Origin of the sequence: Pseudomonas sp. C6002 (genome assembly GCF_013385805.1) — a bacterium.
Classification (GTDB): domain Bacteria; phylum Pseudomonadota; class Gammaproteobacteria; order Pseudomonadales; family Pseudomonadaceae; genus Aquipseudomonas.
Genome location: NZ_JACAPH010000013.1, coordinates 55135 through 112805, shown reverse-complemented (window position 1 = coordinate 112805; position 57671 = coordinate 55135). Strand labels below are relative to the sequence as shown.

Annotated in this window: 49 protein-coding genes (2 of these 49 only partly in view); 35 read left to right on the top strand and 14 right to left on the bottom strand. The window is 58.1% G+C overall.

What is annotated here, in order from left to right; genetic code table 11:
* Together HX817_RS08030 and HX817_RS08025 are read right to left on the bottom strand one after the other, a co-directional pair.
* Nucleotides 1–308, bottom strand: the 5' portion of a protein-coding gene (locus HX817_RS08030; protein WP_177040083.1) for a PIN domain-containing protein. It extends 88 nt beyond the left edge of the window; 308 of the gene's 396 nt are visible here — the first part of the coding sequence; it begins with the start codon at nt 306–308; its stop codon lies off the left edge, out of view.
* Complete coding sequence (locus HX817_RS08025; protein ID WP_003218872.1) at nt 305–619, bottom strand: AbrB/MazE/SpoVT family DNA-binding domain-containing protein; 315 nt, start codon at nt 617–619, stop codon at nt 305–307. The genes HX817_RS08030 and HX817_RS08025 overlap by 4 nt, the downstream gene beginning before the upstream one ends.
* A 98-nt stretch (nt 620–717) precedes the next feature.
* Here HX817_RS08025 and HX817_RS08020 point away from each other — a divergent pair, with 98 nt between their 5' ends.
* Nucleotides 718–1110 (top strand): RidA family protein, encoded by a 393-nt coding sequence (locus HX817_RS08020; RefSeq protein WP_003218870.1) that lies wholly within the window; start codon nt 718–720, stop codon nt 1108–1110.
* A gap of 1 nt (nt 1111) precedes the next feature.
* Here the strand turns inward: HX817_RS08020 and ppnN are convergent, their stop codons facing one another.
* Together ppnN and HX817_RS08010 are read right to left on the bottom strand one after the other, a co-directional pair.
* On the bottom strand, nt 1112–2485 hold the full coding sequence (gene ppnN, locus HX817_RS08015) for a nucleotide 5'-monophosphate nucleosidase PpnN (RefSeq protein ID WP_088424477.1): 1374 nt from the start codon (nt 2483–2485) through the stop codon (nt 1112–1114).
* 147 nt (nt 2486–2632) lie between these two features.
* Entirely contained in the window at nt 2633–3457 is an 825-nt protein-coding gene (locus HX817_RS08010) for an aspartyl/asparaginyl beta-hydroxylase domain-containing protein (protein WP_003218865.1), read from the bottom strand.
* Between the two features lie 384 nt (nt 3458–3841).
* On the opposite strand from HX817_RS08010, the gene fabV reads away from it, so the two are divergent.
* Nucleotides 3842–5035, top strand: a complete 1194-nt coding sequence (fabV, locus tag HX817_RS08005) for an enoyl-ACP reductase FabV (RefSeq protein ID WP_177040082.1) — start codon at nt 3842–3844, stop codon at nt 5033–5035.
* Nucleotides 5036–5135: 100 nt separating this feature from the next.
* On the top strand, nt 5136–5750 hold the full coding sequence (locus HX817_RS08000; protein WP_177040081.1) for an HAD family phosphatase: 615 nt from the start codon (nt 5136–5138) through the stop codon (nt 5748–5750).
* Nucleotides 5751–5754: 4 nt separating this feature from the next.
* Here HX817_RS08000 and HX817_RS07995 read toward each other — a convergent pair whose 3' ends face one another.
* Nucleotides 5755–6660 carry a LysR family transcriptional regulator gene (locus HX817_RS07995; RefSeq protein WP_003218860.1) on the bottom strand — a complete coding sequence of 302 codons (906 nt, stop codon included), beginning with the start codon at nt 6658–6660 and terminating at the stop codon, nt 5755–5757.
* Nucleotides 6661–6763: 103 nt separating this feature from the next.
* Here HX817_RS07995 and HX817_RS07990 point away from each other — a divergent pair, with 103 nt between their 5' ends.
* Nucleotides 6764–7933: an aspartate aminotransferase family protein gene (locus tag HX817_RS07990; protein WP_177040080.1), complete on the top strand. Its 1170-nt coding sequence runs from the start codon at nt 6764–6766 to the stop codon at nt 7931–7933.
* A gap of 65 nt (nt 7934–7998) precedes the next feature.
* Here the strand turns inward: HX817_RS07990 and punR are convergent, their stop codons facing one another.
* A complete protein-coding gene (punR, locus tag HX817_RS07985; protein WP_003218855.1) occupies nt 7999–8931 on the bottom strand; it encodes a DNA-binding transcriptional activator PunR in 933 nt (310 codons plus the stop codon).
* A 122-nt stretch (nt 8932–9053) separates the two neighbouring features.
* Between punR and punC the strand changes: the two genes are divergently transcribed.
* Nucleotides 9054–10247, top strand: a complete 1194-nt coding sequence (punC, locus tag HX817_RS07980; protein WP_008437667.1) for a purine nucleoside transporter PunC — start codon at nt 9054–9056, stop codon at nt 10245–10247.
* On the opposite strand, the gene HX817_RS07975 is transcribed toward punC, so the two are convergent.
* Entirely contained in the window at nt 10244–11077 is an 834-nt protein-coding gene (locus tag HX817_RS07975) for a nucleoside-binding protein (RefSeq protein ID WP_177040079.1), read from the bottom strand. The genes punC and HX817_RS07975 overlap by 4 nt on opposite strands.
* Before the next feature lie 144 nt (nt 11078–11221).
* Nucleotides 11222–12172, bottom strand: coding sequence for a LysR family transcriptional regulator (locus HX817_RS07970; protein WP_177040078.1), 951 nt, complete (start codon nt 12170–12172; stop codon nt 11222–11224).
* A gap of 172 nt (nt 12173–12344) precedes the next feature.
* Between HX817_RS07970 and HX817_RS07965 the strand changes: the two genes are divergently transcribed.
* Nucleotides 12345–13856, top strand: coding sequence for a nucleobase:cation symporter-2 family protein (locus HX817_RS07965; protein ID WP_003218845.1), 1512 nt, complete (start codon nt 12345–12347; stop codon nt 13854–13856).
* Nucleotides 13857–13972: 116 nt separating this feature from the next.
* Here the strand turns inward: HX817_RS07965 and HX817_RS07960 are convergent, their stop codons facing one another.
* Together HX817_RS07960 and HX817_RS07955 are read right to left on the bottom strand one after the other, a co-directional pair.
* A complete protein-coding gene (locus HX817_RS07960) occupies nt 13973–14905 on the bottom strand; it encodes a proline iminopeptidase-family hydrolase (RefSeq protein WP_003218843.1) in 933 nt (310 codons plus the stop codon).
* A gap of 94 nt (nt 14906–14999) precedes the next feature.
* A complete protein-coding gene (locus HX817_RS07955) occupies nt 15000–15764 on the bottom strand; it encodes a LuxR family transcriptional regulator (protein ID WP_008437673.1) in 765 nt (254 codons plus the stop codon).
* 182 nt (nt 15765–15946) lie between these two features.
* On the opposite strand from HX817_RS07955, the gene HX817_RS07950 reads away from it, so the two are divergent.
* From HX817_RS07950 to HX817_RS07925, 6 genes are read left to right on the top strand one after another with little or no spacing between them, the layout of a single operon-like run.
* The gene (locus HX817_RS07950; protein ID WP_008437674.1) at nt 15947–16834 is read left to right on the top strand and encodes a proline iminopeptidase-family hydrolase; all 888 of its coding nucleotides are present in this window, start codon (nt 15947–15949) and stop codon (nt 16832–16834) included.
* 3 nt (nt 16835–16837) lie between these two features.
* Nucleotides 16838–17785: an ABC transporter permease gene (locus HX817_RS07945; RefSeq protein ID WP_003218838.1), complete on the top strand. Its 948-nt coding sequence runs from the start codon at nt 16838–16840 to the stop codon at nt 17783–17785.
* Nucleotides 17782–18639, top strand: coding sequence for an ABC transporter permease (locus HX817_RS07940; protein WP_003218837.1), 858 nt, complete (start codon nt 17782–17784; stop codon nt 18637–18639). Before HX817_RS07945 ends, HX817_RS07940 begins: the two co-directional genes overlap by 4 nt.
* The gene (locus HX817_RS07935; protein ID WP_177040077.1) at nt 18636–19592 is read left to right on the top strand and encodes an ABC transporter ATP-binding protein; all 957 of its coding nucleotides are present in this window, start codon (nt 18636–18638) and stop codon (nt 19590–19592) included. Before HX817_RS07940 ends, HX817_RS07935 begins: the two co-directional genes overlap by 4 nt.
* Nucleotides 19589–20560 (top strand): ABC transporter ATP-binding protein, encoded by a 972-nt coding sequence (locus tag HX817_RS07930; RefSeq protein WP_177019495.1) that lies wholly within the window; start codon nt 19589–19591, stop codon nt 20558–20560. The genes HX817_RS07935 and HX817_RS07930 overlap by 4 nt, the downstream gene beginning before the upstream one ends.
* Before the next feature lie 51 nt (nt 20561–20611).
* On the top strand, nt 20612–22126 hold the full coding sequence (locus HX817_RS07925) for an ABC transporter substrate-binding protein (protein ID WP_177040076.1): 1515 nt from the start codon (nt 20612–20614) through the stop codon (nt 22124–22126).
* Between the two features lie 140 nt (nt 22127–22266).
* Here the strand turns inward: HX817_RS07925 and HX817_RS07920 are convergent, their stop codons facing one another.
* The 4 genes from HX817_RS07920 to HX817_RS07905 form a co-directional block, all read right to left on the bottom strand.
* Nucleotides 22267–23007, bottom strand: coding sequence for a YciK family oxidoreductase (locus HX817_RS07920; RefSeq protein ID WP_003218829.1), 741 nt, complete (start codon nt 23005–23007; stop codon nt 22267–22269).
* A gap of 189 nt (nt 23008–23196) precedes the next feature.
* Nucleotides 23197–23868: an N-acetylmuramic acid 6-phosphate phosphatase MupP gene (gene mupP, locus HX817_RS07915; RefSeq protein WP_003218827.1), complete on the bottom strand. Its 672-nt coding sequence runs from the start codon at nt 23866–23868 to the stop codon at nt 23197–23199.
* 4 nt (nt 23869–23872) lie between these two features.
* The gene (gene ubiG, locus HX817_RS07910; RefSeq protein ID WP_003218825.1) at nt 23873–24571 is read right to left on the bottom strand and encodes a bifunctional 2-polyprenyl-6-hydroxyphenol methylase/3-demethylubiquinol 3-O-methyltransferase UbiG; all 699 of its coding nucleotides are present in this window, start codon (nt 24569–24571) and stop codon (nt 23873–23875) included.
* Nucleotides 24572–24634: 63 nt separating this feature from the next.
* Nucleotides 24635–25966 carry a TRZ/ATZ family hydrolase gene (locus tag HX817_RS07905; protein WP_003218823.1) on the bottom strand — a complete coding sequence of 444 codons (1332 nt, stop codon included), beginning with the start codon at nt 25964–25966 and terminating at the stop codon, nt 24635–24637.
* 108 nt (nt 25967–26074) lie between these two features.
* Between HX817_RS07905 and mtnA the strand changes: the two genes are divergently transcribed.
* The 23 genes from mtnA to HX817_RS07790 all read left to right on the top strand — a co-directional run.
* Nucleotides 26075–27151 (top strand): S-methyl-5-thioribose-1-phosphate isomerase, encoded by a 1077-nt coding sequence (gene mtnA / locus HX817_RS07900; RefSeq protein ID WP_177040075.1) that lies wholly within the window; start codon nt 26075–26077, stop codon nt 27149–27151.
* 302 nt (nt 27152–27453) lie between these two features.
* Nucleotides 27454–30117, top strand: coding sequence for a DNA gyrase subunit A (gyrA, locus tag HX817_RS07895; RefSeq protein WP_003218817.1), 2664 nt, complete (start codon nt 27454–27456; stop codon nt 30115–30117).
* A 218-nt stretch (nt 30118–30335) separates the two neighbouring features.
* Nucleotides 30336–31421 carry a 3-phosphoserine/phosphohydroxythreonine transaminase gene (gene serC / locus HX817_RS07890; RefSeq protein ID WP_003218814.1) on the top strand — a complete coding sequence of 362 codons (1086 nt, stop codon included), beginning with the start codon at nt 30336–30338 and terminating at the stop codon, nt 31419–31421.
* On the top strand, nt 31421–32515 hold the full coding sequence (pheA, locus tag HX817_RS07885) for a prephenate dehydratase (protein WP_003218812.1): 1095 nt from the start codon (nt 31421–31423) through the stop codon (nt 32513–32515). The genes serC and pheA overlap by 1 nt, the downstream gene beginning before the upstream one ends.
* Before the next feature lie 9 nt (nt 32516–32524).
* Nucleotides 32525–33637 carry a histidinol-phosphate transaminase gene (hisC, locus tag HX817_RS07880; RefSeq protein ID WP_008437685.1) on the top strand — a complete coding sequence of 371 codons (1113 nt, stop codon included), beginning with the start codon at nt 32525–32527 and terminating at the stop codon, nt 33635–33637.
* A 28-nt stretch (nt 33638–33665) separates the two neighbouring features.
* A complete protein-coding gene (locus HX817_RS07875) occupies nt 33666–35876 on the top strand; it encodes a bifunctional prephenate dehydrogenase/3-phosphoshikimate 1-carboxyvinyltransferase (RefSeq protein ID WP_256344294.1) in 2211 nt (736 codons plus the stop codon).
* Nucleotides 35873–36562 (top strand): (d)CMP kinase, encoded by a 690-nt coding sequence (gene cmk, locus HX817_RS07870; protein ID WP_003172653.1) that lies wholly within the window; start codon nt 35873–35875, stop codon nt 36560–36562. The genes HX817_RS07875 and cmk overlap by 4 nt, the downstream gene beginning before the upstream one ends.
* A gap of 119 nt (nt 36563–36681) precedes the next feature.
* Nucleotides 36682–38376 (top strand): 30S ribosomal protein S1, encoded by a 1695-nt coding sequence (gene rpsA / locus HX817_RS07865; RefSeq protein ID WP_003218806.1) that lies wholly within the window; start codon nt 36682–36684, stop codon nt 38374–38376.
* Nucleotides 38377–38715: 339 nt separating this feature from the next.
* Complete coding sequence (ihfB, locus tag HX817_RS07860) at nt 38716–39012, top strand: integration host factor subunit beta (RefSeq protein ID WP_008437689.1); 297 nt, start codon at nt 38716–38718, stop codon at nt 39010–39012.
* Nucleotides 39013–39036: 24 nt separating this feature from the next.
* Nucleotides 39037–39282, top strand: a complete 246-nt coding sequence (locus HX817_RS07855; protein ID WP_008437692.1) for a lipopolysaccharide assembly protein LapA domain-containing protein — start codon at nt 39037–39039, stop codon at nt 39280–39282.
* Between the two features lie 387 nt (nt 39283–39669).
* The gene (locus HX817_RS07850; RefSeq protein ID WP_177036270.1) at nt 39670–41040 is read left to right on the top strand and encodes a Wzz/FepE/Etk N-terminal domain-containing protein; all 1371 of its coding nucleotides are present in this window, start codon (nt 39670–39672) and stop codon (nt 41038–41040) included.
* Between the two features lie 787 nt (nt 41041–41827).
* On the top strand, nt 41828–42958 hold the full coding sequence (gene wecB / locus HX817_RS07845; protein WP_008437695.1) for a non-hydrolyzing UDP-N-acetylglucosamine 2-epimerase: 1131 nt from the start codon (nt 41828–41830) through the stop codon (nt 42956–42958).
* A gap of 9 nt (nt 42959–42967) precedes the next feature.
* Nucleotides 42968–44233: a UDP-N-acetyl-D-mannosamine dehydrogenase gene (gene wecC, locus HX817_RS07840; RefSeq protein WP_008437696.1), complete on the top strand. Its 1266-nt coding sequence runs from the start codon at nt 42968–42970 to the stop codon at nt 44231–44233.
* Entirely contained in the window at nt 44230–45678 is a 1449-nt protein-coding gene (locus tag HX817_RS07835) for a mannose-1-phosphate guanylyltransferase/mannose-6-phosphate isomerase (protein ID WP_177040074.1), read from the top strand. Before wecC ends, HX817_RS07835 begins: the two co-directional genes overlap by 4 nt.
* Before the next feature lie 26 nt (nt 45679–45704).
* Complete coding sequence (gmd, locus tag HX817_RS07830) at nt 45705–46742, top strand: GDP-mannose 4,6-dehydratase (RefSeq protein ID WP_008437698.1); 1038 nt, start codon at nt 45705–45707, stop codon at nt 46740–46742.
* Nucleotides 46726–47640: a GDP-mannose 4,6-dehydratase gene (locus HX817_RS07825; RefSeq protein WP_008437699.1), complete on the top strand. Its 915-nt coding sequence runs from the start codon at nt 46726–46728 to the stop codon at nt 47638–47640. The genes gmd and HX817_RS07825 overlap by 17 nt, the downstream gene beginning before the upstream one ends.
* Before the next feature lie 81 nt (nt 47641–47721).
* Complete coding sequence (locus HX817_RS31290) at nt 47722–48702, top strand: glycosyltransferase (RefSeq protein WP_256348678.1); 981 nt, start codon at nt 47722–47724, stop codon at nt 48700–48702.
* A gap of 47 nt (nt 48703–48749) precedes the next feature.
* On the top strand, nt 48750–49997 hold the full coding sequence (locus tag HX817_RS07815; protein WP_177040073.1) for a hypothetical protein: 1248 nt from the start codon (nt 48750–48752) through the stop codon (nt 49995–49997).
* 17 nt (nt 49998–50014) lie between these two features.
* Nucleotides 50015–51325: an O-antigen polymerase gene (locus HX817_RS07810; protein WP_256348677.1), complete on the top strand. Its 1311-nt coding sequence runs from the start codon at nt 50015–50017 to the stop codon at nt 51323–51325.
* A gap of 10 nt (nt 51326–51335) precedes the next feature.
* A complete protein-coding gene (gene asnB, locus HX817_RS07805) occupies nt 51336–53264 on the top strand; it encodes an asparagine synthase (glutamine-hydrolyzing) (protein ID WP_177040072.1) in 1929 nt (642 codons plus the stop codon).
* Between the two features lie 99 nt (nt 53265–53363).
* Nucleotides 53364–55508, top strand: a complete 2145-nt coding sequence (locus tag HX817_RS07800; RefSeq protein WP_032899671.1) for a bi-domain-containing oxidoreductase — start codon at nt 53364–53366, stop codon at nt 55506–55508.
* Nucleotides 55509–55789: 281 nt separating this feature from the next.
* Nucleotides 55790–57334 carry a heparinase II/III-family protein gene (locus HX817_RS07795; RefSeq protein ID WP_371136004.1) on the top strand — a complete coding sequence of 515 codons (1545 nt, stop codon included), beginning with the start codon at nt 55790–55792 and terminating at the stop codon, nt 57332–57334.
* A 2-nt stretch (nt 57335–57336) separates the two neighbouring features.
* Nucleotides 57337–57671, top strand: partial view of a glycosyltransferase family 4 protein gene (locus HX817_RS07790; RefSeq protein ID WP_177008088.1) — the beginning only. The gene runs 883 nt beyond the window's last position; 335 of the gene's 1218 nt are visible here — the first part of the coding sequence; it begins with the start codon at nt 57337–57339; the stop codon falls past the right edge of the window.

The window sequence follows — 57671 nt, the reverse complement described above, 5'->3', positions numbered from 1 at the left end:
TCAATCAGGCAGTCGGCGAAATCGGCCCTGGTGCTTGTAAATCGCCGGAGTGCCTGCCAGATAACGTCGGCGTGCTCTACGGTCAGTTCGCGGGTACGCAGCAGCGTCTCCAGGACCGCAACCACTTCACTCTTGGCTGACTGGTAACTGGACTGCAGGACCCACACCAATTCCACTACTGAAACCAGGCTGACAAAACCCGGCGAGGCAGTGGTGAGCGACTCGATCAGTCTGGATGCCTTTGGCGATTGGACGGGATCATCCTGGGTGACGTAACGCACCAGCACATTGGTATCCAGTCCAATCATCGTGCTTTGGCTCCCTGTGCAGCGATGGCCAGGTTCATTTCTTCGATGCTGACGGGCTTGGCGGGTTTGCGGATCAGCCCTTTGAGGTCCAACACAGTCTTGCTGGCCGCGATGATCGCAAACTTGCCCTCTTCCATTTCGACGAATTCGACCCGGTCGCCAGTGTTCAGCCCAAGTGCGGCCCTGACTTGAACGGGAATGGTTATTTGGCCTTTTGAAGTGAGTGTGGCGGTAGCCATGTTGAAAGCCTCTCTCGTGATACTCCTTACCTTAGGGTAAGGAATAGTGGAGGGCAAGATCCATTGGTCCATAGGTTACTCATCTGGCGTGGGTGGGTCGGAACAGGTAAAACGATAGTCCGAACGTTTCCCGTCGACACGCCTGAAACCAGCCTTAAGAGATACAACATATGACCGACCGCCACCTCATCATCCCCACTTCCATGCACCCCATCGTCGAGCGCGCCGGCTACGTCCCGGCCGTAAAAGTCGGCAAGACCCTGTACTGCGCAGGGCAGGTCGGCCGCACGGAACACCTGGAAGTCATCACCGATCCCGAGGCACAGTTCGTCGCCGCCTGGGAGAGCCTGCGCCTGGTATTGGAGGAGGGGGGCTGTACGTTTGAAGACGTGGTCGACATGACCACCTACCACGTGAACATGAGCGAGCACATGGCGGTTTTCCGTGAAGTGAAAAACCGCCTGTTCCCTCGCGGGTTGTGCGCCTGGACGGTCATTGGCGTATCAGAACTGGCCAACCCAGGCTTGCTGCTGGAGATCAAGTGCGTAGCGGTTCAGCGCTGACTCACTGCACCACGCGGTAGCACGGCACGTAGGCGGCGCCGCCTGGCAGTTTCATCCGGTGCTGCTCTACGAACGCCTTCAGCAACTCATCCAGCGGTTTCATGATCGCCGGGTCGCCATGAATCTCATACGGCCCGTTCTGCTCGATCAGGCGGATGCCCTTGTCCTTGACGTTGCCCGCCACAATCCCCGAGAACGCCCGGCGCAGGTTGGCCGCCAGTTCATGGGGCGGCAGCGCGTGGCTCAGTTGCAGGCTGGCCATGTTGGCGTGGGTCGGGTCGAACGGGCGCTGGAAGCCCTCGTCGATCTTCAGCAGCCAGTTGAAGTGGAACGCGTCGTTGCGCTCGCGGCGGAACTGTTTGACCGCTTTCAAGCCGGCGGTCATCTGCCGGGCCACTTCAGCCGGGTCATCAATGATGATCTGGTAATGAGCCTGCGCCGCTTCGCCCAGGGTCGCGCCGACAAACGCGTGCAGCTGTTGCAGGTACGGCGCGGCGTGTTTCGGCCCGGTGAGGATCACCGGGAACGGCACGTCGCGGTTGTCCGGGTGCATTAGGATGCCCAGCAGGTACAGGAACTCTTCGGCGGTGCCGGCGCCGCCCGGGAAGATGATGATGCCGTGGCCGACGCGCACGAAGGCTTCCAGGCGCTTTTCGATGTCCGGCAAAATCACCAGCTCATTGACGATCGGGTTCGGCGCCTCGGCGGCGATGATCCCCGGTTCGGTCAGGCCCAGGTAGCGCCCGCCGGTAATGCGTTGCTTGGCGTGGGAAATGGTTGCGCCCTTCATCGGGCCTTTCATCACGCCGGGGCCGCAGCCGGTGCACACGTCGAGGCTGCGCAGGCCGAGTTCGTGGCCGACTTTCTTGGTGTATTTGTATTCTTCGGTATTGATCGAGTGCCCGCCCCAGCACACCACGATCTTCGGCTCGACGCCCGGGCGCAGGGTGCGGGCGTTGCGCAGCAGGTGGAACACGTAGTCGGTGATGCCCTGGGAGCTGCTCAGGTCGATGCGCTGGCTGTCCAGTTCGTTTTCGGTGTAGACGATGTCACGCAGGGCGCTGAACAGCATCTCCCGGGTACTGGCGATCATTTCACCATCGACGAACGCGTCAGCCGGTGCATTCAACAGTTCCAGGCGCACGCCACGGTCCTGCTGGTGGATGCGCACTTCGAAATCTTTATAGGCGTCGAGGATGGTCTTGGCGTTGTCGATGTGCGCGCCGGTGTTGAGGATGGCCAGGGCGCATTGACGGAAGAGGGTGTAGATGCTGCCGGTACCGGCTTCGCTCAGTTGCTGGACTTCACGTTGCGACAGCGTTTCAAGGCTGCCTTTAGGGCTTACGGAGGCATTGATGACTTGTCTTTGGGGCATTCTGATTCCCTGAAAGCACAGCCACCGGACCATGCATGGCCAGTGGCTTGAGGATAGTGCGCGCCGTTTTCGGTCGCATTGGACTGGCATTTTCCCCGGCACTGGAGCCGAGCGCAAACACCGTCGCGCACCATCATGCCGCAGAAGTTACTGAATCAGCTTCCAGTTTTTGTAGAAAAACCGACGCAGGGTAAAGACTGCTCCGGCAAAGCCCGCGATCAGGCCGTTGAGCACCGACGGCACCAGGGTTGGCCGCACGATGTCGATGAACAGGCAGTAGCGCTTGGCGTCGTTCTTGTTGAAGGAGGCATGCATCAGCGTGTCATCGAAGATAAACAGCGGATCATCGTGCCAGTAGTGTTTGTGCTTGCCGACCTGGATGTAGACGCCATCGTGATGGGGCGCCGGTGCCATGTTGTAGAGCACGCGGAACATCATGCGCAGCGGGCCGAAGTGAAACGAGGTGGAACGGTTTTCGTTGAATACCGACACGCCGATGGTTTTCACGTAGGGCAGTTTTTCCCGCAGTTGCGGGATATCCAGGGTGGTCTCGATCGGGCGGCCGTACCATTGGAAAAACAGCATGCCGCGTTTTTTCTCGGCCATGCGCTCATCCAGGTACTGGATGATCTCGTCTTTGTTGGCCATGGCGTCGTCGATCACCTTTTGCAGGTCTTCGCGCCAGGCCGGCGGCAGGTCGTTCATTTTATAAACGTGGCGATTACGCTGGCTCAACAAATCGAACAGCGTGTTGAACGGTGCCAGCAGCCAGGTATTGCGCCCGTTGCCGATGAAATACTTCTTGATGGTCGCGCCGTCGTACAGGCCATTGCGCAGGAAATCGTACAGGCCGCAGAACACCACCAGCATCAGAAACACCAGGGTGGTCTTGGGGAAGCAATAAATGAACAGCAAGACGCCAAGGACCCATGCGGCGGACGCCAGGCGTTTGCGGATGACACTCTTACTCATGAAACTGGGCTCCATCGGACGGTTTTCGATTGCTTCAAAACCGTCCGCGGTTGACTGGCAGGCCAGGCAAAGGCGTCAGTCAACCCGTGGGCATCATGCCCGAGCCGAAACATATCGAAATAATATGGTCATGATAGGGTGTTATCGCCCTCACGTGGCGTTTTAAATGCTGGAAATTTGTGAAGTCGCAGCACAGATTTTTACCGTTGTCCCCCTAAAATGCCTCGGCGGATGGTCAGGTCGGCGGTGTTGCGGATAGCATTTTGTGAACAGAAGATTTGCGACTATCGTGACGCTTCGGTTTTCCGGGCGTCATAGACCGGTACGATTGACGCTGTAATGGCCACCATTGGCCTTCGGCACCTTGGAAGAGGCAGAAATTTTATGATCATCAAACCGCGGGTTCGTGGCTTTATCTGTGTGACCGCTCACCCGGTTGGCTGTGAAGCGAATGTCAAAGAGCAGATCGACTACGTGACCGAACACGGTGCCATTGAAGGCGGCCCGAAAAAGGTGCTGGTCCTCGGGGCTTCCACCGGCTACGGCCTGGCCGCGCGCATCAGCGCTGCCTTTGGCTGCGGCGCCGACACCCTGGGCGTGTTTTTTGAGAAAGAAGGCGAAGAAGGCAAGCTCAGCTCTGCCGGCTGGTACAACAGCGCCGCCTTCGAGAAGTTTGCGCTGGAAAAAGGCCTGTACGCCAAGGGCATCAACGGCGATGCGTTCTCTGACGAGATCAAGCGCCTGACCATCGAAACCATCAAGAAAGACCTCGGCAAGATCGACCTGGTGGTCTACAGCCTGGCCGCGCCACGCCGTACCGACCCGCAAGGCGTGGTGCACAACTCCACCCTGAAGCCGATCGGCAAGGCTGTGACCCTGCGCGGCATCAACACCGACAAGGGCGTCGTGGTCGACACCACCCTCGAACCGGCCACCCAGGAAGAAATCGACGGCACCGTGAAAGTCATGGGCGGCGAAGACTGGCAGCTGTGGATCGACGCCCTGCGTGACGCCGACGTGTTGGCCGAAGGCGCCAAGACCACTGCGTTCACCTACCTCGGCGAGAAGCTGACCCAGGACATCTACTGGAACGGCTCCATCGGCGAAGCCAAGAAAGACCTGGACAAGAAAGTCCTGACCCTGCGCGAAAACCTCGCGGCGCTGAAAGGCGACGCCCGTGTGTCGGTACTCAAGGCAGTAGTGACCCAGGCCAGCTCGGCGATCCCGATCATGCCGCTGTACCTGTCGTTGCTGTTTAAAGTGATGAAAGAGCAGGGCACCCACGAAGGTTGCATCGAGCAGGTCTACGGCCTGTTCAAGGACAGCCTGTATGGCAAAGAGCCCAAGCTCGACGCCGACGGCCGCCTGCGCGCCGACCTCGCGGAACTTGAGCCTAAGGTTCAGGACGCGGTAGCGGCCCTGTGGAATCAGGTCTCCGATGACAACGTCAACGAGATCAGCGATTTTGCCGGCTACAAGGCGGAATTCCTGCGCCTGTTCGGTTTCGAGATCGACGGCGTGGACTACGACGCTGACGTGAATCCGACCGTGAAGATCAAGGGCCTGATTCAGGCTTAAGCGCTTGCGGTAACGAAGAAGCGGCCTCCAGGGGCCGCTTTTTTGTGCGCGTCATGCCAGACTGCGGTCGTTATCACACCCACGCTAACGGAGGATCTACATGACGATTCGTGCAGTCGTTTTTGATTTCGGCGGTGTCCTGTTCGACTGGAACCCGCACCATCTCTACCGCCAGCTGATTACCGACGACCGGGAGCGGCAACGGTTCCTGGACACCGTCTGCACCCAGGCCTGGAACACCGAGCAGGACGCCGGGCGCAGTCTGGCTGAGGGCACCCGCGCGCTGATCGCCGAACATCCGCAGCACGAGCCTTTGATTCAGGCGTACTACGACCGCTGGCACGAGATGCTGCGTGGTTCATTGCCGGAGGGCGTGGCGATACTCGAAGCGTTGCATGAGGCGAAGATGCCGCTGTTCGGCCTGACCAACTGGTCCGCCGAGACCTTTCCCTATGCCCGCGCCCACTATCCCTTCCTGCAGTATTTTCGCGACATCGTGGTGTCCGGCGAAATCAAGCTGATCAAGCCCGATCCTGCTATTTACCACGCCAGCCTGGCGCAGGTGCGCGCCCATTTGCCGGATATCCAGCCGGGTGAAGTGGTGTTTATTGACGACGTAGCCGGCAATACCGAGGCGGCCACTGCGCTGGGTTGGCAGGGGATTCACCACGTGTCTGCCGCGCAGACCCGTGAGCGCTTGATCGAGCTGGGGTGAGCCTCTAGCGCGCCCATTTCTCCATGACGAAATCCACGAACGCCCGCAGCTTGGGCAGGCGATAGCGGTCCTGGGCGTACAGCAAATGCATGGGCCGGCTGGGCAGTTGGTAATCCGTCAGTAATGCCACCAGTTTCCCGGCCCGCAGGTCTGGCTCGACCAGGGCGTCAGGCAGCATCACGATGCCCATGCCTTCCAGGGCAGCCTGGCGCAAGGCCTGCGAACTGTTGATGGTCAATGAGCCGGAAACTGGAATTTCCACATCGCCCTCTGCGCCGCGCATTCGCCACAACTTGTCGGCGTTGCGCCAATCGTCGGTCGCCGGGTAAGCGAACGCCAGGCAGTCATGTTGCTGCAGATCATCGGGGCGTTGAGGTGTGCCACGGCGCGCCAGGTACTCCGCAGAGGCGCAGAGGGTGATGGTGTAATCCTGCATGGGGCGGGCAATCAGGCTTGGCGCGTCCAGGTCGCCCAAGCGGATGGCCACGTCGAAGCCGCTGTCGACCATGTCCATCCGCTGGTTGCTCAGCACCACGTACAGCTTGATCTGTGGGTAGCGCTGGGAAAATTCGCTGAGCGCCGGTGCCAGGCGTTCGGTGCCAAAGGCCGGTGGTGCGGTGATCCGCAGCAGGCCCTTGGGTACGTCACTGTTGGCTTGTTCGGCCATCTGCTCGGAGTCGGCCACCAGGCCCAGCACCTCCAGGCAACGCTGGTAGTAAATCCCGCCAAACTCGGTCAGGCTTTGCTTGCGCGTGGTGCGCTTGAGCAGGCTGACCCCCAGCCTTTGTTCCAGCGCGCGCAGGTGATTGCCGACCATGGTGGTGGACATGCCGCACGCCTGCGCCGCCGCCGTCATGCTGCCGGCTTCCACTACTTTTACGTACACCGTCATCGCCTGGAACAGATCCATTATCAAGCCCTGGTTTAAAGTGATCGCAGTGTTGTGCAGTTTATCCAGCTCGGGTGGCTAACGATACTGGTGCCATCACTACGATGCACTGGAGCCTGATGCCATGACCGCCGCCTGCCTGATGACCACTTATCAACCGTCGCCCCTGAGCTTTACCCGTGGCCTTGGCACGCGCCTGTGGGACCAGCAGGGCCGTGAATACCTGGATGCGGTGGCAGGTGTGGCGGTGACCAACGTCGGTCATTCCCATCCGCGGCTGGTAGCGGCCATCAGTGAGCAGGCCGGTTTGCTGCTGCACACCTCCAACCTCTACAGCATCGACTGGCAGCAGCGCCTGGCCCAGCGCCTCACCCGGCTCTCCGGGCTGGACCAGGCGTTCTTCAACAACTCCGGTGCCGAAGCCAACGAAACGGCGCTGAAGCTGGCCCGGCTGCATGGCTGGAAAAAGGGTATCGAACAGCCGCTGGTGGTTGTGATGGAGAATGCCTTTCACGGGCGCACCCTGGGCACCCTGTCCGCCAGCGACGGGCCTTCCGTGCGGTTGGGATTTCAAAAACTGCCGGGGGACTTTATCAAGGTCGGCTTCGGTGACTTGAAGGCACTGGAGGCCGTGACCCGGGAGTTTGGCCCGCGCATTATTGCGGTGCTGCTTGAGCCGATCCAGGGCGAAAGCGGCGTGCAAGTCGCGCCGCCGGGCTATCTGAAAGCCTTGCGCGAGCACTGCACCCGGCAAGGCTGGTTGTTGATGCTCGATGAGATCCAGACCGGGATCGGCCGTACAGGTCGCTGGTTTGCCTTCCAGCATGAAGGCATCGTGCCGGACGTGATGACTTTGGCCAAAGGCCTCGGCAACGGTGTGCCGATTGGCGCGTGCCTGGCCCGGGCCGCTGTTGCGCAACTGTTTACCCCCGGCAGCCACGGCAGCACCTTCGGCGGCAACCCGCTGGCCTGCCGTGTCGGTTGTACGGTGCTGGAGATCATCGAAGAACAAGGCCTGCTGGACAACGCGGCGCAACAGGGTGAGCGGCTGCTGGCGCGCCTGCGGGTGGAATTGAACGAGCATCCCCAGGTGCTGGCGATTCGCGGGCAAGGGCTGATGATCGGCATCGAACTGGCAACGCCTCAGCGCGACCTGGCCCACCGTGCGGCGCAAGAGCATGGCCTGCTGATCAACGTCACGCGGGGCAAGATCATCCGCCTGCTGCCGCCGCTGACCATCGATGCCAAGGAAGTGGAGATGATCGTGCGCGCACTTTCCCGGCTTCTGGACTAAACACGGATGAGGCTGACGCGGAGCGTCACTGGCTGCATTCCCACGCAGAGCGTGGGAACGATCAGTCAAACGGGGTAGCCGGAGCCCACCTGCACCCCGTTCAGCCATTCCTGATTCAGGGTCTCGGTATCCCCCAGGTAATCCAGCAACCAGGCCATGGCCGGCGACAGTTTGTTCTGTGCCCAGGCCACGCACGACGGGCTGGCAGGGAAGGGCCGGGACAGTTGCAGGGCGCTCAGCTCGCCGCGCTCGATCCACGGCTGTACCAGGTGCGCCGGTGCCATGCCGACGCACAAGCCGTCCCGCAGGCAATCAATCGCCGAAGCCCAGTGCGGCACCACCAAACGACGCTGGTTATCCAGGGTCCAGGTGTCGCGCTTGGGCAGGTTGCGCGAGGTGTCGGTCATGCACAGGGAGGCGAAGGGCCGCAGTTGGTCATCGCTGAGCAGGCCTTCGACCGCTGCCAGCGGATGCCGGCTGCTGACCACGCACAGCCAGTTCAGCAGGCCCATGTCACGAAATGTGAATTGACTGGCCACCGGCACCGCGCTGGTGGCGCCGATCACGATATCGGTGCGGTCATCGGCCAGGGCATCCCACACCCCGTTGTACACCTCGTAATCCAACAGCAATTCCACCTCCGGGAACTGCCGATAGAAATCCAGTACCAACTGCCGGCAGCGCTGCTGTTTAACGATGGAGTCCACCGCGACTTTCAACTGGCCACTCCAGCCATTTGCCACTTGCTGGCACAGCCGGCGGGTGCCGAGCATTTTTTTCATGACGCCGCGGGCTTCGTCGATGAACAATTTACCCGCGGGTGTCAGCTCCACATCCCGATGCCGTCGGACGAACAGCGGCACCGCCAGCCATTCTTCGAGTTGCCGCACGGTGTAGCTGATGGCTGACGGCACGCGGTGCAGTTCCTGGGCGGCGGCGCTGAAGCTGCCGTGGCGGGCCACTGCATCCACCACATCCAGGGAATATTCAGACCACATGGGGTTTGCCTTCAAAATTATTGATAAGAGTGTCCAATTATTATCGCTTCACAGGGATTTGCTCAGCTTCATAATAGGCGCCAGTCAGCAAATAGTTTGATGGCAGGTTATACAAGGCTTCAATGAAAAATTCTTTTGGATTCACCTGGTACCTGGCGGGGCTGAGCATGCTCGGCTATCTGGCCATGGATATGTACTTGCCGGCGTTTGGCGCCATGGGCGAGCAACTGCAGATTTCCCCCGGCGCGGTGGGCGCGAGCCTGAGCATTTTCCTCGCCGGCTTTGCCGTCGGGCAGTTGCTGTGGGGGCCGCTATCCGACCGGTTGGGACGCAAGCCGGTGCTGCTTACGGGCCTTTCCCTGTTTGTGCTCGGCTGCCTGGGGATGTTCTGGGTCGAGACCGCACCGCAGCTGTTGGCCTTGCGTTTTGTCCAGGCGATTGGCGTGTGTTCCGCCGCTGTCAGTTGGCAGGCGCTGGTGATCGACCGCTACCCGGCGGACAAGGCCCATCGGGTGTTCGCCGGCATCATGCCGCTGATGTCACTGTCTCCGGCCCTGGCGCCATTGCTGGGAGCGCTGATGCTGAATCACTGGGGCTGGCAGGCGATCTTCGGTGTGTTGTTGGTGGTTTCGCTGCTCCTGCTGCTGCCTACGTTGTTTCTCAGGCCGCTGCCGAAACGCCTGACAACCGACGGCGAACCGTCCCGACTCGGCTATGGGCAATTGCTCAAGTCGCGGGTGTTCACCGGCAACGTGATGATCTTTGCCGCATGCTCGGCCAGTTTCTTCGCCTGGCTTACCGCCTCGCCGTTCATCCTTGGCGGGATGGGCTACAGCCCGAATGACATCGGCTTGAGCTACGTATTGCCAACGCTGTCGTTCCTGATCGGTGGCTACAGTTGCCGCAGTGCGTTGCAGCGGTTCCAGGGCAAGACTTTGTTGCCGTGGCTGCTGCTGGCGTACTGCATCAGCATGGTCGCGCTGTACCTCGTCGCGACCTTGACCGTGCCGACGCTCGCCACCTTGCTGATTCCGTTCTGCCTGATGGCCCTGGTCAATGGCGCCAGCTACCCGATCGTGGTGGCGAATGCACTGATGCCGTTTGCGGAAAATTCCGGCAAGGCGGCGGCATTGCAGAACACCTTGCAGTTGGGGTTGTGCTTCCTGGCGAGCCTGATCGTGTCGTCGATGATCGACCAGCCGCTGTTGATCACTGCGATCGTGATGCTGGCGACCGCGCCATTGGCCGTGTTGGGCTACTGGCTGGCGCGACCGAAGGTCGACGATGGCGATGCCGACCTGGTGCGCGCCCGCTAGAACGTCACTTCCATGTTCACCGTCGGCGTTGACGTGCGGCTACCCCGGCCGCCGTCCACGCCGAACTTGTTATGCCAATACTCATACCCGACGCCCAGGTAGAGATTGGGCTTGACGCTTTTGCCCGGGCGCACCGCCACCATCAGCGCGGTGCGCATCAGGGTTTCCGGCGCCGTATCGCGGCCATGGAAGTCCTCGCCCTTTTCCCCGACGTGATTGATAAACCCCTGAAACTTCGCCCCGTGGTTGCCGATCTCGAAAGGCCGCATCCAGGTCAGGTTGAGCATGTAGGTATCGTCGAAGGTGTGATCGGGTTCTTTCGCGCCAGGGATGCCGGAATGGTTTCTTTCCTTGTAGTACATCAGGCTCAGGTCCAGCACGCCGACGGTGTTGAACTTCAAGGTCGGGCCAATCACCAGTGCGCGTTTTTTCGCCGACGCCAGGTTGTTGTTGCGGTTGGCATCAAAGCCGAAGCTCAGTGCGTAATCCTTGATCACCCCGGTGCCCAGCGGCACATCGAATACCCGTGAGGCGTACAGCTGGTGCCGGTACACCGCATACACTTCGCTGCCGCCGTGGTCGGTACCCTTGCGCGGGTCGCGGCTGTCGGACAGGAACACATCGAGGTTCAGGTAGTTGCTGCCGTACTGGTAGCCGCTGGCGTGGGTGAAGCTGTAGATGCGCTTGCTGAACTCATCCGGGTTGTTCGGATTGGTGAACTGTTGCCCGTAGCGAAATCCTACGCTGTTGTTCATCCATTCCAGCGCGACAGCCTCCCCGCCGCCGAACAATGTGAGTAATACGGTTGCGCCGTGCAGTGCCTTTTTCATTGTTTTAATTCCTTTGGCGTTTTGGCTCATGGCGACCGCGCAAGGGTCGCCGGGCGCAGTATCGGCACATCCGTTGTAGGTTCCAAAGAACAGAATCTCGCCTGGGCCGATGCCGAAACGGCAGCACTGAAATTGGCCTGAGAGTCAGGAAATACGCGGCGCCCAGGGTGTTTCCTGATGTTCGCGCAAACTGATTTCTTCACTGAGCAGATGGGCCATGGCTTGCACCGCCATCGGCAAGTCCCGGTCTTTGCGGGCGTACAAGCCCAGGTCGCTGAAGATCCCGCCCTGGTCGCTGAGCGGAATGTGCAGCAGTTCGCCGCGGGCTAAATCTACCTCCACGCCAATGCGCGTCTGGAACGCGATGCCCAGTTGCTGGCGCGCCAGTTGCCGGGCCAGCTCCATCGAGTTGCTGTGCAGCAGTGGCTTGTTCGTCGCCGCCGAACGCTTGTGCAGCGGTGCGATCAGGTGGTGAACCGAGAGCTCGCTCTTGGCCTGGATCACCCCGTGTTCACAGCAGCGCGCGTAACTCACGCTGCTTTCACCGGCCAACGGATGCCCCGGTGCCATCAACGCCCCCAGGCGAAAATGGCCGACACACACCTGGATGGTTTCGCTGCTGCGCGGTAAAGCAAAGGCCAGCCCCAGGTCAGCCTGGCCGTTGACCACCGCACCGGGAATCGATTGCGAACCTTGTACCGTGACGCCAATGGTCACTTTCGGATAACGCTCACGCATGCGCTTGAGGGCGGCGGGCAGCAGCTCCACAGTGGCGCCTTCCACCGTGGCGATTTCCACGTGGCCGGTCTGCACACCGTTCAAGCCATCCAGTTCACCGCGCACGCGCTCCACGTCCTGCAACAGGAAACTCACGTGGCGGGTCAGGATTTCCCCGGCCGCCGTCAGGCGCAGGCCGCCGGGCAGGCGCTCGAACAGCGCCGCGCCCACCTCGTCTTCCAGCTTGAGGATCTGCCGGTTCACCGCCGAAGACGCCACGTTCAGGCGGCGCGCGGCTTCGCGGATCGAGTGGCAGCGGCGAACCATGTCGAAGTAGTAAATCGCCGGGGCGTGGATGCGCAGCTTGCGGTTGAGCATTTTTTTCAAGTCCTTGTGCGCAGCGCTTCGAGCCACGGGGCAGGGCGGCTGAATGGATTTTTGTAACGGCATTCAGGGTGTTCTTGTGAAAATGATTGTATACAACTCTATGGACATCCAATCTTTCTATTGCATACAGTGAGTGCACAACAAAAACAGAGAACCCCTCACCATGACTATCCCGAAGGCGTCACCGCAGCGGCCAGAAGATGAGAATCTCGGCGTCGCGGCCAACATGGCTTACGGCCTGCAGCATGTGCTCACCATGTACGGCGGCATCGTGGCTGTACCGTTGATCGTCGGCCAGGCGGCCGGGTTGTCGCCGGCCGATATTGGCCTGCTGATCGCTGCCTCGCTGTTTGCCGGAGGCCTGGCTACGCTGTTGCAAACCCTGGGCCTGCCGTTTTTCGGCTGCCAGTTGCCGCTGGTGCAGGGGGTGTCCTTTGCCGGGGTGGCGACTATGGTGGCGATTGTTGGCAGCGACGGTGCGGGTGGCATCCCGGCGATTCTCGGGGCGGTGATGGCCGCCTCCCTGATAGGCCTGCTGATCACCCCGGTGTTCTCGCGAATCACCAAATTCTTCCCGCCGTTGGTCACCGGGATTGTGATCACTACCATCGGCCTGACGTTGATGCCTGTCGCCGCGCGCTGGGCCATGGGCGGCAACAGCCGCGCCGCAGATTTCGGCAGCATGCCGAACATCGGCCTGGCGGCGCTGACCCTGGTGCTGGTATTGCTGCTGAGCAAGATCGGCAGCGCGACCATCTCGCGACTGTCGATCCTGCTGGCGATGGTGATCGGCACGGTCATCGCGGTGTTCCTCGGCATGGCTGACTTTTCCAGCGTGACCCAGGGCCCGATGTTCGGCTTTCCCACACCCTTCCATTTCGGCATGCCAACCTTCCATCTCGCGGCGATCATTTCCATGTGCATCGTGGTGATGGTGACGCTGGTGGAGACCTCGGCGGACATTCTTGCAGTGGGTGAAATCATCGACACCAAGGTCGACTCCAAGCGCCTCGGCAATGGCCTGCGTGCGGATATGCTGTCGAGCATGTTTGCGCCGATCTTCGGCTCGTTCACCCAGAGCGCGTTTGCACAAAACGTCGGACTGGTGGCGGTTACCGGGGTCAAGAGCCGTTATGTGGTCGCCACCGGCGGGATATTCCTGGTGATCCTCGGCCTGCTGCCGTTCATGGGGCGGGTGATTGCGGCAGTGCCGACTTCGGTGCTGGGCGGGGCCGGGATCGTGCTGTTCGGCACCGTGGCTGCCAGTGGTATTCGGACCTTGTCCAAGGTTGATTACCGCAACAACATGAACCTGATCATCGTCGCCACTTCCATCGGTTTTGGCATGATCCCGATTGCGGCCCCGAGTTTCTACGATCACTTCCCGAGCTGGTTCGCGACCATTTTCCATTCGGGGATCAGTTCGTCGGCGATCATGGCGATCCTGTTGAACTTGGCGTTCAACCACTTCACCACGGGCAACTCGGACCAGCAGTCGGTGTTTGTCGCCGGGACGGAACGCAGCTTGTGCTTCCAGGATGTGGCGGCGTTGCGGGACGGGGATTACTTCAGCGGCGGCAAGCTGTTTGATGCCGAGGGCAAGGAGATTCCGTTGCTGGAGGAAGTGCCGAAGAAAGCGGCGGTGCACGGCAGGGCGCAGACCAGCGAGGTGTAACAGCCACAAAGAGTCCAATGTGGGAGCGGGCTTGCTCGCGAAGGCGGTGTGTCAGTCGCTAAATATGCTGACTGATCCACCGCCTTCGCGAGCAAGCCCGCTCCCACATTTTGATCTCAGCCAGTCTTGAGCGTTCTGTGGGGCACCGAACAAGCCTCATCCAAAAACTGCACCACCGTCCCCATGCACGCCTGTCGCTCTTCAACATGCGGCATGTGGCTGGAGTCTTCGAACAGCGCCCAGCGCACATCGGCGATCTCATCCAGGAACGGCTTGACCACCAGCGGCGTGGCCTCGTCATGGCGACCGGAAATCACCAGGGTCGGCACATTGACCTTCGACAGCCGGCCGATCACGTTCCAGTCTTTCAAGCTGCCAATCACATGGAATTCCGTCGGGCCGCTCATGGCGTGATACACCGTCGGGTCCGAATCCACCTGGGCGAATGTGCGGGCGACTTCTTCCGGCCACGGATTGACCCGGCACACGTGCTGGTCATAGAAAATCCGCGAGGCGGCCAGGTATTCAGGGTCCTGGTAGGTGCCGGCCTGTTCATGCTTGAGCAAGGTCTCGTGCACGCCTTCAGGCAGTAGCTTGCGCAGGCGGTTGGCCTCGGCAACCCAGGTACGCATGCAGGTCGGCGAGTTGGCCGGAATAAATGCACGCAGGCCCTTGGGTTGCAGGATGGCGTGTTCGCTGCCGAGCATGCCGCCCCAGGATTGACCCAGGATCGCGTAGTTGTTGCTGATCTGCAGGTGGTCCAGCAGGTTGTCCAGTTCTTCGAGGAACAAGCCGACAGTCCAGAATGAAGGGTCTTTGTCAGGCAGGTGGGTGGAGCGGCCGTTGCCCAGTTGGTCGTAGTGAATGACCGCGTGGCCACTGGCGGCTACGTCCTTGTAGGCATCGACATAATCATGGGTACAACCCGGGCCACCATGGAGGATGACCAGCGGCGTGAGGCCGCTGTCCAGGTCGCCGGTTACCCGATACCAGGTCTGGTAGTCGCGAAAGGCCGCATAGCCTTCGCGGATTGTTTCGATGAATTCCATTTCGTGCCCTGCCCTGAGAAAAAGTGATCAGGTACACGATAGTCGGCACAGAAAGTTTAAGTAACTAGCAAAACAGCTAGGTTTTTCCTTCGGATCAGTCTTCCAGCAACCGGTAATGAGTGGCCCTTACCACCGCTTGCACCCGGTTCTTGGCCCCCAGTTTGTGCATGGCCGACGCCAGGTGCAGGGTAACCACTGCCAGGGAGCGGCTCAATTGCGTGGCGATTTCGGCGGCGGTCAGGCCGTCGGCGGCCCATTTCAGGCATTCGCGCTCACGCTTGGTCAGGCGGATATGCGGGTAGGAGCGCAGTTCCTTGCTGAAAAGCGGGTAGGCCGCTTCCTGCAAGGCGTGGGTAATCAGGCTGAATTCCGACAGCGTCTGGCGTGCGTCCTGCAACACGGCGCTGGCCTTGCCGGTGCGCAGGCCGGTCAGCGAGGCGAAGCCGCCACGGGGCAAATGGATCGGCACGCTGACGCCGCAGGTCATCTGGCGGTCGTGCAGGTAGCTGGAAACCGGGGCGTGGCAAGGGTCGATGATTTTTTGCAGCGCGGTATCGGCCTTGGCCTCGTAGGACCACACAAACGGTGAAACCGTCGACAGCGCGAGGTGTTGCACCGGATCGATCTGATAAAAACCGGAGCTGCACCACAGGTTGTACCAGTCGGGCGGGGTATTGCGCAGTTGCAGCACAGAAGGGGTGATCAGTGCACCATTATGGTCAATGGGCACGGGGGTGTAGTCGTAGACCAACGCATCAAAACCCAGGTCCTGGGCCAATACGAGGGTGTTGTCCATCTGTTCATCCAGGCTCCTGCCGGGGATGAGACGGTCATTAAACGCAGTTAGCCTGGCCAGCATCCGTTCTGCTCCCGATTTCATTTGAATCTCGTCTTGCTGCAAGTAGAATGCCACGCCCCGGCGAAGGACTGCCAGACCAAACCTATAAGAATTACCAGGTTATGGACACGCGGCATCCTCGGTAGTGTTGGCCTCTAAACGGCCACTCTCCACAGGGCCGACACACAACAAGGAATGTATGCATGTGGCGTGAAATTGCCCCCGACCAGCGGTACAACGTGCAGGTCGATGGCCACAACCTCGTGGCCTATAGCTTTGGCGAAGGCGATGAGGTGTTGCTGTGCCTCAATGGCGGCCCCGGGCTGCCTTGCGACTACTTGCGCGACGCCCATGGCTGGCTCAAGGACAACGGCCTGCGAGTGGTTGCATTCGACCAGCTTGGCACGGGCGCTTCAGCCAGACCGACCGATGTTTCGCTGTGGGAAATCAGCCGTTATGTCGAAGAAGTCGAAACCGTGCGCCAGGCCCTTGGCCTTGGCCGCGTGCACTTGCTGGGGCATTCCTGGGGCGGATGGCTGGGCATCGAGTACGCCATTCACTACCCCGATGCGCTGAAAAGCCTGATCCTGGAAAACACCGTCGGCGACATTCCGCACCTGTCCCTCGAGCTGGAACGCCTGCGCGGCGCCCTGGGCAGCGAAACCGTGGCGATGATGCAACGCCATGAAGCCATGGGCACCCTCGATCACCCGCAGTACCAGGCCGCCATCACCTTGCTCAACTACCGCCACGTCTGCCGCCTGGACGAATGGCCGGCGCCGGTCCAGCGTTCCCTCGGCGACTGGAACATGGGCCCCTACGAAACCATGCAGGGTCCCAACGAATTTCTCTACATCGGCAACCTCAAGGACTGGAACCGCATCCCCGAGATGGCCGAGTTCAAGATGCCGATACTGATCACCACCGGCCAGCACGACGAACTGACCCCGGCCTGCGCCATGCGCATGAAAAGCGCGGCCCGGCACGCCGAGCTGCACGTGTTCCCCAACAGCAGCCATATGCCGTTTTACGAAGAGCCCCAGGCATACTTCCCGGTGCTGCTGGACTTCCTCGCTCGTCATCGAGGCTGACGGATGAACCTGGCGCGTTACCGTTTTGTGCTGTCCCGGCCGCTGCAATTGCTGCCGGTGCTGTTTGGCATCAGCCTGATCACCTTTGTGCTGGTGCGCTCGATTCCCGGCGACCCGGCGCGGGCCCTGCTGGGTTCGCGCAGCACCCCGGACGCCTTGCTGAAGATCCGCGCCCAGTACGGCCTCGACCAGCCGCTGTGGCTGCAATATTTCTACTTCCTGAAAAACCTGCTCAAGGGCGACCTCGGCCAGTCACTGCTGTACAAGGTCGACGCGCTGAAACTGATCGTCACCCGCATCGAGCCGACCCTGTTCCTGGTGCTCGGCAGTGTGCTGCTGGCGCTGTTGATCGCCGTGCCGCTGGCCACCGTGGCCGCGCGTAATAAAGGTGGCTGGGCGGATAACCTGATCCGGCTGTTCACTACGGTGGGCCTGGGCATGCCGGCGTTCTGGCTGGGGTTGATGCTGATCCTGTTGCTCAGCGTGCAATGGGGCCTGTTCCCGGTCTCCGGGTATGGGCGCACCTGGCTGGACAAGGCGCACCACATGGTTCTGCCGTGCCTGACCATCGCCCTGGCGCTGTCGGCGGTGCTGGTGCGCAACCTGCGGGCGAGCATGTTGATGGAATTGCAGGCTGACCACGTTACCGCCGCCCGGGCGCGAGGTTTGTCGGAGGCGGCGGTGTTTCGTCGTCATGTGCTGCCCAATTCCCTGGTGCCGGCGGTGAACCTGCTGGCGGTGAACATTGGCTGGCTGATCAGCGGTACGGTGGTGATCGAAAGCCTGTTTGCGATTCCCGGCATCGGCCAATTGCTGGTGCGCGGCATCTTCACCCGCGACTACATGGTGGTGCAGGGCGTGGCGATGGTGCTGGCCTGTGCCACCGTGCTGGTCAACTTTGTTGCCGATGTGGTGACGGTCACGCTGGACCCGCGAGTGAAGATGCAATGAGCAGCCGCCCATTGATCGCCCCGTGGCGCCTGCGCCTGCGCTTCGGTTTTCGCAATGGCCGGCTGACGGCGGCCTGGGGCCTGTTGATTCTGCTGACATGGCTGGCGCTGGCCGTGTTCGCCCCCTGGATCGCACCCTTTGACCCGATTGCGCAAAACACCGACATCAGTTTGCTGGGTCCCAGCCAGGCCCATCCATTTGGCACGGACAACTACGGGCGAGACATCCTTTCGAGGGTGATCTGGGGCGCACGCATCGACCTGCAACTGGCGGTGGTCGGGGTAATCTTTCCGTTCCTGATCGGCACCTTCGTCGGTGCGGTGTCCGGCTACATCGGCGGGCGTTTCGACAGCTTCTGCATGCGGGTGATCGACGTGATCCTCGCGTTCCCGTTCCTGGTGCTGATGCTGGCGATCATGGCCATTCTCGGTCCGGGTTTGAAAAGCTTTTACATCGCCATGGCGCTGGTGGGCTGGGTGTCCTACGCGCGGCTGATCCGCTCGCAGATCCTGGTGCTCAAGGAAAGCGACTTCGCCCTGGCCGCCAAAAGCCTGGGCTTTGGCCATGGGCGCATTCTGTTCCGGCATTTGTTGCCCAACGCGATGTTCGGTTCGATTGTGTTCTCGATGTCTGACGCAGTGCTGGTGCTGCTCAACGGCGCAGCGGTCAGCTACCTCGGCCTGGGCGTACAACCGCCGACCGCCGAGTGGGGCACCATGGTTGCCGAAGGCCAGGCGTTTATCACCACTGCCTGGTGGATTTGTACCTTTCCGGGCCTGGCCATCGTGACCCTGGCCATGGGCTTCAGCCTGCTGGCCGATGGTGTGGCGCAAGTGCTGGGGGATCGCTCATGAGTCTTCTGCAGGTGCGCGACCTGAGCGTGATCGCCAACAACACCGGGCGCGATGTGACCTTGGTGGACCGAGTCTCCTTCGACCTGGCCGAAGGTGAAATCCTCGGCCTGGTGGGCGAAAGCGGTTCGGGCAAGACCATGGCCTGTCGCGGGCTGATGCGCTTGCTGCCGTCCCCGAGCCTGCGGGTGCAGGGCGGTTCGGTGCGCCTGGCGGGCCAGGACCTTCTGCAGCTGGATGACGCCGGCATGCGCGCGGTACGCGGTGGGCAACTTGGGATGATTTTCCAGAACCCCAGCAGCCACCTCGACCCGTTGATGCGCATCGGCGAGCAGATCGCCGAAGGCATCCGACTGCACCAGGGCGCGTCGAAAAAGGAGGCGCGCTTGCAGGCTATCGAAGTGCTGCGCCAGGTCGGCATTCCCGATCCCCAGGCGCGGATCGACAATTACCCCCACGAGTTTTCCGGCGGCATGCGCCAGCGGGCAATGATCGCGGTGGCCCTTGGCTGCAATCCCAAGGTGCTGATTGCCGACGAACCGACCACCGCCCTCGACGTGACCGTGCAAGCCCAGATTCTGCGGCTGTTGCTGGACCTGCGGGACCAGCGTGGCCTGTCGATCATCATGATCACTCACGACCTGGGCGTGGTGGCGCAAACCTGCGACTCCATCGCCGTGATGTACGCCGGGCGCCTGTGCGAACACGGCAGCAAATACGAGCTGCTGGCACACCCGCAACACCCTTACACCGCCGGCCTGATCGAGTGCCAGCCCGCCACCAGCAGCGGCCACGCGCTGTTGCGCACCATCGCCGGCCAACCGCCATTGCTCGACGCATTGCCCAAGGGCTGCCGGTTCAACCCGCGCTGCCCGCAAGTCGGCAGCTTGTGCACCGAGCTGCTGCCGGAAGGCGCGCGGGTGGCCTGTCACTATCCCCTGGGAGTTCGCCCATGACGTTGTTGCAGGTGAATGACCTTGAGGTGCGTTTCGCCGCCGCCGGCAGCGGCCTGTTCGGCCTGAATAAACAGTGGGTGAGGGCGGTCAACGGGGTGTCGTTGACCCTGGCCGCCGGTGAAACACTGGGTTTGGTGGGCGAGTCCGGCAGCGGCAAAAGCACATTGGGGAGGGCGATCCTGCACCTCAACCCCATCAGCGCCGGGCAGGTGGTGTTTGACGGCATCGACATGGCCCACGCCGGGCCGGTCGATATCGCCCGTTTGCGGCACGAGACGGCGATGATCTTCCAGGATCCCTACGCGGCCCTGAACCCGCGTCTTACCGTCGGCGAAACCATCGCCGAAGTCCTGCGGGTGCAGCGCAAGGTGGCGTCGGAAAACATCCCACGCCGGGTCGACGAATTACTCGATCTGGTAGGCCTGCGCCCCGAGCTTGCCAGCCGCAAGCCCGGCTCCCTGAGCGGCGGCCAGTGCCAGCGCGTCGGCATTGCCCGGGCGCTGGCGGTGGAGCCGCGGCTGATCATCGCCGACGAATGCGTGGCTGCCCTGGATGTGTCGATCCAGGGCCAGATCATCAACCTGCTGCTGGAACTGCAACAGCGCATGAACCTGGCGATCCTGTTTATCGCCCACGACCTGGCCATCGTCCGCCGCCTGTGTGATCGGGTGGCGGTGATGTACCTGGGGAAAATCGTTGAGGAAGGCCCGGTGGAGGCGGTGTTCACCACGCCGCGCCATCCCTACACAGCAGCGTTGATCCAGGCGATCCCGGAGATTGATCCTTACCGCCCGCTGCCCAGCGAACCGTTGCCGGGCGAGCCGCCGAGCCCGCTGAAGCTGCCTAATGGTTGCGCCTTTCACCCGCGTTGCCGACATGCACGCGCCGTGTGTGCCGAGGTATTGCCGCCGACTCACGTTGTGCAAACGCATCGGTACAGTTGCGTGCTTGAAGAACCTTTGCTTTGAACCCTTCCTGCCGATCATGAACAACCGCCGTTATAGACAAGGAGTTATGACATGCAATCCCGTCACTTGAAGTTGCTCGCCGCCGCCACACTCACCGCCTGGTCGCTGACCGCCGGTATTGCCCACGCCGCAGGTGTGCTGACCATCGGTTGCCGCGAAGACAGCACCACGTTTGACCCGATCAAAAGCGCGCAGAACCGCGATACCTGGGTGTTCGCCAACGTCTACGACACCCTGGTACGCGTGGACAACCTGGGCACCAAGATGGAACCGGGGCTGGCCGAAAGCTGGGACATTTCCAAGGACGGCCTGACGTACACTTTCAAGCTGCGTGCCGCGAAGTTCTCGGATGGCTCGCCGATCACCGCCGAAGACGCTGCCTTCAGCCTGTTGCGCATCCGCGACAACAAGGCCTCGCTGTGGAGCGACCCGTTCAGCCTGATCAACACCGCCAAGGCCAGCGACCCGCAAACCCTGGTAGTGACCTTGAAAACCCCGGCGGTGGCCTTCCTCTCGCAACTCGCTTCGCCGACGGTGTCGATCCTGTCGGAAAAGGCCATGACCCAGATGGGCGAAGACGCCTACTCGGAAAACCCGGTGACCTCTGGCGCGTTTACCGTGGGCGAGTGGCGCAAGGGCGATCGGGTGATCCTGAAAAAGAACCCGAACTTCTGGCAGGCCAGCAACGTCAGCCTGGATGGTGTGGAATGGGTCTCCGTCACCGACGACAACACTCGCATGCGCATGGTGCAGAACAACGAGCTGGACACGGCGATCTTCGTCCCGTTTTCCCGGGTTGAAGAGCTGAAAAAAGACAAGAACGTGGTGGTGCACTCCGACCCGTCTACCCGTGAAGATCACCTGTTGATCAACCACGCCCACGGCCTGCTGGCCAAGCCGGAAGTGCGCCAGGCGCTGGACATGGCCATCGATAAACAATCGCTGGTGAAAACCGCCACCTTCGGCCAGGGCACCGTGGCCTATTCCTACATCCCAAAAGGCTCGCTGTACCACTACGCCAACAACCTACAACGCCCGTATGACCCGACCGAAGCCAAGAAGCTGCTGGCGGCTGCCGGCGCCCAGGATTTGAAGCTCAACTATGTGGTCAACGCCGGCAACGAAGCCGACGAGCAGATTGCGGTGATGATCAAGGATCAACTGGCCAAGGTCGGTGTGACGGCCAACCTGCAAAAGGTCGACCCGACCCAAAGCTGGCAGATGCTGGTGGACGGCGATTACGATATTTCGGTGATGTACTGGACCAACGACATCCTCGACCCGGACCAGAAGACCACCTTCGTGCTGGGCCACGACACCAACCAGAACTACATGACCCGCTACAAGAACGACAAGGTCAAGGACCTGGTGGCCGCGGCGCGGATCGAGGCGGACCCGGTCAAGCGTGAGCAGATGTACGTCGACCTGCAGAAAATGGCGAAACAGGATGTGAACTGGATCGACTTGTACTACAGCCCGTACATCAACATCTCACGCAAGAACGTGAGCAACTTCCTACAAAACCCGTTGGGGCGCTTCACGCTTGAGGAAGTGGTGAAGAACTAAGTTCTAGAGATCACCGCAATACAAATGTGGGAGCGGGCTTGCTCGCGAAGGCGGTGGATCAGTCGATATCTCTGTTGACTGACACTCCGCCTTCGCGAGCAAGCCCGCTCCCACATTAGGTTGTACTGTGTTCCAGATGGTTATTGCGCGTCAAACGCCTGCCCATTGATGCCGGTACTGTCCGGCCCCATCAGGTACAGGTACACCGGCATGATTTCCTCCGGTGTCGGGTTATCGGTCGGGTTCTCCCCTGGATACGCCTGGGCCCGCATGCTGGTGCGGGTGGCGCCCGGGTTGATGCTGTTGGCGCGCACTGGTGCGACGTTGTCCAGCTCGTCCGCCAGGGTTTGCATCAGCCCTTCGGTGGCAAACTTCGACACCCCGTAAGCCCCCCAATAAGCCCGGCCCTTGCGGCCCACGCTGCTTGAGGTGAACACCACCGACGCATCCTGGGACAGCTTGAGCAGCGGCAACAGCGTGCTGGTCAGCATGAACATCGCGTTGACGTTCACATGCATCACCCGCATGAAGTTCTCGCCGGACAACTGCTCGATCGGTGTGCGCGGGCCGATGATCGAGGCGTTGTGCAGCAAACCGTCGAGGTGGCCGAACTCCTTTTCGATCATCGCTGCCAGCTCATCGTATTGATGGGGCAGGGCGGTCTCCAGGTTGAACGGGATCACCACCGGCTGCGGTTGGCCGGCGGCTTCGATTTCGTCGTAGACCTGGGCCAGGTTGGCTTCGGTCTTGCCCAGCAGCAGCACGGTGGCGCCGTGGGCAGCATAGGTTTTGGCCGCCGCTGCGCCAATCCCGCGACCGGCGCCGGTGACCAGGATGACCCGGCCCTTGAGCAGTTCTGGACGTGCGGAGTAATCAAACATAAACAACCTCGACAAAGTTCACAGAAAATCCATGTGATTGATTGCGGCTAAGGCTGGCCAAGGCTTCTGTGGCGAGGGAGCTTGCTCCCGTTGGGTTGCGAAGCAGCCCCAGCTTTTCGCGACTGCTGCGCAGTCGAACGGGAGCAAGCTCCCTCGCCACAAAATTGCAGCAACCTCAGGCAGTCCCGATCAGCAGCTGCACAGCGCGCTGTCCAGCACTTTGCGCAATTCCAGCGGGTGATCCACCACCACATCGGCACCCCAGTTGCGCGGGTTGTCGTCCGGGTGGATATAGCCGTAGGTGACCGCCGCGGTGCGAGTGCCGGCGTCGCGGCCCGACTCGATGTCCCGCAGGTCATCCCCCACGAACAGCACGCTGGCCGGGTCCAGGTCGAGCATCTTGCACGCCAGGATCAACGGTTCCGGGTCCGGCTTGCTGTTCTTCACGTGGTCCGGGCAGATCAGCAGCGCGGAGCGCTCGGCCAGGCCCAGCTGCTGCATGATCGGTTCGGCAAAGCGCAGTGGCTTGTTGGTGACCACGCCCCAGATCAGCCTGGATTTCTCGATATCCACCAGCAGCTCTTCCATGCCCTCGAACAGCTTGCTGTGGATCGCGCAGCCCTTGAGGTAACGCTCGAGGAATTCCTGGCGCAGCTCTTCAAAGCCCGGGGACTCGGGGTCCATGGAAAAGGTCACGGCGACCATCGCCCGGGCGCCGCCGGAGATTTCATCGCGGATGTGCTGGTCGTTGATCGGTGCCAGGCCGCGGTCAGCGCGCATGGCCTGGCAGATGGCGATAAAGTCTGGCGCGGTGTCCAGCAGGGTACCGTCCATGTCGAAAAGAACCGCTCGCAACTTCACAGGCTTACTCCTCGCGCAGGGTCTGGATCATGTAGTTGACGTCAACGTCGCTGGCCAGCTTGTAGTGCTTGGTCAGCGGGTTGTAGGTCAAGCCGATGATGTCCTTGACGGTCAGCCCAGCCTGACGGCTCCAGGCGCCCAGCTCGGAAGGGCGGATGAATTTCTTGAAGTCATGGGTGCCGCGGGGCAGCAGCTTCATGATGTATTCGGCACCGATGATCGCGAACAGGTACGCCTTCGGATTGCGGTTGATGGTGGAGAAGAATACCTGGCCACCGGGCTTGACCATGCGGAAGCAGGCGCGGATCACCGAGGACGGGTCCGGCACGTGCTCGAGCATTTCCAGGCAAGTGACCACGTCGAACTGCCCGGGCATCTCTTCGGCCAGCTCTTCGGCGGTGATCTGCCGGTATTCGACGTTCACGCCGGACTCCAGTTGGTGCAACTGGGCCACGGCCAATGGCGCTTCGCCCATGTCGATACCCATCACGGTGGCGCCGCGCTGAGCCATGGATTCACTGAGGATCCCGCCGCCGCAACCCACATCCAGTACCTTCTTGCCGGCCAGGTTGACGCGCTCGTCAATCCAGTTCACCCGCAGCGGGTTGATGTCGTGCAGGGGTTTGAACTCGCTTTCGCGGTCCCACCAGCGATGGGCGAGGGCTTCGAATTTGGCGATTTCAGCGTGGTCGACGTTGCTCATGGGGAATCCTCTAAATCTGATAAAACGTTTTGCCGGCCCTGGCATGCGTTGCCAGGGCGGGTGTTATTCGCTGTGTCCGCTGATGCGCTGGCCCCAGGCGATGGCCGTGGCGCACAACTGTTGTTCATCCAGGCGGGTCAGTTGCCGGTCGTCGAGCAATTGCTTGCCGCCGACCCAAAGGTGTTTCACACAATCGCGTCCGGTGGCATATATAAGCTGTGAGACCGGATCGTAGATCGGTTGTTGCGCCAGGCCCGACAGGTCGAAGGCCACGATGTCAGCGGCCTTGCCGACTTCCAGCGAGCCGATTTGACTTTCCAGGCCCATGGCCCGGGCGCCGTTGAGGGTGGCCATGCGCAGGGCGCGGTGGGCATCCAGGGCGGTGGCCGAGCCGGCGACGGCCTTGGCCAGCAGCGCGGCGGTGCGGGTCTCGCCCAGCAGGTCGAGGTCATTGTTGCTGGCCGCGCCGTCGGTGCCTACTGCCACATTGACGCCGGCTTGCCACAGGCGTTCCACCGGGCAGAAGCCGCTGGCCAGTTTCAGGTTGGATTCCGGGCAATGGATCACGCTGGTGTTACTTTCTACCAGCAAAGTCAGGTCGTCATCGCTGATTTGGGTCATGTGAACGGCCTGGAAGCGCGGCCCCAGCAAACCCAGGCGGCCAAGCCGTGCCAGCGGGCGTTCACCACGCTGTTCAACGGACTGCTGCACTTCGAAGGCGGTTTCATGCACGTGCATGTGGATCGAGGCGTCCAGTTCCTCGGCGATCACCCGGATTTTTTCCAGGTTTTCATCGCAGACGGTGTACGGCGCGTGCGGGCCGAAGGTGATTTTGATCCGTGGGTGATGCTTGAGGTCGCCGAACAGCTCGACGCCCTGGCGAATCGCCTCGTCGGCGTCAGCAGCGCCGGGAATCGGGAAATCCAGGATCGGGATGGCGATTTGCGCACGCATGCCGCTGTTGTGCACGCGTTCGCTGGCGACTTTCGGGAAGAAGTACATGTCCGAGAAACACGTGATGCCGCCCTTGATCTGCTCGGCGATGGCCAGGTCAGTGCCGTCGCGGACGAAGGCTTCGTCGACCCACTTGGCCTCGGCGGGCCAGATGTGGTTTTCCAGCCAGGTCATCAGCGGCAGGTCGTCGGCCAGGCCGCGAAACAGCGTCATGGCCGCGTGGCCGTGGGCGTTGATCAGGCCGGGGCTGAGCAGCATGCCCGGCAGTTCACGCACTTCGCTCGCTGCGAGCTTCAAGGCCGCGGCGCGTGGGCCGATAAACGCAATGCACCCGTCACGAATGCCCAGGGCGTGCTCCTTGAGCACTACGCCGGCAGGCTCGACAGGTACCAGCCAGGTGGGCAGCAGCAATAAGTCGAGCGGGGCGGCAGTCGGTGTCATCGAGGGCAGTTTCCCAGGCATCTATAAAGAACGGCGAAGTATACCCGAGCGTCCTGGCTGGCGGATCGCTATAATCGGCGGCTTTTGTTCATGAGTGCGGGGTGAGGGATGCGCGATCGACTGTTGGCTGCGGAGAAAGTGAAGGCCATCGACTGGCGTGATGGCGCACTGTACCTGCTCGATCAGCGTATTTTGCCGTCTGTAGAAACCTGGGTCGCCTGCACCAGTGCTGCCGAGGTGGCCGAGGCCATTCGCACAATGGTGGTGCGCGGTGCGCCGGCCATTGGCATCAGTGCGGCGTATGGCCTGGTGCTGGCCGCTCGTGCCCACATCGCCGAGGGCGATGACTGGCAGGCCGCCTGGGAAGAGGACTACGCGCTGCTGGCGGATACCCGCCCGACCGCGTCGAATCTTTTCTGGGCCATGAAGCGCATGCGCGATTGCCTCGATCGCCTCAAGAAACACGCCGATCCGTTGAAGGTGCTGGAGGCCGAGGCGGTGGCGATTCACCAAAGTGATCGTGAAGCCAACCTGACCATGGCGCAGCTGGGTGTAGAGCTGATCCGCAAGCACCAGGGCAATGTCCAGGCGATCCTGACCCATGGCAATGCGGGTGCGCTGGCCACGGGCGGCGTGGGTACGGCACTCGGCGTGATTCGCGGGGCGTTTCTGGAAGGCATGGTGGAGCGGGTCTACGCCAACGAAACCCGGCCCTGGCTGCAAGGTTCGCGGCTGACGGCCTGGGAATTGGCCAATGAAGGCATTCCGGTCACCGTGAATGCCGATTCGGCTGGCGCGCATATTCTCAAGACCAAGGGCGTGACCTGGGTGATCGTCGGTGCCGACTGCATTGCGGCCAACGGTGACGTGGTCAGCAAGATCGGTACCTATCAGTTGGCGGTGTGCGCCATGCATCACGGCGTGCGTTTCATGGTGGTAGCGCCCAGCTCCACCATCGACCTGATGGCGACCAGCGGTGATGACGTGCCGCTTGAAGAGCGCGACGCCCGTGAACTGCTGGAAGTCGGCGGCACCCGCGTAGCCGCTGATGTAGACGCCTTCAACCCGGTGTTTGACGTGACGCCGGCGGACCTGATTGATGTGATCGTCACTGAAAAAGGCATCGTCGAACGCCCCGACACGGCGAAGTTGGCGCAACTGATGTGTCGTAAACGCCTGCATTGACGCAATTTGCCCGCAAAAATCCCCTTGGATCCAGCTCTAAGGCCCTCTCGTCGCCGTCAAGCCTGTCATCCGTCAACTTACTATGCTCCATGCGCATCAGGGGGATAGGTGCGTGGCGGCGATTGTGATAACATCCGGCGGTTTCCAGGGTCACCCCAAGGGGTAACCTTTAATGCGCAGATCCGTGTCATAACTCGTTGATTTGTCGTAAGTCGTTGCCAGGCATCATGCCGGCAGCGGCGAGCTTCGTTCGTCCCATAGGATGTGACGAGGTTTCACCCGAAAAAGGAATCAGGCTTCTCATGGGCGAACTGGCCAAAGAAATCCTCCCGGTCAATATCGAAGACGAGCTGAAACAGTCCTACCTCGACTACGCGATGAGCGTAATTGTCGGTCGGGCACTGCCTGATGCGCGCGATGGCTTGAAGCCCGTGCACAGGCGTGTGCTGTTCGCGATGAGCGAGCTGGGTAACGACTGGAACAAGCCGTACAAGAAATCTGCCCGTGTTGTCGGTGACGTGATCGGTAAGTATCACCCTCACGGCGACACTGCGGTGTACGACACCATCGTTCGGATGGCCCAGCCGTTTTCCCTGCGCTACCTGCTGGTAGACGGCCAGGGCAACTTCGGTTCGGTCGACGGCGACAACGCTGCGGCCATGCGATACACCGAAGTGCGCATGACCAAGCTGGCGCACGAGCTGCTGGCTGACCTGCACAAGGAAACCGTGGACTGGGTGCCGAACTACGACGGCACCGAAATGATCCCGGCGGTCATGCCGACCCGTATTCCCAACCTGTTGGTCAACGGCTCCAGCGGTATCGCCGTGGGCATGGCCACCAACATCCCGCCACACAACCTCGGTGAAGTCATCGACGGTTGCCTGGCCCTCATCGACAACCCCGAGCTGACCGTCGATGAGCTGATGCAGTACATCCCGGGTCCGGACTTCCCGACCGCCGCGATCATCAACGGTCGCGCCGGCATCATCGAAGCCTACCGTACCGGTCGCGGCCGCATTTACATGCGTGCCCGCTCGATCATCGAAGACATCGACAAGGTCGGTGGCCGCCAGCAGATCGTCATCACCGAACTCCCTTACCAGTTGAACAAGGCGCGTCTGATCGAGAAGATCGCCGAGCTGGTTAAAGAGAAGAAGCTGGAAGGCATCACCGAGCTGCGCGACGAGTCTGACAAGGACGGTATGCGCGTGGTGATCGAACTGCGTCGTGGCGAAGTGCCTGAGGTGATCCTCAACAACCTCTACGCCCAGACCCAGCTGCAAAGCGTATTCGGTATCAACGTGGTAGCGCTGATCGACGGCCGCCCGCGCATCCTGAACCTCAAGGATCTGCTGGAAGCCTTCGTGCGTCACCGCCGCGAAGTGGTAACCCGCCGTACCGTATTCGAACTGCGCAAGGCCCGTGAGCGCGGCCACATCCTGGAAGGCCAGGCTGTTGCGCTGTCGAACATCGACCCGGTCATTGCCCTGATCAAGGCTTCGCCGACCCCGTCGGAAGCAAAGGAAGCGCTGATCAAGATGCCGTGGGAATCCAGCGCTGTAGTGGCGATGGTGGAACGTGCCGGTGCCGATTCGTGCCGTCCGGAGACCCTGGACCCACAATACGGCCTGCGCGACGGCAAGTATTTCCTGTCCCCGGAACAGGCCCAGGCCATTCTGGAACTGCGTCTGCACCGTCTGACCGGCCTGGAACACGAGAAACTGCTGGCCGAGTACCAGGAGATCCTCAACCAGATCGGCGAGCTGATCCGCATCCTCAACAGCGCGGTGCGCCTGATGGAAGTGATCCGCGAAGAACTGGAAGTGATCCGCGCCGAATACGGCGATGTGCGCCGCACCGAGATTCTCGACGCCCGTCTCGACCTGACCCTGGGTGACATGATCCCGGAAGAAGATCGCGTCGTGACCATTTCCCACGGTGGCTATGCCAAGACCCAGCCTCTGGCTGCGTACCAGGCCCAGCGTCGTGGCGGTAAAGGCAAATCGGCTACCGGCGTCAAGGATGAGGACTACATCGCTCACCTGCTGGTTGCCAACAGCCACACCACGCTGCTGCTGTTCTCCAGCAAGGGCAAGGTGTACTGGCTGAAAACCTACGAAATCCCGGAGGCGTCCCGCGCTGCCCGTGGTCGTCCGTTGGTCAACCTGCTGCCGCTGGACAGTGATGAATACATCACCACCATGCTGCCGGTAGACGAGTACACCGAAGGTCACTTCATCTTCATGGCCACTGCGAAAGGCACCGTGAAGAAGACCCCGCTGGAATCCTTCAGCCGTCAACGCAGCGTGGGCCTGATCGCCCTCGAACTGGACGAAGGCGACGTATTGATCAGCGCGGCCATCACCGACGGCGAGCGTGAAGTCATGCTGTTCTCCGACGGCGGCAAGGTCACGCGCTTCAAGGAGTCCGACGTTCGTGCCATGGGCCGTACCGCCCGCGGTGTGCGCGGCATGCGTCTGCCGGAAGGGCAGAAGCTGATTTCGATGCTGATCCCGGAAGAAGGCAGCGAGATCCTCACTGCATCGGCCCGCGGCTACGGCAAGCGTACGGCCATCAGCGAGTTCCCCGAGTACAAGCGTGGCGGCCAGGGCGTTATCGCCATGGTCAGCAACGATCGCAACGGCCGCCTGGTCGGCGCGGTCCAGGTGCTGGATGGTGAGGAAATCATGCTGATTTCCGACCAGGGCACCCTGGTACGTACCCGGGTTGATGAAGTGTCGAGCCTGGGGCGTAACACCCAGGGCGTGACCTTGATCAAGCTGGCCAGCGACGAAACGTTGGTAGGCCTGGAGCGTGTCCAGGAGCCATCGGAAGTCGAAGGCGAGGAGCTGGAAGGTGAAGAGGGGATTGCACTCGAGGGGCAAGTGATCGGCGATGCCGATGACGGCGTCGACGAGCCAACACTCGACGCTGCCGCAGACGAAGAAGAACCGCAGGAATAAGCGGACACACAGGGGGCGGATGAAGATTCGCCCCCTTGTTGTTTGTCCCGTTTGAAATACGACGCCGCGCCGCTCTTGTAGGAGCCGGCTTGCCGGCGATGGCACCAACTCGATTCAAGTGAAGCACCGAGTCGTTTGCATCGCTGGCAAGCCAGCTCCTACAGGGTTCCGCGTTGCGGGATGTTGATTGCAGTCCCACCAGATCAGAGAGATTGGATGTGAGCAAGAGAGCCTATAACTTCTGTGCCGGTCCCGCGGCGCTTCCTGAAGCAGTCCTGCAGCGCGCGCAGGGTGAACTCCTCGACTGGCATGGAAAAGGCCTCTCCGTGATGGAAATGAGCCATCGCAGCGATGAGTTCGTGTCCATTGCCACCAAGGCCGAGCAGGATATGCGCGACTTGCTGGACATCCCGTCCGATTACAAAGTGCTGTTCCTGCAGGGTGGTGCGAGCCAGCAGTTCGCCCAGATCCCGCTGAACCTGCTGCCGGAAGACGGCACTGCGGACTATATCGACACCGGTATCTGGGGGCAGAAGGCCATTGAAGAGGCCTCCCGTTACGGTCACGTCAATGTGGCAGGCACGGCCAAGCCCTACGACTACTTCGCCATCCCCGGTCAGAACGAGTGGAAACTGTCGAAAGACGCGGCCTACGTTCACTACGTGGCGAACGAAACCATCGGCGGCCTGGAGTTCGATTGGGTGCCGGAAGTGGGTGATGTCCCGCTGGTCTGCGACATGTCCTCGGACATCCTCTCGCGCCCGATCGATGTGTCCAAGTACGGCATGATCTACGCCGGTGCACAGAAGAACATCGGCCCGAGCGGCATCCTGGTCAACATCGTCCGTGAAGACCTGTTGGGTCGTGCGCGTTCGCTGTGCCCGACCATGCTCAACTACAAGGTCGCGGCCGATAACGGCTCGATGTACAACACCCCGCCGGCCTTCGCCTGGTACCTGTCGGGCCTGGTGTTCGAATGGCTGAAAGAGCAGGGCGGCGTGGCTGCCATGGGCAAGCTCAACGAAGAGAAGAAACGTACCCTGTACGACTTCATCGACGCCAGCGGCCTGTACAGCAACCCGATCAACCTGACCGACCGTTCGTGGATGAACGTGCCGTTCCGCCTGGCGGATGACCGCCTGGACAAGCCATTCCTCGCCGGCGCCGACGAGCGCGGCCTGTTGAACCTCAAGGGCCACCGTTCGGTAGGTGGCATGCGCGCCTCCATCTATAACGCTGTCGATATCCACGCCGTCAAGGCGCTGGTGGCTTACATGGCAGAGTTCGAAAAGGAACACGGCTAATGTCTGAGCAAGAACTCAAGGCCCTGCGCGTACGCATTGACAGCCTGGACGAGAAAGTCCTGGAGCTGATCAGTGAGCGCGCGCGGTGCGCCCAGGAAGTAGCACGGGTGAAGATGGCTTCCCTGGCTGAAGGCGAAGTGCCGGTATTCTACCGTCCGGAGCGTGAAGCCCAGGTACTCAAGCGCGTGATGGAACGCAACAAGGGCCCGTTGGGCAACGAAGAGATGGCGCGGTTGTTCCGTGAAATCATGTCTTCGTGCCTGGCATTGGAGCAGCCGCTGAAAGTGGCTTACCTGGGCCCGGAAGGCACCTTCACTCAAGCCGCGGCCATGAAGCACTTCGGTCACGCGGTGATCAGCAAGCCGATGGCTGCGATCGACGAAGTGTTCCGTGAAGTGGCCGCCGGGGCGGTGAATTTTGGCGTGGTGCCGGTGGAAAACTCCACCGAAGGTGCCGTCAACCACACCCTCGACAGTTTTCTTGAGCACGACATGGTGATCTGCGGCGAAGTCGAGCTGCGTATTCACCACCACTTGCTGGTGGGCGAAAACACCAAGACCGACAGCATCAGCCGCATCTACTCCCACGCCCAGTCCCTGGCCCAGTGCCGCAAGTGGCTGGACGCGCACTACCCGAATGTGGAGCGCGTGGCGGTGTCCAGCAACGCCGAAGCGGCGAAGCGGGTCAAGGGTGAGTGGAACTCGGCGGCGATTGCCGGCGACATGGCTGCCGGCCTGTATGGGCTGACGCGCCTGGCCGAGAAAATCGAGGATCGCCCGGATAACTCGACGCGCTTCCTGATGATCGGCAGCCAGGAAGTGCCGCCGACCGGCGACGACAAGACATCGATCATCGTCTCCATGAGCAACAAGCCCGGCGCGCTGCATGAGCTGCTGGTGCCGTTCCACGACAACGGGATTGACCTGACGCGAATCGAGACTCGTCCTTCGCGCAGCGGTAAATGGACTTATGTGTTCTTTATCGACTTCGTCGGCCATCACCGCGACCCACTGGTCAAGGGTGTGCTCGAGAAAATCAGTCAGGAAGCCGTGGCACTCAAGGTGCTGGGCTCCTACCCGAAAGCGGTTTTGTGAGGCTTTAACATGAGTGGCAACTTCCTCGCCCTGGCGCAGCCGGGCGTGCAACAACTGTCGCCTTACGTTCCGGGCAAGCCTGTGGACGAGCTGGCGCGCGAGTTGAACCTGGATCCGTCGAAGATCGTAAAGCTGGCCAGTAACGAAAACCCGATGGGCCCAAGCCCCAAGGTACTGGCTGCGATTCGTGAGGCGCTGGCCGAACTGACCCGTTATCCCGATGGTAACGGCTTTGAACTCAAGTCCCTGCTGGCGAAAAACTGCCGCGTTGATATCAACCAGGTAACCCTGGGTAACGGCTCCAACGATATTCTGGAGCTGGTCGGCCGTGCCTATCTGGCGCCGGGCTTGAACGCGGTGTTCAGCGAGCATGCATTTGCGGTCTATCCGATCGTCACTCAGGCCGTTGGCGCCGAGGCGCGTGTGATTCCTGCGAGAGACTGGGGTCATGACCTGCCAGCCATGCTGGCGGCCATCGATGACAATACTCGTGTCGTGTTTATCGCCAACCCGAACAACCCGACCGGCACCTGGTTCAGCGCCGAGGTGCTGGATAACTTCCTGCAGGACGTGCCGGAGCATGTACTGGTGGTGCTGGACGAGGCATACATCGAGTACGCCGAAGGCAGCGACTTGCCGGACGGCCTGGACTTCCTCGCGGCTTATCCGAACCTGCTGGTCTCGCGCACGTTCTCCAAGGCTTATGGCCTGGCGTCGCTGCGGGTCGGTTACGGCTTGTCCACTGCGGTGGTGGCCGATGTGTTGAACCGTGTGCGCCAGCCATTCAACGTCAACAGCCTCGCGCTGGCGGCGGCTTGCGCTGCGGTGCAGGACACCGAGTACCTGGAAGAAGGCCGTCGCCTCAACGAAAGCGGCATGCTGCAATTGCAGGAAGGCTTCCGTGAGCTGGGCCTGGGCTGGATTCCGTCCAAGGGCAACTTCATCTGCGTCGACCTCGGCCAAGTGGCGGCTCCTGTGTTCCAGGGCTTGCTGCGCGAGGGTGTGATCGTGCGTCCGGTGGCCAATTACGGCATGCCGAACCACCTGCGCATCACCATCGGTCTGCCTGCGGAAAACAGCCGCTTCCTCGAAGCGCTGGCCAAGGTTCTGGCTCGTGGTTGATGTCACTGCATTGCAACCTGCTGTACCTATGATCGGTCGCCTGGTGGTGGTCGGTCTGGGATTGATCGGCGGCTCCTTTGCGAAGGGCCTGCGGGAAAGCGGCCTGTGTGGCGAAGTGGTCGGTGTGGACCTGGACCCGCAATCGCGCAAGTTGGCGGTGGAGTTGGGTGTGGTGGACCGTTGCGAGGCTGACCTCGCTGTAGCCTGCCAGGGCGCGGATGTCATTCAGCTGGCGGTGCCGATCCTGGCCATGGAGAAGTTGCTGGCGCTGTTGGCCGGCATGGATCTGGGCCAGGCAATCCTGACCGATGTCGGCAGTGCCAAGGGCAATGTGGTGCGTGCGGCGCGGCTGGCCTTTGGTGGCATGCCTGCGCGGTTTGTGCCCGGGCATCCGATTGCCGGGTCCGAGCAGAGCGGGGTGGAGGCGTCCAATGCGCAGCTGTTCCGTCGCCATAAAGTGATTCTGACACCACTGGATGAAACCGATCCTGCGGCACTGGCCGTGGTGGATCGGCTCTGGCGCGAGCTGGGGGCGGATGTCGAGCATATGCAGGTCGAGCGCCACGATGAAGTGCTGGCAGCGACCAGCCATCTGCCGCATTTGCTCGCATTTGGCCTGGTGGATTCGCTGGCCAAGCGCAACGAGAACCTCGAGATTTTCCGCTACGCCGCCGGTGGTTTCCGCGACTTTACCCGGATCGCCGGTAGTGATCCGGTGATGTGGCACGACATCTTCCTTGCCAACCGCGATGCGGTGTTGCGCACCCTGGACACGTTTCGCAGCGACCTCGACGCCTTGCGCGACGCGGTCGATGCTGGCGACGGGCACCAGTTGTTGGGCGTGTTCACCCGTGCGCGGGTGGCACGGGAGCATTTCAGCAAGATTCTGGCGCGTCGGGCCTATATGGATGCTGCAGTAAACGCGGATGACCTGGTGTTTCTCGCCAGTCCCGGTGGCCGCTTGAGCGGGCAGATCCGCGTGCCTGGGGATAAGTCGATCTCCCATCGCTCGATCATGCTCGGTTCTCTGGCGGACGGTGTCACTGAGGTCGAAGGTTTTCTGGAGGGTGAGGACGCCCTGGCGACCTTGCAGGCGTTCCGCGACATGGGCGTGGTGATTGAAGGCCCGCACCATGGGCGCGTCACCATCCACGGGGTTGGCCTGCATGGCTTGAAGCCGGCGCCAGGTCCGATCTATCTGGGTAACTCCGGCACCTCCATGCGGTTGTTGTCCGGTTTGCTGGCGGCCCAGCGCTTCGACAGTGTGTTGACGGGGGACGCCTCGCTGTCCAAGCGCCCGATGAATCGCGTGGCCAAGCCATTGCGCGCAATGGGCGCGGTGATCGAGACCGGGCCGGAAGGGCGCCCGCCGCTGACCATTCGTGGCGGCCAGGCACTCAAGGGGCTGACCTACGCATTGCCGATGGCCAGCGCTCAGGTCAAGTCCTGCCTGTTGTTAGCCGGGTTGTATGCCGAGGGTAAAACCTCGATTACCGAACCGGCGCCGACCCGCGACCATACCGAGCGGATGTTGCGCGGTTTTGGGTATCCGGTGGAAGTGGCGGGCGCTACGGCTGCGGTCGAGTCGGGCCATGCGTTGACCGCGACCCATATTGAGGTGCCTGGGGATATTTCCTCCTCGGCGTTCTTTCTGGTGGCGGCTTCAATCGCCGAAGGCTCCGAGCTGTTGCTTGAACATGTGGGTATCAATCCGACCCGTACCGGCGTGATCGATATCCTGCGACTGATGGGCGCGGACATCACCCTGGAAAACCAACGGGAAGTGGGTGGTGAGCCGGTCGCTGATTTGCGTGTTCGTGCGGCGCCGTTGAAGGGGATCGAGATTCCTGAAGCCCTGGTCCCGCTGGCTATCGATGAGTTCCCGGTGTTGTTCGTGGCTGCGGCGTGCGCCGAAGGCCGGACGGTATTGCGTGGGGCAGAGGAGCTGCGGGTCAAGGAGTCCGACCGGATCCAGGTCATGGCCGACGGTCTGCTTGCGCTGGGCGTGAAGTGTGAACCGACACCTGATGGGATTATTATCGATGGTGGCGTGATCGGCGGTGGTGAAGTCCACGCCCATGGCGATCACCGGATTGCCATGGCCTTCAGCGTGGCTTCCCTGCGAGCGGCTGCGCCGATTCGTATCCATGACTGTGCCAACGTGGCTACGTCTTTTCCGAATTTTCTTACACTGTGTGCCCAAGTCGGCATCCGTGTTGCCCAAGAGGCTCAATTGTGAATATCAAAGCACCGGTGATTACCATCGACGGGCCAAGTGGCTCGGGCAAGGGCACGATCGCCGGCATCCTGGCCAAGCGCCTGGGCTGGTGCCTGCTGGATTCCGGGGCGCTGTACCGCTTGCTGGCCTTTGCCGCCCGCAACCATGGCGTCGACCTGACCAACGAAGAATCGCTGAAGCTGCTGGCTGCGCATCTTGACGTGCAGTTCGTCGGGGCGACCGAAGGTCATCCCCAGCGCATCATCCTGGAAGGGGACGATGTGACCGACGACCTGCGCAACGAGCAGGTCGGCTCCTGGGCCTCCCAGGTCGCCGCATTGCCGGCGGTGCGCGATGCTTTGCTGCAGCGCCAGCGGGCTTTCCAGGAACCGCCGGGTCTGGTGGCCGATGGCCGCGACATGGGCACGGTGGTCTTCCCCGAGGCGCCGCTGAAGATTTTCCTCACGGCCAGCGCCGAGGAGCGGGCCCGTCGCCGTTACTTGCAGTTGAAGGGCAAAGTCGATGGTGTTAGTCTGTCGAGTCTGCTAGATGAGATCCGTGCACGCGATGAGCGTGATACCCAGCGTGCGGTAGCCCCGCTCAAGCCGGCGGCTGACGCCATACAGCTGGATTCCACGGAGTTGTCCATCGAGCAGGTGCTGGAACGCATCTTGAGTGAGATCGCCATTCGCGATATCGCCGGGTGACCAAGAAGGCCGCAGGGGACCAGTCATAGTCCTGTGGTGCTTCTTTTAATTGAAACTGACCCACACCGTCTGGGGTGTGGAGATGGGCGTATTCTTCGCCCTTATCAACAGGAATTAAAATGAGCGAAAGCTTTGCGGAACTCTTTGAAGAAAGCCTAAAAACCCTGAACCTTCAGGCAGGCTCCATCATCACCGGTGTTATCGTTGATATCGATTACCAAGCTCGCTGGGTAACCGTTCACGCTGGTCTGAAGTCTGAAGCTCTGATCCCGCTGGAACAGTTCTACAACGATGCTGGTGACCTGACTATCAATGTCGGTGACGAAGTTCACGTTGCTCTGGACTCGGTTGAAGACGGTTTCGGTGAAACCAAGCTGTCCCGTGAAAAAGCCAAGCGCGCTGAATGCTGGATTGTTCTCGAAGCAGCCTTCGCAGCTGAAGAAGTGGTCAAGGGCGTTATCAACGGTAAGGTTAAAGGCGGCTTCACTGTCGACGTTAACGGCATCCGTGCGTTCCTGCCAGGTTCTTTGGTCGACGTTCGTCCTGTGCGCGACACCACGCACCTGGAAGGCAAGGAACTCGAATTCAAGGTCATCAAGCTCGACCAGAAGCGCAACAACGTTGTCGTTTCCCGTCGCAGCGTCCTGGAAGCAGAGAACTCCGCCGAGCGTGAAGCTCTGCTGGAATCCCTGCAGGAAGGCCAACAAGTCAAAGGTATCGTCAAAAACCTCACCGATTACGGCGCATTCGTCGATCTGGGTGGCGTCGATGGCCTGCTGCACATTACCGACATGGCTTGGAAGCGTATCAAGCATCCATCGGAAATCGTCAACGTTGGCGACGAGATCGATGTCAAGGTTCTGAAGTACGATCGTGAGCGCAACCGTGTTTCCCTGGGCTTGAAGCAGCTGGGCGAAGATCCATGGGTCGCTATCAAGGCTCGTTACCCAGAAAGCACTCGCGTAACCGCGCGTGTTACCAACCTGACCGACTACGGCTGCTTCGCAGAGCTGGAAGAAGGCGTGGAAGGCCTGGTACACGTTTCCGAAATGGACTGGACCAACAAGAACATCCACCCTTCGAAAGTCGTACAAGTCGGCGACGAAGTGGAAGTTATGGTTCTGGACATCGACGAAGAGCGTCGTCGTATCTCCCTCGGCATCAAGCAGTGCAAATCTAACCCATGGGAAGATTTCTCTGGCCAGTTCAACAAGGGCGATAAAATCTCCGGCACCATCAAGTCGATCACCGATTTCGGTATCTTCATTGGTCTGGACGGCGGCATCGACGGTCTGGTTCACCTGTCCGACATCTCCTGGAACGAAGTTGGCGAAGAAGCTGTTCGTCGTTTCAAGAAGGGCGACGAGCTGGACACCGTTATCCTGTCGGTTGACCCAGAGCGCGAGCGCATCTCCCTGGGTATCAAGCAACTGGAAAGCGATCCGTTCTCCGAGTACGTTCAAGAGAACGACAAAGGCGCAATCGTTAAAGGCATCGTGAAGGAAGTTGACGCTAAAGGCGCCATCATCACTCTGGCCGACGATATCGAAGCGACTCTGAAAGCCTCCGAAATCAGCCGTGACCGCGTTGAAGACGCGCGCAACGTTCTGAAAGAAGGCGAAGAAGTAGAAGCCAAGATCATCAGCGTTGACCGCAAGAGCCGCGTAATCCAGCTCTCCATCAAGTCGAAAGACGATGCTGAAGAGAAAGAAGCCATCCAGAGCCTGCGCGACAAGCCAGCTACCTCTGAGCCTTCTGCTGGTCCTACCACTCTGGGCGACCTGCTGCGTGCACAAATGGAAAAGCAGAACTAAGTTCTGTCAGACCATAGAAAAAGGGCGACTTCGGTCGCCCTTTTTTGTGCCTGGGATTTGGTGTTGTGTGCAGCGTCGCCTTGGTGTTCTGCAGGTGGAGCGCTGTCGGCACGCTGGCAGCGCATCGGCTCCTGTAGGCTCTATCTGGCAGTGATTGTCGTGGAGTGGCTTCAGTGAAGCTGAGCGGCGGCTAGCGGCCGTGCGGCGCAATGCCAACTCTCATCGAGTTACGCCCCAACTCTTTGAATATAAGTCAATACATGGGCTGTTCAAATTCCTCCGGTCATGCTAAAACCTTCGAAGCGCTTTTCCTAGCTGCTTGAAAAAGAAGGGAAAAATATGACGAAGTCGGAGTTGATCGAACGAATTGTCACCCATCAAGGGCTTCTCTCATCCAAGGATGTGGAGCTGGCCATCAAGACCATGCTTGAGCAGATGTCCCAATGTCTGGCTACCGGCGATCGGATTGAAATTCGTGGGTTTGGTAGCTTCTCGCTGCACTATCGTGCGCCTCGTGTGGGTCGCAACCCAAAAACCGGGCAGTCCGTCAGCCTTGACGGCAAGTTCGTGCCTCATTTCAAGCCGGGCAAGGAATTGCGCGATCGGGTGAACGAAGACGAAGAAGAAAGCGTCTGAGTGTTTTTGGGGTAGGAGAAGGTTATGCGTGGGGTTAAGCGCGTTGTTCTGGTGCTGGCTATGCTAATTGTCGTGCTGGCAGTGTTGGGGTTCGTGCTGGAAAACCAGCAGGGCGCGTCTCTTTCATTCCTGGGCTGGGTGACCGGGCAGATGCCGGTGTCGGTGTTTGTGGTCGTGGCCTTGATAATTGGAATGCTGCTGGGACCGCTGTTTAGTGTCATCGTTGGGTGGGGCCGACGTCAAAAGTCCATGCCCGCAAGGCGTGGGTAGAGCTTCCATGGTTATTGTGTCACTCGCGAGCCGTTCGTCGGATTTTTCTGGTGCGGTGCGCATCAGTTACGTCGAGTGAACGGCATGTGGTAAGTCCGGCGATACCACTGACTATTGTCTCGCGGCTACGAAATTTGCTTTTCTGTCCTTCTCGGACGGCCTATATAAGGGTTGCCCCTATCTGTGTAGGAAGACTCCTACAGATATGTCAAGACTTGTAATATGTCAGTGAGATGGCAAAATGGAATCTGTTCTCGATAACAGGCATTTTGTGCGCTAAAGTCCGGCAGCGACGCTGGGTTTTTTCGGCCATATAACTAAAATAAAAATACACAATCTTGTCTGCATAACGAGCCCGCAGTTTCTCTTTGAAGGCAGGTTTTTGTTGTGAGTAGTAGCTTCCGTGCTCCCCCGGTTCGATCGTCCGACGAAATTGATTTTGTGCGACTTTTCGCGTCTGTCTGGCAACAAAAAAAACTTCTGCTTTTCGTCACTCTCGGGGCGGGATTGATTGCGGCGTCCTACGCATTTTTAGCTGCCCCTGTATATAAGGTCAGCACGGTTTTGCGGCCTGCGGCGATTAATGATTTGGATGCGCTAAATCGATCAGAGATATATCAGCTTCCTCCGGCTGACGCGCTCCTCAAAGTGGGCGCAGCGCTCGACTCTTATGATACGCGCCTGAGCTATTTCAAGAAAAACCAGAAGCTTTTCGAGAAATTTGTTCGTCCTGGGCAGACTCTGGAGCAGAGTTTTCAGGAGTTCAATCATGACTCTATTCGTTTGATTCTTCCTGATGCAGATAAGAAAAATTCGCTGAGTTCCTACATCAAGCTCGAGATGATGTATCCGAAAGGCGTCGACGGCGTCTCTATTCTTAATGGCTTTGTCGACTACGCTATCGAAAGTGAGCGCGAACGCGTCACGGCTGATTTGAATGTGATCGTTAAAAACCGTTTGAGGGAGCTTAAAGGCAAGCTCGATTCGGCTCGTTCAAACTACGATATTGAAAAAGAAGCCAAAATAGCGTCATTGCGAGAAGCTGACTCGTTGAAACGCGCGCAATTGCAGGATGAGTTGAAGGCGCTGCGTTCGCAGTTGAAAACCTTGCGTAGCGACCGTATTGCTCAGCTGAATGAGGCTATAGGGATTGCCCGTTCCCTGGGCATTCAAAAGCCGGCTACGCCTTCTTCACTTGGTGAATCGGCCGTGACGAACGCTGGTAGCGTGATGCGTACTGAGGTGAACAACCAGCAGATCCCACTTTATTTTATGGGGGTAGATGCGCTTAAGGCTGAGCTTGCTGCATTGCAGTCACGCAAGTCGGATGATTTTACCGAGTCGCGCATCGCTCAAATCGCCAGGGAGCTTCAGTTGCTCGCATCCAACCGAGAGATTGAGGTCCTGGATGCTCGAAAAAATGAAGATATCTTTCTTGCCGGCGTTCAACCGTTGAGAACAGAGATTTTCCGTTTGAGTAGTCTGAATATCGACCTGGCGAAGCTGCGGCTGGTGAGTATTGACCAGCAGGCCCTTGAGCCGTTGGTTCCGTCGAGCCCGAATCGTCCATTGATCATTTTTCTTGGCCTGCTCCTGGGGGCGATTGTCGCGATTGGTATTGCGTTGGTCAGGCAGGCGTTACGTGCTGCTCGCGACAATGCAGAGCGCGATGGGCGCGAGCCGGCAGGCTCACTTCTCCATTCGGTCGCTCAGTTGGATCGGCAACAAGAGCCTGGCAATAAGTTAAACCGAAAATAACTCCAAGGCCGTGAAGCTTTTGGCTTCACGCGTTTTCCCCTCGGGGCCGTATTTCTTGCTTTCATACGGAACCTGCATTACGTGCTTGCGCAACTGTGAACCGCCGAGGGGCATTCCTGGGTGGTTTCTCGGCTATCAAAAGTTACTAAGACTTTGCGTCGAGTCTTCATGGCGTTTCGGCATTTGATCTTTGTTTACTTGTGCGGGCGTCAAGCGGCCTGCACAGGTTTGTATTGTTGGTTTAATAGTTGATGGTGCACCGCCTAATACGGTTTGATGTGGATTTTTATGTGCGGTCTCCAGGTTAATGGCTTATGGCTAGTATTGGTTCGGAATTTGATAAGGGCGTACTGTTCGGCCAGGTCGGTCGTGCAGGGTGCGCCGGCGATTAGCAACGAGCTGCATGGCACAGTCGAGCGTGGGCCCAATAGCGATCTCGGATAGGTCGGGTTCCTGTGGGGCAATAACCAAAAGCCCAATTTCAATGAGAGGTTGCGACGCACCATTGCGGTGAAGCGGCTCACCGCAAATGTTGCGGTAAAACGTTGTCCTGTCCTGAACTGAGGGGGGGATGATGGGGTCTCATGGGGCGTGTGGTTGAGCCAGCCAGGCGTTATGTTGGCACGCTTGTTGATGATATGCTGCGCTGCAAAGCAGAGGCGGTTGCAGTTGGAGCGGCGAAAACTCGCTTGCGCGTAATCGGTAGGTCAGGCAGGGGCATGGCAGCGTTGCTGGTTTCCAGACTGATTCTCTGACTAAATAATGATATGGAATCGTTGGTAATCTAATGACTTTAAAGATCTTGAGTGTTTTCGGTACGCGACCGGAAGCTATAAAAATGGCTCCATTAGCTTTAGCGTTGAATGCAGATGAGCGTTTTGAGGCCAAAATCTGCGTCACGGGTCAACACCGTGAAATGCTGGATCAAGTGTTAGAGTTATTTAAACTTGAACCTGACTTTGATCTTAATATCATGAAGTCGGGTCAAGACCTTACCGACGTGACAACTGGTATTCTTCAGGGAATGAAAGAGGTCTTCCGGACTTATCGGCCGGATATCGTCTTGGTGCATGGTGATACCGCTACGACCTTTGCAACTACATTGGCGGCGTACTATCAGCAAATTCCTGTGGCTCATATCGAAGCTGGGCTTCGCACCGGAAATTTATATTCTCCCTGGCCGGAAGAGGCCAATCGAAAGTTGACGGGAGCACTCGCGCTTCTTCACTTCGCTCCTACTGAACGATCGCAACAGAATTTACTGCGTGAAGGGGTGTCACCTGACGCGATTCATGTGACTGGGAATACTGTAATCGACGCTCTGCTTGAGGTCGTACAGAAGCTCGAAACCAATGACCAGTTAAAACAGAAGTTCTCCGAGCAGTTCGCATTTTTACCTGCTCAACGCCGCGTCATCCTTGTGACAGGGCATCGGCGTGAAAGCTTCGGCGATGGATTCGAAAGGATCTGCAGTTCGTTGGCTTCGATTGCCCATGAGTTTGATGATGTGGAGATCGTGTACCCCGTTCATTTGAATCCAAATGTCCGTGAACCGGTCAACCGTTTGTTGGCTGGTATAAAAAATATTCACCTCATCGAACCATTGGATTATCTACCTTTTGTCTATTTGATGAATCGGTCGTACTTGATTCTGACGGACTCCGGTGGTGTGCAGGAAGAGGCACCTTCTTTGGGCAAGCCCGTGCTGGTCATGCGGGACACTACCGAGCGGCCTGAGGCGATTGAGGCAGGTACCGTCAGATTGGTCGGTACAGAGAAGGACAAGATAGTTCACCACTTGCGTGAGCTTTTACTTGATCAAAAGGCTTACGAGGAGATGAGCGTTGCTCATAATCCTTATGGTGACGGTCACGCCTGCATGCGTATTGTTAATGCTCTAGCCACTTTCAAAAATTAAGGTTTGGTCATGGATTTTTCCACTATTTCTGTAATTGGTTTGGGCTATATCGGTTTGCCAACCGCAGCCGTTTTTGCTGCGCGAAAGTTAAAGGTCATTGGTGTCGACGTTAATCAAAAGGCCGTCGATACGATCAACGGCGGACAGATTCATATCGTTGAGCCTGATTTGGACATAGTCGTGCACGCGGCCGTGACCGAGGGGTATCTGCGCGCCAGTACACGACCTGAGCCGGCGGACGCCTTCTTGATTGCGGTGCCCACTCCTTTCAAGGACGGTCATGCTCCGGACCTTTCTTACATTGAGTCCGCAAGCAAATCCATTGCGCCAGTATTGAAAAAGGGTGATCTGGTCATCCTCGAGTCCACTTCTCCCGTGGGTGCGACTGAGAAGATGTCGGCATGGCTGGCTGAAGCACGCCCTGACCTGACGTTCCCGCAGACCCATGGCGAGGCGTCGGACATTCGCGTGGCTCACTGCCCTGAGCGCGTGCTTCCCGGCCACGTGTTGCGTGAGTTGGTACAGAATGATCGCGTCATCGGCGGGATGACCCCCAAGTGCTCAGAAGCCGCGACACGTCTGTATAAATTGTTTGTAGAGGGCGAGTGCATTATCACCAACGCCCGAACAGCAGAAATGTGCAAGTTGACCGAGAACAGCTTTCGCGATGTGAATATTGCCTTCGCGAACGAATTGTCGATGATATGCGATAAGTTCGATGTCGATGTGTGGGAGCTTATCAAGCTCGCCAACCGGCACCCTCGCGTCAATATCCTCCAACCAGGACCTGGCGTGGGTGGGCATTGCATCGCCGTCGACCCTTGGTTCATCGTGAGTCAGGCTGAAGGCCAGGCGAAACTGATCCAAACTGCACGTGAAGTCAATGACTCCAAACCGTCGTGGGTTATGGAGAAAGTTGATGCTGCTGTGGCCGATCATCTGTCGAGTCACCCCGGGAAGTCGGAAAAAGACATTGTTATCGCGTGCTTCGGCCTGGCATTCAAACCTGATATTGATGACCTGCGGGAAAGTCCATCTCTGGAAATTACGAAAAATATCTCAAGCCGGCACGCCGGGAAGGTTATTGTCGTAGAACCTAATATTGATTCTCTGCCTGCGACGTTGCCGAACGCTGAGTTGTGCACAATAGAAGAAGCGTTTGAGCGCGCGGATGTCTTGTTGTTACTGGTGGATCACAAGCCATTCAAAAGTGTTTCTTCTTCACTTCTCGAGGGTCGCCGGATTGTTGATACCCGGGGAATCTGGCTTGTATGAAAATTCTTCCGGTTATTATGTCTGGAGGCTCGGGAACGAGACTCTGGCCGCTTAGCAGAACTCTTTACCCGAAGCAGTTTCTGGCAATTTCGGGGCGGGAGACGTTGTTTCAGCAGGCGATTGCCCGACTGTTGAAGATTGACGGTCAAGGCTCGGATTTATTGGCTCCATGCATCGTTGCCAACGATGAGCATCGTTTCCTGTGTCTCGACCAGATCCGGGAAATGAACGTTTCTAAAGCTGTTGTCATTCTTGAACCGGTAGGACGCAATACGGCCCCTGCGCTTACGTTGGCGGCGCTTTATGCGCGCGATGAGGTGGGAGAGGAGATTGACCCGGTTCTGGTCGTTGTCCCGGCCGACCAGATGATTCTCGATATTCAAGCTTTTACTGACACGGTCAGTAAAGCGGTCGATGTTGCGAAAGATGGCAGCATTGTGATCTTGGGGATTACGCCTGATCGCCCTGAGACGGGTTATGGTTATATCCACTCGGCAGACCCCTCTACCGTCAAGAGGGTGGATGCGTTTGTTGAAAAGCCTGAGCGGACAACCGCAGAAAAATACCTGGAAGATGGAAGCTATTTCTGGAATAGCGGTATTTTTGTGCTGCGCGCGTCAGTCTGGTTGAAAGCACTGGGCGCGTTCAGAAGTGACATCTTCGATGCCACTGAGGCCGCGTGGAAGGGCCGAGTTGAAGATAATGGGTTTATTCGACCACAACTTGACGCGTTTTCCCTGATACCGCCTGAGTCGATTGACTATGCCGTGATCGAGCATTGCGCGAAAACGCCTTCAGCTGGCCTGACGTTGAAAATGCTCACGATGGATGCCGGTTGGTCTGACCTGGGAGCATGGGATGCTGTTTGGCGTTCGAGTGAAAAGGACGAAAAACAAAACGCTGCCCATGGCGACGTAATAATAGACTCCAGCTCCAATACATTGGTTTACGCCTCTCACCGTTTGGTAACGGCCGTGGGGCTTGAAAATATTGTTATCGTCGAGACGCCTGATGCCGTATTGGTTGCGGATAAAGATCGTAGCCAGGGTGTGAAGGCTATTGTCGAAGCGTTGAATATCAAGGCCAGGCCAGAATCAAAGCTTCATCGTCGTGTTCATCGCCCATGGGGCTGGTACGACAGCATAGATTCGGGCTCGCGCTTTCAGGTGAAGCGGATATTGGTGAAGCCGAAAGCAACCTTGAGTTTGCAGAAGCATTACCATCGGGCGGAGCATTGGATTGTCGTGTCTGGCACCGCTGAAGTCACCTGTGAAGATCGTGTTTTTCAGCTGAACGAAAACCAGAGTACTTATATCCCTATTGGCCATGTTCATCGCCTTTCCAATCCTGGCACCATTCCTCTTGAGATCATAGAGGTGCAGTCGGGAACGTACTTGGGTGAGGATGATATTGTTCGATTTGACGATACCTATGGACGTGTTTAAGGCTTAAATTTTTAGGAGTTGTACAGATGCAGAAGCATGCGCTGGTTACTGGTGTTACAGGTCAGGATGGGGCTTACCTTGTCGAACTGCTGCTGTCCAAGGGTTATAAGGTCTATGGCGCCTATCGCCGCACAAGTTCTGTAAGTTTCTGGCGATTAGAGGAACTTGGTGTTTTTGGGCATGATGATCTTCATCTTGTCGAATTTGATTTGACTGATCTCTCCGGAACTATTCGTTTAATTCAGAATTGCGCCCCGGACGAGGTTTATAACCTGGCGGCTCAAAGCTTCGTAGGCGTTTCCTTCGATCAGCCAATTACAACCGCGCAGATTACCGGAGTCGGTGCGCTTAATTTGCTCGAAGCGATCCGAATAGTAAATCCGAAGATTCGTTTCTATCAAGCTTCGACATCTGAAATGTTTGGGCTGGTACAGGCTGTTCCTCAATCTGAAAGCACGCCTTTCTACCCACGCAGCCCTTACGGTGTTGCGAAGTTGTTTGCGCATTGGACAACCATCAACTATCGCGAATCATATGATATTTTTGCCACCAGCGGCATTCTGTTCAATCATGAGTCTCCTCTGCGAGGAAAAGAGTTCGTTACTCGTAAAATTACCGATGCTGTCGCCAGTATCGAAATGGGCGAGCAGCAAGTGCTGGAACTCGGAAACATGGATGCCAAGCGAGACTGGGGTTTCGCTAAAGAGTATGTAGATGGCATGCACCGGATGTTGCAGATCGACACACCGGAAACATTTGTGCTTGCTACCAACCGTACTGAAACCGTTCGTGATTTTGTTGCCATGAGCTTCAAGGCCGTAGGGGTTGATATCGATTGGTCTGGAAGTGGCGAGAACGAATTCGGCGTTGACCGTCGTACCGGCATCACCCGGGTAAAAGTTAACCCACGCTTCTATCGACCCGCGGAAGTCGAGTTGTTGATTGGCGACGCTTCGTTTGCAAAAGAGCGGTTAGGCTGGAAACCAGAAACGACGCTGGAGCAACTGTGCCAGCTGATGGTTGAAGCTGACTTGAGAAGGGTTCGCAATGGCACTTCAAAGTAAAGATCGCACAGTACTGATTACAGGGCTCTCGGGTTTTACTGGAAAGCACTTGGCGCAAAGCCTCACCAAGGCCGGCTGGCGGGTTGCCGGCCTTGGTGGGGAGCGCCTGGCCTGTGAGTTTGACCACTTGGATGCGGACCTGAATGACACGGCGCGACTCAGTGGTTGGATAAAGCAGGTTCAGCCCACCCATGTTATTCACTTGGCCGCGCTGGCGCATGTCACCAGCAGCGATGCCTTGTCATATTACCGAGTCAATGTATTGGGTACAGAAAGCCTTCTTAATGCGATTAAGGAGGCTGAGGTGGTCGTTGAAAAAATCATCATTGCGAGCAGTGCAAACATTTACGGGAACGCTATTTCATCGCCCATTTCAGAAAGCAGTGAACCGCAGCCCGTTAATCATTACGCACTGAGCAAGCTGACGATGGAGGCCCTTGTCCGCAAGTGGTTTTCTCGTATGCCTATATTGGTGGTACGGCCATTCAATTACACTGGACCCGGCCAGTCGGAGTCATTCGTTTTCTCCAAGATCGTGGGCGCATTTGCCCGTGGAGAAAAGGAGCTCAGATTGGGCAATCTGGATGTATCCCGCGACTTGTCTGATGTCGGTTTTGTGGTGGAGGCCTATTCAAGGCTGTTGACGTCCAATCAACGTGGTGAGTTTATAAATATCTGCTCGGGGCGCAGCATTTCCTTACTGAGCGTGATTGATGAAATGGAACAGATTGCAGGTTATCGGCCAACGATAACAGTTGATCCTGCCTTTGTCAGGGAAGATGAAGTTAAAGAGCTTTATGGTAGTCCGGCCAAGCTCTTTGATGTGGTAGGTGAAATTAATGTGCCTAGTTTGCACGATACATTGCTGTCAATGTATCAGCAGAAGGCACGTGTTTAATACGGTTGGCAAGTAACGGGTTGGTGCACTGTGCGTATATGTTTTTTTGCTAATATGTCCGCTCACGCTAATTGGCGCGAGATGTTTGATAAAGTTGAGTTTTATCGGGTTGATATTCGAATTCTCAAGGAGCTCGGACACGAAGTCGTTCTGTCCGGGACGCCGGGCACATTAGATTGGAAAGCGGATCTGTATTTTTGTTGGTGGTGGGGGCATTCGCCGCTTCCGTTGCTCGCCGGAAAACTCCGTCGTCGGCCGGTAATTGTAACTGGGGCCTTTGACTACTCCACCTGCCGGAAAGAGATCCCGGGTCTGTGTTATCTGGACCGTCCGCTATGGCAGAAGGCAGTGCTGCGTACCTCGCTGTTATTAGCCGATCGAAACCTGTTCATCTCAAGATCGGAGTGTGAGGAAGTCACAACCAACCTGCCGGTGAGAAACCCCGTGTACGCAACGCTGGCGATTGATACAGATTACTATTCTCCTGGCGAGCTTCCGGCGGTTGGATCGAATTACTTTTTTACGGTGACCTGGACCAGTCGTACGAACGCCATTCGTAAAGGGCTGATTCCGACGATTGAGGCGTTTGCAAAGGTTTCGGCTAACGCAAGTCATCTTCGCCTGGTTGTTGCTGGCAAACATGGTGACTACCTGCAGGAACTAAAAGACCTGGCGCAGCGCCTGGGTGTGGCAGACAAGGTGGAGTTTGTCGGGATGATTTCCGATGAAGAAAAGCTGCACCACTACCGCAATTGCCTGGCCTATGTTCAACCAACGCTCTATGAAGGTTTCGGGCATGCGATCGGCGAAGCGCTGGCGTGTGGCGCGCGAGTGATCACGTCGCCTCGGGGCGCGGTGCCTGAGGTCGCGGGTAACTTCGCTTACTGGGTTCAACCAGATAGCCAGGAAGAAATTGCTGCGGCCATGGAGACGGTTGTCGCTACGCCGACTTGCGCTGAAGATGCCAAAGCCAGGCATCAGTGGATTTCTTCCAATTATTCCATCGCAGCTCGTCGTGTGGCGCTTAAAAGTGTCCTGGATTCCTTGTCGCTGGTGAAATAAAGGAGAGCTTCGTTGATAGTGTTTATAAAGATTCATGGTGGTAGCGTGTGTTGAATCGTCTGATCAGCATGTTTGAAAGTTCGAAGCTGTTACAGCTGATCGTTATTACTGCCTGTATTCAAGGTGGGGTAATAATAAGTCAGTTTTTGATCACGCCTTGGGTTGATCCGTCGGTCGTCGGTGTGGTGCGCTCGCTGGAAACAATTATTGCTCTTGTCGTACTGGCAGGAAGTTTGGGCATGCAAAGCATCGCGATTCGCGATACGGCGGCGAGTCATGGTACTTCTCGTCAAAGTGAAGTGCTTCGGCAAGTGTTTTTGTTGGTCGGAATCGCTTCAGGTGTCGTGATTGCTGGTATATACGTCGCCCATGAGTTTGTGCTGACCTCTGCGATTAGTTCTTATGTTTTTACAACCTGTGGCTTGGTGCTGTTGACTAATTTGCTTCGTGTAACGACTGGCTTTGCTCAGGGGGCGAAGGCGATACGCGAGATCTACTTCGTTCTGATGCTGGTTACCGGGGCGGGCGTTATTCTGCATGTTGTGTTGACGAAGTTGTATGGTATCCAGGGCTGGATGGCCGCTCGTTATCTTGGTGAGTTCTTTTGTCTCGCTGCCGTTTGGTGGAAACTGCGAGCGCATATCTTTCTGGCGCTTGATTTTCGCCAAGTGAACGGGCGCGAATTAATGACAACGGCCAAGTCCGGTGTCATTGTCAATGCCAGCCTGTTTGTTCGTCTGTTGGTGGATAGTCTGCCTGTCCTGATGTTGACTGCTTATCATGTGAAAACCGACGAGATCGGTTTTTTTGGTATTGCTATATTGAGCCTTATTCTTGGCTTGCTGCCATTGGCAATCATTGCACAAAGGGCCCTTCCTGAGTTGGTCGAGGTCATCCATGATAAAAGCGAGCTGCGCGAAAGGTATCATGCATTCTCAAAAAGCATGTTAAAGATCTCATCCACGGTTGCTTTGCTGTTGATCTTTTGCTCTTGTATATGGTTGGTGTGTGTGGGCGGTGTTTATAAGCAGACGGCCATGTATATCATTGTGTTGGCGTTGACTTTGCCCTTGAAGGCTATGGCTCTTGCTTGCGGTACAATACTGGTCGCATTGCGTGTTTTTAGTTTAAGCCTTAAAACCAATATTGTAGAGGGCTTGCTTGTTCTTTTAATTCTATACGTCGGTATCCCTGTTTTGGATGCTTGGGCTGGCGTTTTGGGGTATGTGGTTGGTGCTGTTTTGTCCGCCGTGCTGCTTCTGATTGCGGTGAGAGTCCGCCTCGCTGATTTATGACCCAAGAGGTTGATACCTTGGAAGAAAAATATTTAGGGCCTGAGCACTTGCGAGTCCCGCTTGAAAAAAAAGCGTTTGATTGTTTTGGCGTTGGCTTTTTCTTTTTGGTGATCTGGTTTGCAGGCGTTATTGTCCCATTATATCCTTTTATCATGGGGTTTGATGGGTTTAGTCAGTTTTGGGAGTTTGCCTTTTTCGATAAGCAGAGTTCTATTGACTATGCCATTTTGCTGTATGCCGGGGCTTTGATTTTTGTTTTGATGGGGTGTTGGTTAGGACGGAAAACGCATTTTAATTTTCCCGTCGGGATACGCTACATAGTAAGTCCACGGATTTTTTCGCAACGGGCCTTAGGTTTTTCGTTAGTGGCGCTGCTGGCGTTTACAACTATTCTTGTAATCCTAGGCGGGGTCTCGGGGTTGCTTCAAGGTGCCAGTGACAGGATAAGGGCGTTTGCAGGTTTGAACGGCTTGTTCCTCTTGGAGAACTTGCTGCTCTCTGTCTCGCTGGCCTGGTATATACGATTGACCCGGGCCGGGAAGAAGTCACTTTCCGAGCGGTTTTGTTTCTGGTTATATTTTTTGGGCGGTTTGTTTATTTGCGCTCTCCAGGGTCAGAAATCGACAATTTTTATTATCGTATTGTCGCTGATTATAGTTCGGCATTACCGCGTTAAGCGTGTCAGTCTTGTAAAAGGAGCGGTGCTTGGGGTGGTGATGTTTGTTTCGCTGATGACCTATCACCTGTTTAAGCAGGAGTTTCTCGCGACAGGTAGATTCTTTTTCATTAACGAAGATCAAGGTGTTTTTCTGTCGTTCATTCATTTTTTGGCGACTCAGTTTACGGGTAATCTAATGCAGTTGCAGACCATGACTGTGCTCATAGATGCTATGCCCGAGAGGCTGGAATGGCAGAATGGCACGACGCTGCTGATGGTTGTATTGATTTTAATACCTTCGGGTCTTTTCCCGAATAAGCCACTTACCGCAGCCGGGGTGTTTACAGGTGCCTTTTGGCCAGATAAATGGCTCATGGAAGGTACGACATTGCCGCCAGGTATTTTTGGTGAGCTTTATATGAACTTTGGCACGCTGGGCGTACTATTCGGCGGTTTTCTTCTTGGCGTTATAGGTGGGCGGCTTTATGGCGCAGTTGTCTATAACCCTCAAAGCGACCGAGCGTTAGGTCTTTATGCATTGGCGATCGCCTCCCTGCTTCACCTTTTTCGAGGGGAATTGGCGTCGGTCGCTCTTCTCATAGCGTCTATATGGCTTCCTTTTTTATTCTTGAGCTCAAAGCGCGAAGAGCCAGTCAATAACCCAATCTAGAGAAACTGATATGTGCGGAATTTTGGGCTACATTCACAACGGAACGCGGGAATCTATTGACTTCTCTTCAGCGCTTTCGTTTATTCGACGTCGTGGGCCTGATGATCAAGGCGTCTGGGCCGATACCGACGTTGGTGTATGGTTGGGCCAGGTGCGCCTTTCCATTCTCGATACCACTTCCGCCGGTCACCAACCCATGGTCTCCGCCGATGGGCGAGTGGTCATGGTGTTTAACGGTGAAATCTATAACTTTCGGGAGTTAAGGGCTCATCTCGAAGCGGCGGGTGATCATTTTTCCAGCCAGTCCGACTCCGAAGTATTGCTCGCACTGTTCTGTCGTTATGGGATTGAGTGTTTAAACCGCTTGAACGGGATTTTCGCGGTCGTATTCTGGGAACGCGACACTGAAACGCTTTGGGTGGCTCGAGATCAGATGGGCGTCAAACCCCTCTATATCCATTCCAGTGATGGTTGTTTTGCATTTTCAAGTGAAATGAAGGGCTTGATCCGAGGCGGCTTCAGTAAAACTGAAATCGACCCGCAAGCCGTACTCGCGCACCTTGGTTTTCTCTGGTCGCCGGGTGATCGGACGATCGTGCGGGATATCAAAAAGGTTTTACCTGGCCAAGCGTTATGCGTCCGTAATGGGCATATCGAGAAGAGCTGGTTTTACTACGAACTGCCGATTTCCGAGAAACCCCTGACAAAAACGGTTGCTGATGTCGCTGTTGATGTCGCCGATGCCGTCAGGACTGCCGTCCAGCGTCAGTTGGTGTCCGACGTACCCTTGGGCTCATTCTTGTCAGGCGGCTTGGACTCCAGTGCCATCGTCGCGTTTGCAGCGCAGGAAATGCGTGATAAGGGGCGGTTGCAGTGCTTCAGTATCCGAGTAGACAACGGCTCCACTGCGAACGAGGGGTTCGCCGATGACCTTCCGTACGCACAGCGCGTTGCCAAGCATCTGGATGTCGACCTGCATGTCGTAGGCGTCGGCGATGAGATGATGGATCGTCTGCCTGAAATGGTTTATCTGCTCGATGAACCTACGCCGGATCCGGCGGCGCTGAATGCGTTGTTCATCTCGGAACTGGCAAGCCAGAACGGCATCAAGGTTCTGCTGTCGGGTGCCGGGGGAGATGATATTTTCACGGGCTATCGTCGTCATTTCGCGTTGGCGCAAGAGCGTTGGTGGGGCGGAATGCCTCGACCGCTGCGTTCGGTTTTGGCCAGCAGTTCAAACCTGCTTCCTGCATCCTCTCCGCTGTCTCGTCGTCTCGGGAAGGCTTTTCGCTATGCGGACTTGCCTGCTGATGATCGCTTGATCAGTTATTTCCTCTGGCTTGAACCTGAACAGGCGTATGGCCTGTTGGCGCCAGACTTGCGACGCCAGCTGGCGGCCAATGATTTGTTTGCGCCGATGCGAGAAACACTTTCGCGGCTGCCTTCGGATGCCACGCCCCTTGATAAAATGCTCACCCTGGAGTGCAAGCATTTTCTCACCGATCACAATCTCAACTACACCGACAAGATGGGTATGGCGACGGGCGTTGAAGTGCGTGTGCCGCTGCTGGATCTTGACCTGGTCCGCCTGGCTGGCTCACTGCCATCGGATATCAAGCAAAAAGGCCGGGAAGGGAAATGGATTTTCAAGAAGGCCATGGAACCCTATCTGCCTCACGACGTCATCTACCGGCCCAAGACGGGCTTCGGCGTACCGCTTCGCAACTGGTTGCAAGGACGCCTGAAGCCTTTGGTCGATGAGGTGCTTTCTCCTGCATCCCTGCTGAAAAGGGGGATATTCGATCCCAAGGCGGTGGCGCATCTGATCGAAGCAGATCGTTCAGGCCGGATAGACGCTGCTTATACGTTGTTCGGCATCGTTTGCATGGAACTCTGGTGCAAACAGTATCTGGACGGCGATTTCGCCCTCGACGGTTGAGTGGGCGGCGACGCCACGGCCTTATCCGATGGTAGGATACATAGCTCTATACAAGTTTCTCAGTGATGAGTGAATTTTTAACTTTATTGGTGTGAATGCATGAAGCAGGTTGTTCAGAACATGGCTAGCGGTGAGACGTCATTGGTTAATGCACCCGCTCCCGCCGTTCGTAGTGGCACGCTAAAGATCCATACAACCAATACGCTGATTTCTGCTGGCACGGAACGCATGCTGGTAGGGTTTGGCCGTGCCAACTGGTTGGAAAAAGCTCGCCAGCAACCTGACAAGGTCCGCATGGTTCTGCAAAAGGTCCAGACCGATGGCTTGGCGACAACGGTGGAAGCCGTTCGCTCGAAGCTTGCGCAGCCGTTGCCGCTTGGATACTGCAACGTGGGTGTTGTGGGTGCCGTGGGCAATGATGTGTCCGGGTTCAAGCCGGGCGACCGTGTGGTTTCCAATGGTCCTCATGCCGATATCGTTGTTGTTCCCAAGAATCTGTGTGCCTTGATTCCGGACTCGGTCAGCGACGAAGCCGCTTCGTTTACCGTGCTTGCCAGCATCGGCTTGCAGGGCATTCGTCTGGCTCAGCCGACATTGGGTGAAACCTTTGTAGTCACCGGCGTAGGCCTGATCGGACTGATGACGGTCCAGCTCCTGCGGGCTCAAGGCTGCCGGGTACTTGCCGTTGACTTCGATGAGCAAAAGCTGGCATTGGCTCGCAGTTATGGCGCCGAAACCTGCAACCCCGGCAAGGGCGAAGATGTTGTTTCGGCGGGAATGACATTCAGCCGCGGAAGAGGGGTGGATGGCGTCATCATTACGGCGTCGACCAAGTCGTCCGACCCGGTCACCCAGGCGGCACACATGTGCCGTAAGCGTGGGCGCATTGTTCTGGTAGGGGTAACCGGGCTTGAGTTGAGTCGAGCCGACTTCTATGAGAAGGAACTGACATTCCAGGTTTCATGTTCTTACGGGCCCGGGCGCTACGATCCGAGTTACGAAGATCAAGGCAACGACTTCCCGATAGGTTTCGTTCGCTGGACTGAGCAGCGCAACTTCGAAGCCGTCCTGGACATGCTCGCCAGCGGCCAATTGGAGGTCAACTCGTTGATCTCCCATCGGGTTGCATTCGAAGACGCCGCGGATGCCTATCAGACGCTTACGACGGATAATTCGGCGCTGGGCATCATTCTTCAGTACACCTCGGAAGAGACCGAGCGAAACATCAAGGAAGTGGTGCTGGCACCTGGTGCGGTAGCCAGTTTCGACCCGGTCAAACCCGTGGTGGGCTTCATCGGTGCAGGAAACTATGCATCAAGAATGCTGATACCGGCATTCAAGGCCGCGGGGGCTCAGTTCCATACGATTGTGACTGCCGGTGGCATCAACGGTGTAATACACGGCAGCAAGGCCGGATTTGCACAAGCCTCGACTGATATCAGTGCGATGCTTGGCGAGAGCACGATCAACACTGTTGCAATTGTCACCCGGCACGACAGCCATGCCCGTTTTGTCGCGCAAGCGCTGGAGGCGGGTAAACATGTGTTCGTCGAAAAGCCATTGGCCATTGAAGCCCAGGATCTGGCAACGGTTGAAGAGGCCTATCGAAAGGCTGTCGAACAAGGGCTCAAGCCACATTTGATGGTGGGGTTCAATCGACGCTTTTCGCCGCAGGTGCAAAAGATGAAGGCGTTGCTCTCGGCTGTAAAAGAGCCCAAGTCTTTCATCATGACGATGAATGCCGGAGCGATTCCCGCAAATCACTGGACCCAGGACCCGTCAGTCGGCGGTGGGCGCATTATTGGCGAAGCGTGTCATTTCATCGACCTGATGCGTTTTCTCGCGGGCAGCAAAATTGTTTCGATCCAGGCCCGCAGAATGGGCGATACGCCTGCTGTTGCCATTACGGAAGATAAAGCGGCGATCACCCTGGGGTTTGAGGATGGCTCTTTCGGCACCATCCTCTATCTGGCCAATGGCGCTTCAAGCTTTCCAAAAGAGCGAGTTGAAGTTTTCGCTGCCGGACGCGTCCTGCAACTGGATAACTTCCGCAAGTTGAAGGGTTTCGGCTGGCCGGGCTTCAGCAAGCTGAATCTCTGGAAACAGAACAAGGGGCAAAGCGAGTGCGCTGCAGCTTTCCTGGCAGCGGTGCAAAACGGGGCGGTCACGCCGATCACTTCCGATGAGATTTTCGAAGTGGCGCGCGTGAGCATTGAAGTTGCCCGGATTCTGCGCGAGCAATGAGCCTTCTTCTTGTTAAAGCCAAAACTGCGATAGCTCTCGGTTTTGGCAATCTGGCGCGTGCATTGACGTATCGGCTCGGGGTCAAGACTGGCTTGAACCCGGTCCGACGCCTTCGGGCTGAAATTCCTCAAGGCCCGTTTTTTGCGGAAAGTGCGAGGCAGGCCGGCTCGTTGCCATGTGCGTCCCAATGGGATTCCCAGGTCCGGTATTTCGGGTTCTGGGAGTGCCCGGTATCGGACGCACCCCCTGACTGGCATTTGAATCCGCTGAATGGAGTTCGAGTGCCTGATCCCGGCCGGGAATGGTGGCGGATTCCTGATTTTGATGCCGCTGTCGGTGATATCAAGAATATCTGGGAAGCTTCGCGATTTGACTGGACGTTGGTCTTTGCCCAGAAGTCCTGTGTTGGCGGGTCTTCAGGGACGGCGCAGTTAAACGGTTGGTTGACGGATTGGTGTGTCAACAATCCTCCCTATTGCGGTCCGAACTGGAAGTGCGGTCAGGAGGCGTCCATTCGTGTCCTGCACCTGGCGATGAGTTCGGTCATTGTCGAACAGTTTGCCAACCCGTTGCCGGGGCTTGTGGATCTGGTCCGACTGCACCTCAAGCGTATCGAGCCGACGCTGAGCTATGCGATGGCTCAGGACAATAACCACGGGACTTCCGAGGCGGCTGCACTTTTTGTCGGCGGCAGTTGGTTGACCTCAAGCGGTTGCCCCGAGGGCGAACGCTGGCAGCGATTGGGGCGCAAATGGCTCGAAAACCGGGCCGCTCGGCTGATCGAGCAAGATGGCAGTTTCAGCCAGTACTCCGTCAATTATCATCGGGTGATGCTCGACACATTTTCCATGGTTGAAATCTGGAGAAACAAGCTGGGGCTCCCGGCGTTCTCCGCCACGTTCCAACTCAGGGCTCGCACAGCCGCGCATTGGTTATTTTCGTTGGTCGACGAGCACACTGGAGATGCTCCGAACATTGGCGCAAATGATGGTGCCCGGCTGCTGCCACTGACGGATACGGACTATCGCGACTTCAGGCCTTCGGTCCAGTTGTCCATGGCGTTGTTTGCCGGAAAGAGAGCCTATGAGGCGGCAGGTGAATGGGATTTGCCACTGCAATGGCTGCTGCTGCCCGGCCCATCGGCGGTAGCGGAGCGTCCAGGTAGCCAGCTGTTTGATCAGGGTGGTTATGCATTGTTGCGGCGTGAACAAACCTTCGCTGTATTGCGCTACCCGCGCTTCCGGTTTCGCCCCAGCCAGGCCGATGCCCTGCATGTGGATCTATGGCGTGCAGGCATTAACCTGCTCCGGGATGCAGGTACCTTCAGCTACAACACCTCTGCCCAGTGGCTGAGTTATTTTCCGGGTACCGCCAGCCACAACACCCTTCAATTTGATGGGCGAGACCAGATGCCGAGGCTCAGCCGGTTTCTGTTCGGGGAGTGGTTGCGTACGCGCCAGGTCGAAAGCCTGGTTGAGCAGGCTGGAACAAGCGCCTGCGGCGCCACGTATATCGACGGTAACGGCGTCCGTCATAAGCGGCATGTGAGCCTGAGCGACACCGGCATGCTGGTCAGGGATGAATTTAGCGGATTCAAGGATCGTGCAGTTCTACGCTGGCGTTTGCAGCCGGGGGACTGGCGGCTTGAGGGCGACGTCCTGACCAACGGCTCCCATCGATTGTCGGTTGCAGGCAGCATGCCTATCGTGCGACGAGCGCTCGTCCAGGGTTGGGAGTCTCGTTACTACTTACAAAAAACTGAAGTGCCGGTGCTTGAGGTTGAGGTGACTTCGGCGGGCGTTTTGACTACGGAGTATCACTGGTAGACATGAAAGTCCTTTATTTTCATCAGCATTTTTCTACTCCGAAAGGAGCGACCGGTATCCGGTCCTATGAGATGGCCCGCCGCCTGGTTGCCAGGGGGCATCAGGTGACGATGGTCTGCGGCAGCTACGGTGGTGGCCAAACGGGGCTGGAAAGCCCTTTCGTTGGTGGAAAACGCAAAGGTACCGTCGACGGTATCGAGATCATCGAATTTGACCTGGCGTACTCCAACAGCGATGGCCTGTTCGTTCGAGCGCTCAGCTTTTTAAAGTTTGCAGTGCGCAGTATCGGTATTGCGCTAACCGAGCGTTACGACCTGGTCTTTGCGACCACGACGCC

Coding starts and splice junctions, on each gene's coding strand:
- HX817_RS08025 (WP_003218872.1), bottom strand. CDS start 619: ATGGACCAATGGATCTTGCCCTCCACTATTCCTTACCCTAAGGTAAGG.
- HX817_RS08020 (WP_003218870.1), top strand. CDS start 718: ATGACCGACCGCCACCTCATCATCCCCACTTCCATGCACCCCATCGTC.
- ppnN (WP_088424477.1), bottom strand. CDS start 2,485: ATGCCCCAAAGACAAGTCATCAATGCCTCCGTAAGCCCTAAAGGCAGC.
- HX817_RS08010 (WP_003218865.1), bottom strand. CDS start 3,457: ATGAGTAAGAGTGTCATCCGCAAACGCCTGGCGTCCGCCGCATGGGTC.
- fabV (WP_177040082.1), top strand. CDS start 3,842: ATGATCATCAAACCGCGGGTTCGTGGCTTTATCTGTGTGACCGCTCAC.
- HX817_RS08000 (WP_177040081.1), top strand. CDS start 5,136: ATGACGATTCGTGCAGTCGTTTTTGATTTCGGCGGTGTCCTGTTCGAC.
- HX817_RS07995 (WP_003218860.1), bottom strand. CDS start 6,660: ATGGATCTGTTCCAGGCGATGACGGTGTACGTAAAAGTAGTGGAAGCC.
- HX817_RS07990 (WP_177040080.1), top strand. CDS start 6,764: ATGACCGCCGCCTGCCTGATGACCACTTATCAACCGTCGCCCCTGAGC.
- punR (WP_003218855.1), bottom strand. CDS start 8,931: ATGTGGTCTGAATATTCCCTGGATGTGGTGGATGCAGTGGCCCGCCAC.
- punC (WP_008437667.1), top strand. CDS start 9,054: ATGAAAAATTCTTTTGGATTCACCTGGTACCTGGCGGGGCTGAGCATG.
- HX817_RS07975 (WP_177040079.1), bottom strand. CDS start 11,077: ATGAAAAAGGCACTGCACGGCGCAACCGTATTACTCACATTGTTCGGC.
- HX817_RS07970 (WP_177040078.1), bottom strand. CDS start 12,172: ATGCTCAACCGCAAGCTGCGCATCCACGCCCCGGCGATTTACTACTTC.
- HX817_RS07965 (WP_003218845.1), top strand. CDS start 12,345: ATGACTATCCCGAAGGCGTCACCGCAGCGGCCAGAAGATGAGAATCTC.
- HX817_RS07960 (WP_003218843.1), bottom strand. CDS start 14,905: ATGGAATTCATCGAAACAATCCGCGAAGGCTATGCGGCCTTTCGCGAC.
- HX817_RS07955 (WP_008437673.1), bottom strand. CDS start 15,764: ATGCTGGCCAGGCTAACTGCGTTTAATGACCGTCTCATCCCCGGCAGG.
- HX817_RS07950 (WP_008437674.1), top strand. CDS start 15,947: ATGTGGCGTGAAATTGCCCCCGACCAGCGGTACAACGTGCAGGTCGAT.
- HX817_RS07945 (WP_003218838.1), top strand. CDS start 16,838: ATGAACCTGGCGCGTTACCGTTTTGTGCTGTCCCGGCCGCTGCAATTG.
- HX817_RS07940 (WP_003218837.1), top strand. CDS start 17,782: ATGAGCAGCCGCCCATTGATCGCCCCGTGGCGCCTGCGCCTGCGCTTC.
- HX817_RS07935 (WP_177040077.1), top strand. CDS start 18,636: ATGAGTCTTCTGCAGGTGCGCGACCTGAGCGTGATCGCCAACAACACC.
- HX817_RS07930 (WP_177019495.1), top strand. CDS start 19,589: ATGACGTTGTTGCAGGTGAATGACCTTGAGGTGCGTTTCGCCGCCGCC.
- HX817_RS07925 (WP_177040076.1), top strand. CDS start 20,612: ATGCAATCCCGTCACTTGAAGTTGCTCGCCGCCGCCACACTCACCGCC.
- HX817_RS07920 (WP_003218829.1), bottom strand. CDS start 23,007: ATGTTTGATTACTCCGCACGTCCAGAACTGCTCAAGGGCCGGGTCATC.
- ubiG (WP_003218825.1), bottom strand. CDS start 24,571: ATGAGCAACGTCGACCACGCTGAAATCGCCAAATTCGAAGCCCTCGCC.
- HX817_RS07905 (WP_003218823.1), bottom strand. CDS start 25,966: ATGACACCGACTGCCGCCCCGCTCGACTTATTGCTGCTGCCCACCTGG.
- mtnA (WP_177040075.1), top strand. CDS start 26,075: ATGCGCGATCGACTGTTGGCTGCGGAGAAAGTGAAGGCCATCGACTGG.
- gyrA (WP_003218817.1), top strand. CDS start 27,454: ATGGGCGAACTGGCCAAAGAAATCCTCCCGGTCAATATCGAAGACGAG.
- pheA (WP_003218812.1), top strand. CDS start 31,421: ATGTCTGAGCAAGAACTCAAGGCCCTGCGCGTACGCATTGACAGCCTG.
- hisC (WP_008437685.1), top strand. CDS start 32,525: ATGAGTGGCAACTTCCTCGCCCTGGCGCAGCCGGGCGTGCAACAACTG.
- HX817_RS07875 (WP_256344294.1), top strand. CDS start 33,666: ATGATCGGTCGCCTGGTGGTGGTCGGTCTGGGATTGATCGGCGGCTCC.
- rpsA (WP_003218806.1), top strand. CDS start 36,682: ATGAGCGAAAGCTTTGCGGAACTCTTTGAAGAAAGCCTAAAAACCCTG.
- ihfB (WP_008437689.1), top strand. CDS start 38,716: ATGACGAAGTCGGAGTTGATCGAACGAATTGTCACCCATCAAGGGCTT.
- HX817_RS07855 (WP_008437692.1), top strand. CDS start 39,037: ATGCGTGGGGTTAAGCGCGTTGTTCTGGTGCTGGCTATGCTAATTGTC.
- wecB (WP_008437695.1), top strand. CDS start 41,828: ATGACTTTAAAGATCTTGAGTGTTTTCGGTACGCGACCGGAAGCTATA.
- wecC (WP_008437696.1), top strand. CDS start 42,968: ATGGATTTTTCCACTATTTCTGTAATTGGTTTGGGCTATATCGGTTTG.
- HX817_RS07835 (WP_177040074.1), top strand. CDS start 44,230: ATGAAAATTCTTCCGGTTATTATGTCTGGAGGCTCGGGAACGAGACTC.
- gmd (WP_008437698.1), top strand. CDS start 45,705: ATGCAGAAGCATGCGCTGGTTACTGGTGTTACAGGTCAGGATGGGGCT.
- HX817_RS07825 (WP_008437699.1), top strand. CDS start 46,726: ATGGCACTTCAAAGTAAAGATCGCACAGTACTGATTACAGGGCTCTCG.
- HX817_RS31290 (WP_256348678.1), top strand. CDS start 47,722: ATGTTTGATAAAGTTGAGTTTTATCGGGTTGATATTCGAATTCTCAAG.
- asnB (WP_177040072.1), top strand. CDS start 51,336: ATGTGCGGAATTTTGGGCTACATTCACAACGGAACGCGGGAATCTATT.
- HX817_RS07800 (WP_032899671.1), top strand. CDS start 53,364: ATGAAGCAGGTTGTTCAGAACATGGCTAGCGGTGAGACGTCATTGGTT.